The 56,145-nt window shown below is 64.1% G+C and carries 54 protein-coding genes (1 of these 54 only partly in view); 17 read left to right on the top strand and 37 right to left on the bottom strand.

Annotated elements, in window-relative coordinates; translation table 11 throughout:
• Window positions 1–1,264: the 3' portion of an OprD family porin gene (locus BLR94_RS14850; protein ID WP_084306825.1), read on the top strand. The gene continues 68 nt to the left of window position 1, outside the view; the window shows 1,264 of its 1,332 coding nt (coding positions 69–1,332); the start codon falls outside the window, past its left edge; its stop codon occupies window positions 1,262–1,264.
• 296 nt (window positions 1,265–1,560) lie between these two features.
• Here BLR94_RS14850 and BLR94_RS14845 read toward each other — a convergent pair whose 3' ends face one another.
• The 3 genes from BLR94_RS14845 to BLR94_RS14835 form a co-directional block, all read right to left on the bottom strand.
• Window positions 1,561–3,033: an inorganic phosphate transporter gene (locus tag BLR94_RS14845; protein ID WP_084306823.1), complete on the bottom strand. Its 1,473-nt coding sequence runs from the start codon at window positions 3,031–3,033 to the stop codon at window positions 1,561–1,563.
• Window positions 3,034–3,390: 357 nt separating this feature from the next.
• Window positions 3,391–4,086 carry a tRNA (adenine(22)-N(1))-methyltransferase gene (locus BLR94_RS14840; RefSeq protein ID WP_279615861.1) on the bottom strand — a complete coding sequence of 232 codons (696 nt, stop codon included), beginning with the start codon at window positions 4,084–4,086 and terminating at the stop codon, window positions 3,391–3,393.
• 240 nt (window positions 4,087–4,326) lie between these two features.
• Window positions 4,327–4,914 carry a TetR/AcrR family transcriptional regulator gene (locus tag BLR94_RS14835; protein WP_084306819.1) on the bottom strand — a complete coding sequence of 196 codons (588 nt, stop codon included), beginning with the start codon at window positions 4,912–4,914 and terminating at the stop codon, window positions 4,327–4,329.
• A gap of 129 nt (window positions 4,915–5,043) precedes the next feature.
• Between BLR94_RS14835 and BLR94_RS14830 the strand changes: the two genes are divergently transcribed.
• Window positions 5,044–6,273, top strand: coding sequence for an MFS transporter (locus BLR94_RS14830; RefSeq protein ID WP_084306817.1), 1,230 nt, complete (start codon window positions 5,044–5,046; stop codon window positions 6,271–6,273).
• On the opposite strand, the gene BLR94_RS14825 is transcribed toward BLR94_RS14830, so the two are convergent.
• Both BLR94_RS14825 and BLR94_RS14820 read right to left on the bottom strand, forming a co-directional pair.
• On the bottom strand, window positions 6,219–6,680 hold the full coding sequence (locus BLR94_RS14825; RefSeq protein WP_244158181.1) for a GNAT family N-acetyltransferase: 462 nt from the start codon (window positions 6,678–6,680) through the stop codon (window positions 6,219–6,221). The genes BLR94_RS14830 and BLR94_RS14825 overlap by 55 nt on opposite strands.
• 29 nt (window positions 6,681–6,709) lie before the next feature.
• Window positions 6,710–7,150 carry a rhodanese-like domain-containing protein gene (locus tag BLR94_RS14820; RefSeq protein ID WP_084306813.1) on the bottom strand — a complete coding sequence of 147 codons (441 nt, stop codon included), beginning with the start codon at window positions 7,148–7,150 and terminating at the stop codon, window positions 6,710–6,712.
• A gap of 96 nt (window positions 7,151–7,246) precedes the next feature.
• Between BLR94_RS14820 and ftrA the strand changes: the two genes are divergently transcribed.
• Window positions 7,247–8,221 carry a transcriptional regulator FtrA gene (gene ftrA / locus BLR94_RS14815; protein WP_084306811.1) on the top strand — a complete coding sequence of 325 codons (975 nt, stop codon included), beginning with the start codon at window positions 7,247–7,249 and terminating at the stop codon, window positions 8,219–8,221.
• Between the two features lie 157 nt (window positions 8,222–8,378).
• On the opposite strand, the gene BLR94_RS14810 is transcribed toward ftrA, so the two are convergent.
• The 3 genes from BLR94_RS14810 to BLR94_RS27205 all read right to left on the bottom strand — a co-directional run bounded on the left by BLR94_RS14810 (window position 8,379) and on the right by BLR94_RS27205 (window position 10,087).
• On the bottom strand, window positions 8,379–8,678 hold the full coding sequence (locus BLR94_RS14810; protein ID WP_084306809.1) for a hypothetical protein: 300 nt from the start codon (window positions 8,676–8,678) through the stop codon (window positions 8,379–8,381).
• Window positions 8,679–8,729: 51 nt separating this feature from the next.
• The gene (locus BLR94_RS14805) at window positions 8,730–9,734 is read right to left on the bottom strand and encodes a TerC family protein (protein ID WP_084306807.1); all 1,005 of its coding nucleotides are present in this window, start codon (window positions 9,732–9,734) and stop codon (window positions 8,730–8,732) included.
• 209 nt (window positions 9,735–9,943) lie between these two features.
• Window positions 9,944–10,087: a hypothetical protein gene (locus tag BLR94_RS27205; RefSeq protein ID WP_244158179.1), complete on the bottom strand. Its 144-nt coding sequence runs from the start codon at window positions 10,085–10,087 to the stop codon at window positions 9,944–9,946.
• Window positions 10,088–10,554: 467 nt separating this feature from the next.
• Between BLR94_RS27205 and BLR94_RS14800 the strand changes: the two genes are divergently transcribed.
• Window positions 10,555–13,560, top strand: a complete 3,006-nt coding sequence (locus BLR94_RS14800) for a PAS domain-containing hybrid sensor histidine kinase/response regulator (RefSeq protein ID WP_090423717.1) — start codon at window positions 10,555–10,557, stop codon at window positions 13,558–13,560.
• 35 nt (window positions 13,561–13,595) lie between these two features.
• Here BLR94_RS14800 and BLR94_RS14795 read toward each other — a convergent pair whose 3' ends face one another.
• Complete coding sequence (locus BLR94_RS14795; protein WP_084306805.1) at window positions 13,596–14,078, bottom strand: OsmC family protein; 483 nt, start codon at window positions 14,076–14,078, stop codon at window positions 13,596–13,598.
• A gap of 63 nt (window positions 14,079–14,141) precedes the next feature.
• Window positions 14,142–15,320, bottom strand: a complete 1,179-nt coding sequence (locus BLR94_RS14790) for an MFS transporter (RefSeq protein WP_084306803.1) — start codon at window positions 15,318–15,320, stop codon at window positions 14,142–14,144.
• A gap of 576 nt (window positions 15,321–15,896) precedes the next feature.
• Between BLR94_RS14790 and BLR94_RS14785 the strand changes: the two genes are divergently transcribed.
• From BLR94_RS14785 to BLR94_RS14775, 3 genes are read left to right on the top strand one after another with little or no spacing between them, the layout of a single operon-like run.
• Window positions 15,897–16,616 (top strand): gluconate 2-dehydrogenase subunit 3 family protein, encoded by a 720-nt coding sequence (locus BLR94_RS14785; protein ID WP_084306801.1) that lies wholly within the window; start codon window positions 15,897–15,899, stop codon window positions 16,614–16,616.
• 39 nt (window positions 16,617–16,655) lie between these two features.
• Window positions 16,656–18,425 (top strand): GMC family oxidoreductase, encoded by a 1,770-nt coding sequence (locus BLR94_RS14780; protein WP_084306799.1) that lies wholly within the window; start codon window positions 16,656–16,658, stop codon window positions 18,423–18,425.
• A gap of 11 nt (window positions 18,426–18,436) precedes the next feature.
• Window positions 18,437–19,807: a c-type cytochrome gene (locus BLR94_RS14775; RefSeq protein WP_084306797.1), complete on the top strand. Its 1,371-nt coding sequence runs from the start codon at window positions 18,437–18,439 to the stop codon at window positions 19,805–19,807.
• A 135-nt stretch (window positions 19,808–19,942) separates the two neighbouring features.
• On the opposite strand, the gene BLR94_RS14770 is transcribed toward BLR94_RS14775, so the two are convergent.
• Together BLR94_RS14770 and BLR94_RS14765 are read right to left on the bottom strand one after the other, a co-directional pair.
• Window positions 19,943–20,812, bottom strand: coding sequence for an MBL fold metallo-hydrolase (locus BLR94_RS14770; protein ID WP_175154236.1), 870 nt, complete (start codon window positions 20,810–20,812; stop codon window positions 19,943–19,945).
• Window positions 20,813–20,830: 18 nt separating this feature from the next.
• Window positions 20,831–21,961, bottom strand: a complete 1,131-nt coding sequence (locus BLR94_RS14765; RefSeq protein WP_084306795.1) for a cysteine desulfurase family protein — start codon at window positions 21,959–21,961, stop codon at window positions 20,831–20,833.
• Between the two features lie 233 nt (window positions 21,962–22,194).
• On the opposite strand from BLR94_RS14765, the gene BLR94_RS14760 reads away from it, so the two are divergent.
• Complete coding sequence (locus tag BLR94_RS14760; RefSeq protein ID WP_084306793.1) at window positions 22,195–22,659, top strand: Lrp/AsnC family transcriptional regulator; 465 nt, start codon at window positions 22,195–22,197, stop codon at window positions 22,657–22,659.
• A gap of 75 nt (window positions 22,660–22,734) precedes the next feature.
• The gene (locus BLR94_RS14755) at window positions 22,735–22,959 is read left to right on the top strand and encodes a hypothetical protein (protein ID WP_084306791.1); all 225 of its coding nucleotides are present in this window, start codon (window positions 22,735–22,737) and stop codon (window positions 22,957–22,959) included.
• Between the two features lie 42 nt (window positions 22,960–23,001).
• On the opposite strand, the gene amn is transcribed toward BLR94_RS14755, so the two are convergent.
• Together amn and BLR94_RS14745 are read right to left on the bottom strand one after the other, a co-directional pair.
• On the bottom strand, window positions 23,002–24,477 hold the full coding sequence (gene amn / locus BLR94_RS14750) for an AMP nucleosidase (protein ID WP_084306789.1): 1,476 nt from the start codon (window positions 24,475–24,477) through the stop codon (window positions 23,002–23,004).
• 71 nt (window positions 24,478–24,548) lie between these two features.
• Window positions 24,549–25,889: an aminotransferase-like domain-containing protein gene (locus BLR94_RS14745; RefSeq protein ID WP_084306787.1), complete on the bottom strand. Its 1,341-nt coding sequence runs from the start codon at window positions 25,887–25,889 to the stop codon at window positions 24,549–24,551.
• 80 nt (window positions 25,890–25,969) lie between these two features.
• Here BLR94_RS14745 and BLR94_RS14740 point away from each other — a divergent pair, with 80 nt between their 5' ends.
• Entirely contained in the window at window positions 25,970–26,920 is a 951-nt protein-coding gene (locus BLR94_RS14740) for a threonine dehydratase (RefSeq protein WP_084306785.1), read from the top strand.
• A gap of 5 nt (window positions 26,921–26,925) precedes the next feature.
• Here BLR94_RS14740 and BLR94_RS14735 read toward each other — a convergent pair whose 3' ends face one another.
• On the bottom strand, window positions 26,926–27,834 hold the full coding sequence (locus BLR94_RS14735) for an AraC family transcriptional regulator (protein WP_084306783.1): 909 nt from the start codon (window positions 27,832–27,834) through the stop codon (window positions 26,926–26,928).
• Window positions 27,835–27,980: 146 nt separating this feature from the next.
• On the opposite strand from BLR94_RS14735, the gene BLR94_RS14730 reads away from it, so the two are divergent.
• Genes BLR94_RS14730 through BLR94_RS14720 form a run of 3 tightly spaced genes read left to right on the top strand, consistent with a single transcriptional unit; the run spans window position 27,981 to window position 32,394 of the window.
• The gene (locus BLR94_RS14730; RefSeq protein WP_084306781.1) at window positions 27,981–29,981 is read left to right on the top strand and encodes a TonB-dependent receptor; all 2,001 of its coding nucleotides are present in this window, start codon (window positions 27,981–27,983) and stop codon (window positions 29,979–29,981) included.
• 2 nt (window positions 29,982–29,983) lie between these two features.
• A complete protein-coding gene (locus BLR94_RS14725; protein WP_084306779.1) occupies window positions 29,984–31,201 on the top strand; it encodes an MFS transporter in 1,218 nt (405 codons plus the stop codon).
• Complete coding sequence (locus tag BLR94_RS14720) at window positions 31,198–32,394, top strand: FAD-dependent monooxygenase (RefSeq protein ID WP_084306777.1); 1,197 nt, start codon at window positions 31,198–31,200, stop codon at window positions 32,392–32,394. Before BLR94_RS14725 ends, BLR94_RS14720 begins: the two co-directional genes overlap by 4 nt.
• Here the strand turns inward: BLR94_RS14720 and BLR94_RS27200 are convergent.
• The 11 genes from BLR94_RS27200 to rplM all read right to left on the bottom strand — a co-directional run bounded on the left by BLR94_RS27200 (window position 32,384) and on the right by rplM (window position 39,693).
• Window positions 32,384–32,578 carry a hypothetical protein gene (locus tag BLR94_RS27200; protein ID WP_139207457.1) on the bottom strand — a complete coding sequence of 65 codons (195 nt, stop codon included), beginning with the start codon at window positions 32,576–32,578 and terminating at the stop codon, window positions 32,384–32,386. The two genes, BLR94_RS14720 and BLR94_RS27200, sit on opposite strands and share 11 nt — an antisense overlap.
• Window positions 32,579–32,583: 5 nt before the next feature.
• Window positions 32,584–33,264: a hypothetical protein gene (locus BLR94_RS27195; protein WP_139207456.1), complete on the bottom strand. Its 681-nt coding sequence runs from the start codon at window positions 33,262–33,264 to the stop codon at window positions 32,584–32,586.
• Window positions 33,265–33,417: 153 nt separating this feature from the next.
• Window positions 33,418–33,615: a CsbD family protein gene (locus tag BLR94_RS14710; RefSeq protein ID WP_084306773.1), complete on the bottom strand. Its 198-nt coding sequence runs from the start codon at window positions 33,613–33,615 to the stop codon at window positions 33,418–33,420.
• A gap of 61 nt (window positions 33,616–33,676) precedes the next feature.
• Window positions 33,677–34,042, bottom strand: a complete 366-nt coding sequence (locus BLR94_RS14705; protein ID WP_084306771.1) for a BON domain-containing protein — start codon at window positions 34,040–34,042, stop codon at window positions 33,677–33,679.
• Window positions 34,043–34,333: 291 nt separating this feature from the next.
• Window positions 34,334–34,747, bottom strand: a complete 414-nt coding sequence (locus BLR94_RS14700) for a ClpXP protease specificity-enhancing factor (RefSeq protein ID WP_084306769.1) — start codon at window positions 34,745–34,747, stop codon at window positions 34,334–34,336.
• A 50-nt stretch (window positions 34,748–34,797) separates the two neighbouring features.
• Window positions 34,798–35,415: a glutathione S-transferase N-terminal domain-containing protein gene (locus tag BLR94_RS14695; RefSeq protein WP_084306767.1), complete on the bottom strand. Its 618-nt coding sequence runs from the start codon at window positions 35,413–35,415 to the stop codon at window positions 34,798–34,800.
• Window positions 35,416–35,704: 289 nt separating this feature from the next.
• Window positions 35,705–36,487: a cytochrome c1 gene (locus tag BLR94_RS14690; protein WP_084306766.1), complete on the bottom strand. Its 783-nt coding sequence runs from the start codon at window positions 36,485–36,487 to the stop codon at window positions 35,705–35,707.
• Window positions 36,487–37,713, bottom strand: a complete 1,227-nt coding sequence (locus BLR94_RS14685) for a cytochrome b (protein WP_084306765.1) — start codon at window positions 37,711–37,713, stop codon at window positions 36,487–36,489. Before BLR94_RS14685 ends, BLR94_RS14690 begins: the two co-directional genes overlap by 1 nt.
• Window positions 37,713–38,306: a ubiquinol-cytochrome c reductase iron-sulfur subunit gene (gene petA, locus BLR94_RS14680; protein ID WP_084306764.1), complete on the bottom strand. Its 594-nt coding sequence runs from the start codon at window positions 38,304–38,306 to the stop codon at window positions 37,713–37,715. Before petA ends, BLR94_RS14685 begins: the two co-directional genes overlap by 1 nt.
• A gap of 551 nt (window positions 38,307–38,857) precedes the next feature.
• Window positions 38,858–39,250, bottom strand: a complete 393-nt coding sequence (rpsI, locus tag BLR94_RS14675; protein ID WP_013789890.1) for a 30S ribosomal protein S9 — start codon at window positions 39,248–39,250, stop codon at window positions 38,858–38,860.
• A 14-nt stretch (window positions 39,251–39,264) separates the two neighbouring features.
• On the bottom strand, window positions 39,265–39,693 hold the full coding sequence (gene rplM / locus BLR94_RS14670; RefSeq protein ID WP_042556349.1) for a 50S ribosomal protein L13: 429 nt from the start codon (window positions 39,691–39,693) through the stop codon (window positions 39,265–39,267).
• Window positions 39,694–39,940: 247 nt separating this feature from the next.
• Here rplM and BLR94_RS14665 point away from each other — a divergent pair, with 247 nt between their 5' ends.
• Complete coding sequence (locus BLR94_RS14665; RefSeq protein ID WP_084306763.1) at window positions 39,941–40,978, top strand: NADP(H)-dependent aldo-keto reductase; 1,038 nt, start codon at window positions 39,941–39,943, stop codon at window positions 40,976–40,978.
• A gap of 352 nt (window positions 40,979–41,330) precedes the next feature.
• On the opposite strand, the gene nfi is transcribed toward BLR94_RS14665, so the two are convergent.
• The gene (gene nfi / locus BLR94_RS14660) at window positions 41,331–42,038 is read right to left on the bottom strand and encodes a deoxyribonuclease V (protein WP_084306761.1); all 708 of its coding nucleotides are present in this window, start codon (window positions 42,036–42,038) and stop codon (window positions 41,331–41,333) included.
• A gap of 128 nt (window positions 42,039–42,166) precedes the next feature.
• On the opposite strand from nfi, the gene BLR94_RS14655 reads away from it, so the two are divergent.
• Window positions 42,167–43,186: a GlxA family transcriptional regulator gene (locus BLR94_RS14655; RefSeq protein ID WP_084306759.1), complete on the top strand. Its 1,020-nt coding sequence runs from the start codon at window positions 42,167–42,169 to the stop codon at window positions 43,184–43,186.
• Between the two features lie 22 nt (window positions 43,187–43,208).
• Here BLR94_RS14655 and zapE read toward each other — a convergent pair whose 3' ends face one another.
• From zapE to BLR94_RS14635, 3 genes are all read right to left on the bottom strand, one after another.
• Window positions 43,209–44,303 carry a cell division protein ZapE gene (gene zapE, locus BLR94_RS14650; protein WP_084306757.1) on the bottom strand — a complete coding sequence of 365 codons (1,095 nt, stop codon included), beginning with the start codon at window positions 44,301–44,303 and terminating at the stop codon, window positions 43,209–43,211.
• 505 nt (window positions 44,304–44,808) lie between these two features.
• Window positions 44,809–46,158 (bottom strand): tryptophan--tRNA ligase, encoded by a 1,350-nt coding sequence (locus tag BLR94_RS14640; protein ID WP_084306753.1) that lies wholly within the window; start codon window positions 46,156–46,158, stop codon window positions 44,809–44,811.
• Between the two features lie 146 nt (window positions 46,159–46,304).
• Window positions 46,305–46,934: an alpha/beta hydrolase gene (locus BLR94_RS14635; RefSeq protein ID WP_084306751.1), complete on the bottom strand. Its 630-nt coding sequence runs from the start codon at window positions 46,932–46,934 to the stop codon at window positions 46,305–46,307.
• 134 nt (window positions 46,935–47,068) lie between these two features.
• Between BLR94_RS14635 and BLR94_RS14630 the strand changes: the two genes are divergently transcribed.
• The gene (locus tag BLR94_RS14630) at window positions 47,069–47,512 is read left to right on the top strand and encodes a Z-ring associated ZapG family protein (RefSeq protein ID WP_084306749.1); all 444 of its coding nucleotides are present in this window, start codon (window positions 47,069–47,071) and stop codon (window positions 47,510–47,512) included.
• A gap of 85 nt (window positions 47,513–47,597) precedes the next feature.
• Complete coding sequence (locus BLR94_RS14625; protein ID WP_084306747.1) at window positions 47,598–48,239, top strand: TetR family transcriptional regulator; 642 nt, start codon at window positions 47,598–47,600, stop codon at window positions 48,237–48,239.
• Window positions 48,240–48,693: 454 nt separating this feature from the next.
• On the opposite strand, the gene azu is transcribed toward BLR94_RS14625, so the two are convergent.
• From azu to BLR94_RS14590, 7 genes are all read right to left on the bottom strand, one after another.
• Entirely contained in the window at window positions 48,694–49,143 is a 450-nt protein-coding gene (gene azu / locus BLR94_RS14620) for an azurin (protein WP_084306744.1), read from the bottom strand.
• 146 nt (window positions 49,144–49,289) lie between these two features.
• Complete coding sequence (locus BLR94_RS14615; protein ID WP_084306742.1) at window positions 49,290–50,018, bottom strand: ABC transporter ATP-binding protein; 729 nt, start codon at window positions 50,016–50,018, stop codon at window positions 49,290–49,292.
• Window positions 50,015–50,887, bottom strand: coding sequence for an ABC transporter ATP-binding protein (locus BLR94_RS14610; RefSeq protein WP_084306740.1), 873 nt, complete (start codon window positions 50,885–50,887; stop codon window positions 50,015–50,017). Before BLR94_RS14610 ends, BLR94_RS14615 begins: the two co-directional genes overlap by 4 nt.
• Window positions 50,884–52,161 carry a high-affinity branched-chain amino acid ABC transporter permease LivM gene (gene livM / locus BLR94_RS14605; protein ID WP_090423716.1) on the bottom strand — a complete coding sequence of 426 codons (1,278 nt, stop codon included), beginning with the start codon at window positions 52,159–52,161 and terminating at the stop codon, window positions 50,884–50,886. The genes BLR94_RS14610 and livM overlap by 4 nt, the downstream gene beginning before the upstream one ends.
• Window positions 52,162–52,164: 3 nt before the next feature.
• Window positions 52,165–53,079 (bottom strand): ABC transporter permease subunit, encoded by a 915-nt coding sequence (locus BLR94_RS14600; protein ID WP_084306738.1) that lies wholly within the window; start codon window positions 53,077–53,079, stop codon window positions 52,165–52,167.
• A 297-nt stretch (window positions 53,080–53,376) separates the two neighbouring features.
• On the bottom strand, window positions 53,377–54,498 hold the full coding sequence (locus tag BLR94_RS14595; RefSeq protein WP_084306736.1) for a branched-chain amino acid ABC transporter substrate-binding protein: 1,122 nt from the start codon (window positions 54,496–54,498) through the stop codon (window positions 53,377–53,379).
• 443 nt (window positions 54,499–54,941) lie between these two features.
• A complete protein-coding gene (locus BLR94_RS14590; protein WP_084306734.1) occupies window positions 54,942–55,832 on the bottom strand; it encodes an MBL fold metallo-hydrolase in 891 nt (296 codons plus the stop codon).
• Between the last annotated feature and the right edge of the window lie 313 nt (window positions 55,833–56,145).

The raw sequence follows: 56,145 nt of genomic DNA, 5'->3' as shown, positions 1-56,145 counted from the left end.
CCAGGCGGCAGGTTTCGTGGAAGACACCAAGGCCAGCATCCTGGCGCGCAATTTCTTCAGCAATGCCGACAACCGCAGCGGCAGCGCAGACCCGAGCTACACCCAGGAATGGGGTCAGGGCTTCATGCTCAACGTGCAGTCAGGGTTCACCGAAGGCACGGTCGGTTTCGGCGTGGATCTCATCGGCCAGTGGGGCATCCGTCTGGATTCGGGCAAAGGCCGCCACTACAACCCCGAGAGCAGCAACTTCAACGGCAACGTATTCCCCACCGACAGCGATGGCCGTGCGGTCGATCAGTTCGGCAGCCTGGGCGGCACCCTGAAAGCGCGCTTCGCCGAAACCGAACTGCGCTACGGCACACTGATTCCCAAGCTACCGGTGGTAGTGTCCACCGATCGTATGCTGCAGCAGACCTTCCGTGGCGGCCAGATCCAGTCCAGGGATCTGCATGATTTCACCTTCACAGCCGGCCAGCTCGAACATGTCATGGGCCGCGGTTCGAGCAACCAGATGGGCATGTCGATTCCCGGCGCGAACAACCCGCTGACGGGCGAGTTCGTCAACACGTTCTACTACGCCGGGGTCGACTACAAGCCGCTCGACAACCTCACCCTGCAGTACTACTACGGCAACCTCGAAGATTTCTACAAACAGCACTTCGTCGGTGTGCTGTACGACCTGAAACTCGGCGAAGGCACGCTGCGCAGCGACCTGCGCCATTTCAACAACCGCTCCGATGGCGCCAACGGCCATGACTCGGCTTTCTACACCAATGGCTACTATGGCAACGGCGTGACCAGGGGCGAGGTCGACAGCCGCATGACCAGCGCCCTGTTCTCCTACCTGATTCAGGGTCACACCTTCGCCGCCGGCTACCAGGTGGTCAGCGGCGACAGCGATGCCGTATGGCTCAACCAGGGGGATGGTTCCTCTGCCTATTTCATGACGGAATCGATGATCGGCAAATTCCAGCGCGCCGGTGAACGCACCTGGCAAGTGCGCTACGGTTACGATTTCGCCAGTGCCGGTGTGCCCGGCCTGACCTTCGTCGGCATGTACGAAAGCGGCTCGCACATCAAAGCGGTCGACGGTGACAAGAAAGAGTGGGAACGCAACGTGACCCTCGCCTATACCGTGCAGTCCGGCCCAGCGAAGAACCTCAACATCCAGCTTCGCCACGCGCAGTTGCGCTCCACCGTGGGCAATCAGCGCGACGCGGACGAGCACCGAATTCTGATCAACTACCCGATCAATATCCTCTGACCCTGCAGAGCGCAGCGGCGCCAAGCCGCTGCGCCGCGCTCGGCGACGCTGCTTGGGCATAGCGATGCGGCCCTGCCGTGAAGGGTCAACAGGTTGTTTCGCCCTGACGGTCTGGACATTGGAGGCTGGCAGCCGATGCCATGGCGAGGTCGGTACCTTGGCGGTGTCGGGCAGTGGCGTTTGGTCAGGCATTCGCTGAAACCGGCAGGGCGTGCAGAGCGAATACGAGTGGATTTGTTGAGAGGCCAAAAAACCAGGCACCTGCTCGGCAGGTACCTGGTTTGCGGGGGCCGGCGCTAGCCGAAGATCAGCGTCGCGCCATAGAACAGCCCGGCCGCCAGCGCCATCGAGGCGGGCAGCGTGAGCACCCAGGCCAGCAGAATATTGCTGATGGTGCTGCCCTGCAGGCCGCTGCGGTTGGCGACCATGGTGCCCGCCACGCCGGATGACAGCACATGGGTGGTGGAGACCGGCAGGCTGTAGACATTGGCCAGGCCGATGGCGCAGGCGGCGGTGATCTGGGCGCTCATGCCCTGGGCGTAGGTCATGCCCTGCTTGCCGATCTTCTCGCCGACGGTCTTCACCACGCGCTTCCAACCGACCATGGTACCGATGCCCAGGGCCAGGGCCACGGCGAGGATCACCCAGAAGGGCGCGTATTCGGTGGTGGCGGTGAGGTCCTTGCGCAACTTGTCCAAGTCGGACTTCTCCCGCGCCGGCAGGCTTTGCAACTTGCCGACCTTCTTGGCCGAATCGTCGAGGCACAGCAGGTAGCGACGAATATCGATACGGTTCTCTTCGCTCAGGCTGTGGTAGTCCTTGACGCCGTCCAGCGTCTTGAGCAATGCAGCGATGGTCGGTTCGGTGAGCTGTGGGTCGCAGCGGAACTGCCTCGGCAGTTCACCGTTGCCCGGTTTGCCAAGGGCCAGAAACTCGCTGAGGGTCGGCGCGTTGCGCTGGTAGAAATCCCCCAGGTGGATGGCCGCGTCACGGGTGCGTTCGATCTGGTAGGTGGTGCTGTTCAGGTCGAGGACGAACTTGGCCGGCACGATGCCGATCAGCACCAGCATGATCAGGCCGATGCCCTTCTGCCCATCGTTGGAGCCGTGCACGAAGCTCACCGCCATGGCGGAAACGATCAGCACCAGGCGGTTCCAGAACGGCGGCTTGTTCTTGCCCTTGGTTTCCTTGCGCGTGACCGGCGTGCTGTGCACCTTTGGCGTAGGCATCCAGTATTTGAACGCGAGGAACAGCAGCGCGGCGACGACGAACCCGGCGACCGGCGAAAAGATCAGCGACAAGCCGATATCGATGGCTTTCTGCCAATTCACGCCATCGCCAAGGGGGATGTCGGTGAGCAATGCATTGGCCAGGCCGACGCCGAGAATCGAGCCGATCAGGGTGTGCGAGCTGGAGGCCGGAATGCCGAAGTACCAGGTTCCAAGGTTCCAGGCGATGGCCGCGGCGAGCAGCGCGAACACCATGATCAGACCATGGCCGGTGTTGACGTTGATCAGCAGTTCGACCGGCAGCAGGTGGACGATGGCATAGGCCACCCCGACACCGCCCAGCAGAACCCCCAGGAAGTTGAAGATGCCCGACATGACCACCGCCAGGTTCGGCGGCATGGCCTTGGTGTAGATGACCGTGGCGACCGCGTTGGCCGTATCGTGGAAACCGTTGATGAATTCGAAGGTAAGGACGAAGAGCAGGGCGAGTGCCAGGCTCAGCGCCAACCAGGCATCGAGCCCGCTGAATAATTCGAACATGGGGGGTTACGTCTGGCTCATTGAGAGGGCTGGGTTATTCCAGATGAAGCCTGGAACTGCTGCCGCTTACGCATCTGCGGATGCGGATTTCCTCCGCTGCCGGAAAATTATCGACGGGATTTGTCCAGAAATCGACTTATAAACATCACGAGAGCGTAAAGAATCCGTATTTTTTATCCACCGTCATCGATCGGGCAGGGCCTCGCCGGGTGGCTCGGGATGCCGATCCCAGGCTACTCGCAACGGTGCATTTCGGCCCGGTAGCCCGTGGTTGAGCGCCGCGCGACCTGTCGATCGTCGTCCCGGGTATTGCTGCGCTCAAGACAGGCTGGCTGGCGAATCTCTTTCCGGCGCGGCTCACGCGAGCAGCTCGGTGATCCATCGGACCTGCTGGGCGAGCGGCCGTACCGTCTCATCGGCCACGCGCTGCCGTGCCTGGCCCAAGTTGGCCAGTGTCTGCCGCTTCAACTGCAACAGGCGTTGCCACTTGGCCAGGAAGACGGGACTGCGCTCGCGCAGTTGCAGGGGACCGAAGTACAGCTCCTTGGCGCTGTACGAAACCGGCCCGGTACGCTCGGCGACGATGATTTCGTAGTAGAAGCGGTGTTCCCGCAGCAGGTCTTCGTGGAGGATGCGGTAGCCATTGTCCATCAGCCATTGGCGCAGCGGCTGCTCGCCGCCGTTGGGCTGCAGGATCAGGCGCTCCTCGCCGCTCAGACGGTTCTTGTCGCGTTCGAGAATGTCGCGGATGGTCTCACCGCCCATGCCGCAGAGGCTGACCACCGTGATGCCGTCTGCCGGCTCGATCGCCGCCAACCCACTGGCCAAGCGCACGCTGATGCGCGCGCCCAGATGGTTTTCGTCCACGGTGCGCTCGGCAGCCAGAAACGGTGTCATGGCCACCTCGCCAGCCACCGCGGCGTCGATGACGCCACGGTTCATCAGCGCCACGGGCAGATAGCCGTGGTCCGAGCCGATATCGGCCAGCCGCGCGCCGACCGGCACATGGACCGCCACGCGTTCGAGACGCTCGGACAAGCTTCGCTCGTTCAACTCCAACCTCTTTTCACCACGGCAGCCAGGCAGGTTGCGCCGCTTCGGCGCGCGATTCTGTCGGGCAACGGCGCACATGGCAAATCCCGACGACGCGCATCGTGGTGGATTGCCTGCGCCCGTAGCGCGGGTGAGCGAAGCGATACATCCATTCACCAGGAACGGAATAAGGCAGTGAGGCCTCAAGAGCCGTGAAGACGTTGTGCTGCCTGCTCACGTCGCCGTTTGCGCCGGTGGCCACTAGCGCTCGACGAGCAGGCCCCTGAGCAGAAGCTCCAGAGCGGCCAGGCTCCATGCCAGGCGGGCACTGCCGTCTTCGTCGCTGGCTATCCAGAAGGCAGCCTCCGCCAGGCTGCCATTGATCAGCAGTGCCAATGCCTGCGGATCGGCGTCGGCGACGATGCCCTGCTGGATAAGCCCCACGATCAGTTGCTGCAGGGAATGGATGCAGTGCTGCTGCGAATCGGGCGTGGCGCCGCCGAGCACCGCACGCGCATCACGCAGAACGATGCGTTGGATTTCAGGCTCCAGGGCCATTTGCAGATAGGCCCGGCAGCGATCGCGAAACCCCGCCCATGCATCTGCGCTGCTACCGGAAATGGCCTGCAGGCGGGCATCCATCTCGGCGTCGATCTGCGCCACTACGGCGGCCAGCAACCCCTGCTTGTCGCCGAAATGATGGTAGAGCGCTCCGCGGGTAAGACCTGCTTGCGCGGTCAGCTCATCCATCGAGGTCTCGGCATAACCGCGTTCGCAGAACACCCTGCGGGCAGTGACCAGCAAGGCTGAACGGGTTTTCTCCATTTCGGCACGGGTGCGGCGAGCCATCGGTTTTCTCCTCATGGGGCAAGCAGGCCATTATTTACATACGAAGCGTATGAATCTATGATTTTATACATACCTTACGTATGTAAATATCTGCTGGCCCGGCTGGTGCCCCTGCAAGAGGAGAATGAAATGGCCAATCCCTACCTGGAACTATTCGCTGCGCCGGGCTCGAAAGGCTTCGTGCTGGCCGGGCTGGTGGCCCGGATACCCTTGCCGATGACGGGCATCGGCATCATCACCATGCTGGCTCAGTTGCGCGGTAGCTACGCGCTGGCCGGCGCGGTAGCGGCCTCTTTCGTGTTGGCCTATGCGCTGCTGTCGCCGCAGATTTCGCGTCTGGTCGATCGCCACGGCCAGTCCCGGGTATTGTCCGGTGCCGCTGCAACATGCATTGCCGGTCTGGCGCTGTTACTGGTCGCCACCTGGCTGCAGATGCACGATGCCGTGCTGTTCATCGGGGCACTGATGGCGGGCGCCATGCCCAGCATCTCGGCGATGATCCGTGCCCGTTGGACGGCCATTTACCGTGGCCAGGCGCAATTGCAGACAGCCTTTTCTCTGGAGACCGTGCTCGACGAGGTAACCTTCGTGGTCGGCCCGCCCTTGTCCATAGGGCTGAGCGTGGCGGTGTTTCCTCAGGCAGGCTTGATGGCCGGGATCCTGCTGCTGGGCATTGGCGTGTTCGCGCTGGTCGTGCAGCGCGCGAGCGAGCCGCCCAGCAAGACGGGAGACACTGCCGATGCTCGCTCGAGCGCGGTGATTCATCTGCCTGACGTACGTCTTTTGACGTTGCTGATGGTAGGCCTGGGGGTCATCGTCGGTACCGTGGATATCGTCAGCGTGGCCTTCGCCGATCAGGCGGGTAACCCGGCAGCGGCGAGTCTGGTGCTGTCGGCCTACGCAGTGGGTTCCTGCCTGGCAGGTCTGTTGTTCGGAGCCCTCAGGTCAAGCACGCCGATGCACCGCCTGCTTTTTATCGGTGGCTCCGCCACCGCGCTCACCACCCTGCCTCTGCTGCTGGTCGACAGCATCCCGACATTGGCTGCCAGCGTTTTCGTCGCGGGTCTGTTCTTCGCGCCCACGATGATCGTAGCCATGTCCCTGATCGAACGCGCCGTGCCGGAAAGCCAGCTCACTGAAGGGATGACCTGGCTGCTGGCCGGATTGAACGTCGGCGTGGCCGCAGGCGCCTTCGCCTCGGGTCAGGTGGTAGACCTGACGCAGGCTTCTGCGGGTTTCGGCGTGGCACTGTGCGGCGCCGCAGTCGTGTTTCTGAGCGCACTCCTGGCTTACCGGCGCGTCGCTCAGGCGTCACTCGCCAGAGCCAGTTGTTCGAGTTCAGGCACGCCCATCCGGTAGCCCGTCCATTTGCTGTCAGGCCTGCCGCCCAGTCGCTGGTAGAAGGCTTCGGCACGGCCGTTACCCGTCAGGACATCCCACTTCAAACGTCCGGCGCCGATGCTCAGTGCGAAGCGAGAGACCTGTTGCAGCAGGGCCTTGCCCAGGCCGCTGCCGCGCTGCCCCTCGGCGACGTACAGCTCCTTCAACAGCAGCGTGGGACGCAGATCGAAGGTAAAGGCAATTTCCAGCACCACGGCGTACCCCAGCAGTTGCCCCTGCTGTTCGGCGACGAACACCTGGCACTGCGGGTCGGCCCCGAAGGCACGGACCAACAAGGCGGGCTCATCGACACGAAACTCATCGATGTAGCCCTCGAAAACCGCCAGGGCACGCATCAGTTCGAGCAGCGGCGGAACGTCGGCCACCCTGGCCGGACGTACTCTGCAGCCTTCGTTCAACATGCGCAGGAGATGGCGCCGGCATTGCCGCTGCGCTCGGGGTGAGTCCCCGCCAGCGGCAACCCTTCGTCGAGCCAGCCGGTGACGCCGCCGATCATTTCCTTGACGGCATACCCCAGGCTCGCCAGACGCACCGCGGCACGGTGCACGCCGTTGCAGTGGGGGCCGGCGCAGTACACGACGAACAACGTCTCGGCGGGAAAATCAGCCATCCGCTCGGCCGTGATCTGGCGGCTGGGAATATTGATAGCGCCAGGGACATGGCTGCTGGCGAATGCCTGTGGGCTGCGTACGTCGACCAGCAGGTAATCCACCTCACCGGCCTGCTGGCTGTGGTGGACGTCGGAACAGTCGGTTTCGACACTCAGACGGCGGCTGAAATGCGCGAGCGCCAAGGCTGGTTCGGCGGCAGGCGTTTCACTGACGAGGCTGGACATGCTGATTACTCGATGGTGGAAAGAGCCACCACTGTAGAGATGCCGCGAACAGCGCTACAGTGGCGAACTCGACATCGACTGGTAGTTTTCCGCCAAATGCATGAAGCCCCCCCTGGTCTGGTCGCCGTTCTCGCCTATGACGGCCTGTGCACGTTCGAATTCGGCATAGCCGTGGAGGTCTTCGGCCTGCCTCGCCCCGAGTTCGATTTCACCTGGTACCGCCACTGCATCGTCGCCGTGGACAATGGCCCGATGCGAGCACTGGGCGGTATTCAGGTCACCGCCGATGCCGGCCTCGAGGCGCTGAACGATGCGCGCACGATCATCGTTCCCGGCTGGCGTAGCCGTGACGAGCCACCACCGCCCGCACTGCTGCAAGCGCTGCGAGCCGCACACGCACGAGGAGCCCGACTGCTGTCGATCTGTTCCGGGGTCTTCGTGCTGGCCGCAGCCGGGCTACTGGACGGCAAGCGTGCCACCACCCACTGGCGCTACACCGATGAACTCGCACGGCGCTTCCCCGCCATCGACGTCGATGCCTCGGTGCTCTATGTGGACAGCGGACAGGTGATCACATCCGCGGGCAGCGCCGCGGGTATCGATGCATGCCTGCATCTGGTCGAGCGCGATTACGGCGCTCACATCGCCAACTCGGTGGCACGCCGCCTGGTGATGGCGCCGCAGCGCTCGGGTGGACAGGCGCAATTCATTCCCGCGCCGGTCGCGCAGGCGCCCAGGGACGATCTCTCTGCAGTGCTGGAATGGGCACGGCAGCATTTGCACGAGCCCCTCTCGATCAAGCAATTGGCGAACAGAGCCCTGATGAGTGAACGTACCTTCCTGCGCCGTTTCAGCGAAGCCACCGGCCTGTCACCCAAGAGCTGGCTGCAGCACATGCGCATGGCACAGGCCCGAGCACTTCTGGAGAGCACCAGCCTGAACAGCGAGCAGATCGCTGAGCGCTGTGGCTTCAGTTCGGTGGAGAGCTTTCGGGTAGCGTTTCGAAAGGTGGTCGGCCTGGCGCCTTCGTTCTATCGGGAACGCTTTGGACAGCGCCAAGGCCACGCGTGAAGCGGCTGCAGAACCGCGCAACGGGTGCAGTGATAAAGCGCTGCGCCTGTGCCCTGGCACAGCGAGAAAGCAACAGGGCAAGCGACCATTCTTACCCTTGGGTGGATGGCAGCCCTTGCCCTGTTGCGGTTTTACCAGCATGACAATGGAGCCCAACTCAGGTCTCGACGCCCTCCTTGAAGGAAGGCGACGGCCTCTCGGCTTCGCGTTCGGGTTGGTTCTTGCCCGCTTCGTCTTCAGGTTGGCCGAGCAGTTCGCTGGTGGATTTCTGCACCTGGTCGATCTGCTCGTTGAAGGCGTTGAGGGTGTCGCTGAGCGCTTCGCGGGCGATGTCCTGCACGGCCTGCTCGGCCTTGTCGGTGAGTTTCTGCGCCGACTCTTCGGCGACATCGCAACCCGCCGTGGTCAGGCCGATCACGGCTACCAGCGCCAGCGCAGCGATGGGTGATGGATTCATGGGGCATCTCCAGAGCGGATGAAGGCCCCGGCACGCCGGGGCACAAGAGCGTTACTGAGGGGGCGTTTCGGCTTCGACGGCTGGCGGGTCGTTGCGGGTTTTCCACAGCGACAGCAGCACGCCACCGATCAGCAGGCCGAGCGTGACGCTCAGCGAGACCACCGGCGGGGTCTTGCCGATGATGCCGACCAGGAAGATCTTGCCGCCGATGAATACCAGCACCAGAGCCAGGGCGTACTTGAGGTAGGCGAAGCGATGGATCATCGCTGCCAGGGCGAAGTACAGCGCGCGCAGCCCCAGGATCGCGAAGATGTTCGAGGTATAGACGATGAACGGGTCCTGGGTGATGGCGAAGATCGCCGGCACGCTGTCGATCGCGAACACCAGGTCGGCACACTCGATCAGCACCAGCGCCAGGAACAGCGGCGTGGCCCAACGCACCATACGGCCCTTCTCATCCGGCTGACGCACGAAGAAGCGGCCCTCGTGCAGGCGGTCGGTGACCCGCATGCGCTTGCGCACGAACTTGATCAGCTTGTTCTCGGACAGGTCCGGGTGATCGTCGACCTTGCTGAACAGCATCTTCACGCCGGTCAGCAGCAGGAAGGCGCCGAACAGGTAGAGAATCCAGCTGAACTCGGCGATCAATGCGGCGCCCAGGCCGATCATGATCGCGCGCAGCACGATCACCCCGAGGATGCCCCAGAACAGCACCTCGTGCTGGTACTTACGCGGGATGGCCAGGAAGCTGAAGATCATCGCCATGAGAAACACGTTGTCCATGGACAGCGATTTCTCGATCAGGAAACCGGTATAGAAATCCACACCGGAGGTGGCGCCCTTCATGTGCCAGACCCACAGGCCGAACAGCAGGCCGGCAGTGATGTAGCCGGCGGACAGCAGCAGGCTTTCCTTGACGCCGATTTCGCGGTGCTCACGGTGAAGCACCCCGAGGTCGAAGACCAGCAGGCTGATGACGATGGTGATGAAGATGAGCCACAACCAGGTGGCGGTGCCGAGGAATTCGGCCAGCAGGAACGGTTCCAGGGTGCTCATAAGCCCCTCCTAAGTCAGAGTTGTACAAACTGCAACTCCGACATGGCAGCTGTTCAGCTGTCAGAGGGGCCCGGTGCCGCCGCGCCAATTTATCAGGCGCGACGACGCACTCAAGTGCCGACTCATTGCAAATTATCTCAGGCGCGCGGGCAGCGAAGCACGCCTGGTATGGCGAATCAGGACTGCTTGCGATACGGCACCAGGCGGGATCAGTCCGCGATGGCGTTCAACTCTGCCGATGTCTCGTCCGACAGCTGCAGCTCGGCCACTGCGGGGTTTTCACGCCGATGGGTGACCGATGAGGTCCCGGGAATCAGCAGGATGTTCGCGCAACGACGCAGCAGCCTGTGCATGCGCGAACGCTCTTCGCCAGGGCGGCCGGCCAACGCAGCCGGGCAGCCTGCGTGGCGCGCTCCGAGCGGCCCTGATACCTGCTCAGCCTGAAGAACCAATCGGGTCGAGCCCATAAAAGCCCAACAGATTTCCTATCCAACGAATGATGCCGCAGCTCGGTCCTCTCGGATCTGTGGTGGCGACAGCAAGTTTCCGGCACGTAAATCAGCAATAAGGATCAGTATGAGGCGTGATTTTTAGGCTGTAATAGCACTTCTAGGAACATAGGCGAGGCAGTCAGCGCGAGACCTAGGCGGCCCCACCAGAACGGGCGAAAAAACGGAGCTTGCGAGCTGTAAATGAGCCTGTTGACTGGGCTCGCACACGCGCCTGTTTTCAACGCTGCGATGACAAGGCAAGTAGTTCTTTAGGTGCCCTGATGGGCTTTGCGTCGGCGCGACAAGACCACCGTTCAATGCATGGGTAAGTGGGGGCCATTCTGAAAAACCTGAGCCGTGAAGAACTGCAAGCAGAAGTGCTGAGGCTGCGTACCATCCTCGAAACAGCGGGCATCGATCCGACAGGGGCGGATGCACAGCCCGCCCTGCAGCAACGCTTCGCCCCCGAAACGGCGCCTGGCCACTCCTGCCCAGGGGTTGACACCTCCCGGCAGACCAACCCGCTGGACCAGGCCAGAAAGGCAGCGAGACAGCGCGCGGTGTTCGAGAGCGCCATCGACTTCGCCATCGTGCTGACCGACCCGGCCGGGTTCATCACCGACTGGAACCAGGGCGCGACGCACATCATGGGCTGGACTCTGGAGGAAATGCGCGGCCAGGACGCCGGGATTTTCTTCACGCCCGAAGACCGCGCCAAGGGCAGGGTCGAGCACGAGATGCACTGTGCCCGGCAATACGGGCGGGCAGCTGACGAGCGCTGGCACCTGCGCAAGGGCGGGCAGCGTTTCTGGGCCTCGGGCGAGCTGCTGCCCCTCTACGACGAGGGTGACGTGCATCTCGGCTTCATGAAGATCCTCCGCGACCGCACCACCGAGCACCTGGCAGGCCAGACGGTAGAAGAGACCAAGGAGCGTTATCGGCTCGCCGCCAGGGCGACCAATGACGCCGTCTGGGACTGGGATCTGGCCGCCAACCACGTGCTCTGGAACGAAGCGCTGGAAGACGCCTATGGCTACACGCTGACCGGCGTCGAAAGCAGCGGCGACTGGTGGATGGCCCGCATCCACCCGGATGACAGGCCGCGTATCGAGGCAGCGCTGCATGCCGTCATCGATGGCGACGGCACGGACTGGAGCGACGGCTATCGCTTCCAGCGCCAGGACGGCAGCTACGCCGACGTGCTCGATCGTGGCCACGTGATCCGCAATGCCGACGGCGCCGCCGTGCGCATGATCGGCGCCATGCTCGACCTCACCAGGATGCACAGGGCCGAGATCGCCCTGCGCAAAAGCGAAGAGCGCTTCCGAACCATCCTCGACACCATCGAAGCGGCCTTCGCCATCGTCCAAGTCAAGTTCGATGCCGATGACCGCCCCGTGGACTACCGCTTCATCGAGGTCAACCCGGCGTTCGAGCGGCAGGCCGGAGTCGATCTGCGCGGCAAGTGGGTCACCGAATACGCGCCGGATCTGGAACAGTTCTGGTTCGACATGTACGGCCACGTCGCCACAACCGGCGAGCCGACCAATTTCGAAAACTATGCCAAGGCGTTCGAGCGCTGGTTCGACGTGCGAGCGGTACGGGTCGGCGAGCCCGACGAGAGAACCATCGGCATCTTCTTCAACGACGTCACCGAGCGGCGTAATGCTCAGGAAAACCTGCGCATCAGCGAAGCCATCGCCCGCGAGAACGTCGAACGCGTGCAACTGGCACTCGCCGCCGGTGCGATCATCGGCACCTGGCACTGGGATCTGCAGGCCGACCGCTTCACGGTCGACGAAGCCTTCACCGTCGCGTTCGGCCTCGACCCGAGCATAGGCCGTGAAGGCCTGGACCTCGAGCAGGTGATCGCCACCGTGCATCCCGATGACCGCGACGCAATGATCGCCGCGGTCGACGAGGCGACCCGCCGCGGGGGAGCCTATGTGCATCAATATCGGGTCAGACGCGCAGACGGCCAGTACTACTGGATCGAGGCCAATGGACGCGTGGACCATGGTGAGGATGGCACGCCATTGCGCTTCCCGGGCGTGCTCATCGACGTCGAGGAGCGGCGTACCGTGGAGGCCGAGCGGGACCGCGCCATCACCGCGCTGCGAGTGCTCAACGAGACCCTGGAACAGCGGGTGGCCGAGCGCACCAACGAGCTGATGCAGGCCGAGGAGAAATTGCGCCAGTCACAGAAGATGGAAGCCGTCGGCCAACTGACCGGCGGCCTCGCGCACGACTTCAACAACCTGCTGGCCGGCATCTCCGGCTCCCTGGAACTGCTTGGCATCCGCGTCGCCCAGGGCCGCCTGAACGATATCGACAAGTTCATGGAGGCCGCTCAGGGCGCCGCCAAGCGCGCCGCGTCCCTGACCCACCGCCTGCTGGCCTTCTCGCGCCGGCAGACGCTGGATCCGCAGGCGACCAACGTGAACAGGCTGGTGACCGGCATGAGCGAGCTGATACAGCGCACGGTCGGCCCCAGCATCGCGCTCGAGACAGTCGGTGCGATCGGCCTGTGGACCGCGCTGGCCGATGCCAGCCAGCTCGAGAACGCGCTTCTCAACCTGTGCATCAACGCCCGTGACGCCATGCCCGACGGCGGTCGCATCACCATCGAGACAGCCAACCGCTGCATCGACCGCGATACCGCGCGCGCCCACGACGTTCCCGAGGGGCAGTACCTCTGCCTCTCCGTGACGGACACCGGCACCGGTATGCCTGCGGACGTCATCGCCAAGGCTTTCGACCCGTTCTTCACCACCAAACCCATCGGCCAGGGCACCGGGCTCGGCCTGTCGATGATCTACGGGTTCGCCAAGCAATCCGGTGGGCAGGTACGCATCCACTCCATGATCGGCCAGGGAACCACCATCAGCATCTACCTGCCGCGCTATCACGGCGACGTCAGCGAAGACAGCAGCGAAACCGTCACCACGTCGGCCTCGCAGCCGGAAACCGGCGAGACGATCCTGGTGGTCGACGATGAGCCGACGGTACGCATGCTGCTGACCGATGTGCTCAGCGATCTCGGCTACACCGTGGTCGAGGCTGCCGACAGTGTCGCGGGGCTGAAGGTGCTGCGCTCCAACGTGCAGATCGACCTGCTGATCACCGACGTCGGCCTGCCGGGCGGCATGAATGGCCGGCAGATGGCCGACGCCGGACGGGACATCCGCCCGCCCCTGAAGACCCTGTTCATCACCGGCTACGCGGAAAACGCCGCCATCGGCAATGGCCACCTGGGGCCCGGCATGCAGGTGCTGACCAAGCCATTCGCGATCGAGGCGCTGGTGTCTCGCGTGCGCGAACTGATGAGCACCTGACCGGCCTGGTCGGCCCGCGCGCGCGGGGTGCCGCCTCAGTTGTCCGGGCTGATCGACAGCTCCGGCTCATGGCTGATCGGGAAGTTCATCGAGCGGGCGATGAAGCACATCTCGTGTGCCTGGTGATGCAGGGCCCTGGCGCGCTCGAGATCGGAACCGGAAGCCAGCACCACCTTCGGCCTCAATACCACCGAGGTGAACTGGCCGGCGCCATCGTCCTGTTCGAGCATGGCGCCCTGGGCATTGTCCTCGTAGGCGGTGACCACGATGCCGGCTCCAGCGCACAAGCCGAGGTACCAGAGCTTGTGGCAGGCGGCCAGGGACGCGACCAGCAACTCTTCCGGGTTCCAGCGCGCCGGATCACCCCGAAAGCTCGGATCGGAAGAGCCGTCGATGGGGCTCTTGCCTTGCGCCTGAATGCTATGCGCTCGGCTGTAACCACGGTAGGAAGAGGTGCCCGTGCCCTGATTACCCGTCCAGGCAACCAGAACGTCATAGGTGTGCAGCTTGTCTGCCATTCGATCTCTCCCGGAACGCGTGCGTGGTTGTCACGATGGCGGGCAGTCTCGGTCCCGAAGCCCTCAAGCGCAAGCGCGCGCCAGCCTGTTCGCCGCCACCGGGCGCACCAGGCTGAGCAATCCCAGCAGTGCCAATCCCGCGCCGACCCACAGTGGAGCACGCAAGCCATGCCCGGCCTCGATCGCCGCACCGCCGGCCCAGCTTCCCAGCGCCAGCCCGGCAGTGATCACCGAGGTGTGCAGGGTGTTGACCAGCGCCCCGGACTCGGCGGCCTTCATCACCCGCGCGACCATCGCCGGGTTGAGCGCCACCCCCGTCAAACCAAGGGCGATGAAACAGCCCAGGTTCAGCCAGAGCAGATCGCCGGCCAGGGCGAAGCCCGTCAAGGCAAGCACCAGCAGGGCCAGGCCCCAGCCCAGCGCGGCGAACGTATGGTGATCGGCAAAACGCCCGACGACCATGTTGCCCAGCAGGTTGGCCACGCCGTAGAGTGCCAGCAGCGGTGCCACCTGTGCCGGGGCGATACCGACCTCGTGGATCAGGATGGGCGCGCAGTAGCTGAATGCCGCGAAGGTGGCACCGATGATCAGCCCGCTGGTGAGGTAGGCGCCCCACAGGCTGCGGTTGTTCAGCGAGGCCAACTGCCGGTTCAGACCCGCCTCGCCACCCGGCGAGCTGGACGGCAGGCGCATGGCGGCCAGAACGGTACAACCGAGTGCAAGCGCCACCACCACCCAGGAGCTGGCACGCCAGCCGTAGTGCTGTTCGACCCAGGCGGTCAGCGGCACGCCAGCGACCGGGGAAAGCATCAGGCCTGCCAGCACTACCGAAATGGCTCTGCCGCGCGCCGCCTGCTCGACCATCGCGGCACACACGGTCATGCACAGGCCGATACAGGCAGCGCTGGCCACCCCCATGATGATCCGCGCCAGCGCCAGTACCGGGTAGTTCGGCGCTGCTGCGGCCAGTGCGCCGGCCGCGACGTAGACGGTCAGCAGCCCGATCAGCGCGTGCTTGTTGCTGATGCCGCGCGAGAGCAGCAGAAGCGTCACCGGCGGGCCACCGAGGGCCATGCCCAGGGCATACAGAGCGATCAGGTTGCCGACCTGCGCCAGGCTGACCGAGAACGCATCGGCCAGGGCAGGCATCATGCCGGCAACCATGAATTCGGCGGTGACCAACGAGAAGATGGTGGCCCCCAGCAGGTAGACGGTGGCGGGCAATCTCGAGCGGCTGGACATAACTACTCGGCGGGGTAAACGGGCTGACACCCTATTCATACTTGAACGAGTGGTCAAATAAATGACCAAACTAGGTGGTGCGAAAATGACCGGTGCAGAGCGGGCGGGAAGCTGCGACAGTGTGCCCGCTTGACACGCCATCGAGAAACTATTTGTTACATTCAGCCTCGACTGTTAGCATCGACCCACCGTGATGAGCAGACGATACCCGAGTATCGCACCCCTCGATGTTGGGCTGGATGATGCCTCTTGCACGCCAGCTGTCCCGATGTGAATGAAGCACAATTAGAGCGGCCGCCAAGGGCTGCCAGCCCTGTTCTGGATACAGCCTGACGTGGAGCAAGCAGATGCGCGCGAGCCGCACTGCCCACAGATTGCCCGCACTGGTCATGGTCTCCGGCCCTAGCCGCAGACCGCCCACGGCAGCCTCCAGAACCTGAAAGCCTTAGCCTACTGCAGTGGAGGCTACGGCTGTCGCCATCCTGTTCGCGCTGGGAGTTGGACCGCACGTGAGGTGCCAGGCCCCTGGCCCTGCAACATCCGGCTTTCTTGTGAGCAGTCATAGGTGGCCTCTACATGTTGTTGTCCAAACCCACTTCGCGAAGGAAGTTTCTGCTTTCCTCGCTGATCGCCCTCCCCGCGCTGGGCGTGACCATCAAAGGCCTCAGCGCAGCCTCCGCTGCCGAGATGATCGCGCCAGCCCTCGACAGCTATACACCGACCTTCTTCAGCGCCACCGAGTGGACCTTCATGATGGCCGCCTGCGACCGTCTGATTCCCCCTGGCGGCAGCGCCCCCGGTGCCCTGGAAACCAACGTCCCGGTATTCATGGACCAGCAGCTGGCGAGCGACCTGGGGAGCGAAATCTACCTCGAAGGCCCCTTCGACCTCGCCGCGCCGGCGACCCTCGGCTACCAGATTCCGTACCTGCCGCAGCAGATCTATCGCAACGGCATCAAGGCCGTGGATGCCTGGTGTGAGCACGCCCACCACGAGCGCTTCGCCCTGCTCGATGCCACCACCCAGGACAGCGTGCTGAAGAAGCTCGAAGCCGGTGAGGTGGACTTCGCGGCCTTCGGCGAAGAGGTGCTCGGCTCCAAGCTGTTCTTCAGCGAAATGCTCTCGCTCTCCCAGCAGGGCTACCTGTCCGACCCGATCTACGGCGGCAACAAGGGCATGAAGGCGTGGATCGCCATCGGCTTTCCGGGCGCCCGTGCCAGCTACCTGGAATGGGTCGCCCAGCACAACGTCAAGTATCCCCTCGGGCCGGTCAGCCTCAACGGCGACCGCGGCTGATTTTCTTTTCGCGCAGCGTTTCAGCAAGCAAGGTTTTTTATGTCAGACATTACCAATGACGACGTCGATGTCGTCGTAGTCGGCCTGGGTTGGACCGGCTCGTTGATGAGCATCGAACTGGCCCAGGCAGGTTTGAAAGTACGCGCCCTGGAGCGTGGGGAAGATCGCAACAATGCCGACTTCGCCTACCCCAAGCCTGCCGACCAGTACGCCTACGCGGTACGCAACAAGGTCATGGTCAGCCCCAAGGATGGCGCCCTGACGGTCCGCCACAACAGCCACGGCACCGCCCTGCCGACGCGCAAGTGGGGCGCCTTCGTGCCCGGCACCGGCGTGGGTGGCTCAGGCCTGCACTGGACCGGCGTACTGATCCGCCCGACGCCGATCGACATCAAGCTCAAGACCTACGCCGACCAGGCCTACGGCAAGGGCATCCTGCAGGACGACATGCGCATCGGCGACTACCCGTTCACCTGGGACGAGATCGAGCCCTACCTCGACAAGTTCGACAAGATCTGCGGGCTGTCGGGCAACACCGGCAACCTGCAGGGCCGCATCATCGAAGGCGGCGACCCGTTCGAAGGCCCGCGCTCCAACCCGTTCCCGCTGCCAGCGCTGGAAGACACCCTCAACAACAAGCTGTTCGCCGACGCCGCGCGCAAGCTCGGCTATCACCCGTTTCCCAACCCGTCGGCCAACGTCTCGCGGGCCTGGACCAACCCCTACGGCAACCAGATCGCGCCGTGCAACTACTGCGGCTACTGCAGCAAGTACCCCTGCCTGAACTACTCCAAGGCTTCGCCGCAGACAGCGGTGATGGATGCCCTCAAGCGCCTCGACAACTTCTCCTACCGCACCCGGGCCAACGTGCTGCGCGTCGAGCTGCACGCCGATGGCAAGACCGCCCGCGGCGTCACCTATGCCGACGAACACGGCAACAGGGTGTTCCAGCCGGCGAAGATCGTCGTGCTGGCCGGCTTCCAGTTCGTCAACGTGCGCCTGATGCTGCTCTCCGGAATCGGCAAGCCCTACGACCCGGTCACCGAGACGGGCACCATCGGCCGCGATTACGCCTACCTCAGCGTCGGCGGCTCGACCCTGTTCTTCAAGGACAAGCAGTTCAATCCGTTCGCCACGGCCGGTGCCACCGGGCAGATGTTCAACGACATCTCGCCGGGCAACTACGACGGCCCTTCGCTGGGTTTCATCGGCGGCGCCAAGATCCACAGCTCGCAGGCCACCGGCACGCCGATCGGCACCGCGCTGCCGGGCGGCACGCCGGCCTGGGGCCAGGGCTGGAAAGACGGCATGAGCGACTGGTACGGCCACTCCATGAAGGTGAGTATTTCCACCGGCTGCATGTCCTACCGCGGCCACTACCTGGACCTCGACCCCACCTACAAGGATCCATGGGGCCAGCCACTGCTGCGCATCACCTTCGACTGGAAGGAGAACGAGCTGAAGCTGCAGCAATACCTGCGCGGCATCGTCCAGAACATCACCCGCGAGCTGGGGCCGGACAGCGTCTCCGAGAGTTTCCTGGCGATGGACTCGCACTGGGACATCACCAAGTACGTGTCCACCCACAACGTGGGCGGCGCGGTCATGGGCGACAACCCGAAAACCAGTGCGCTCAACCGCTACCTGCAGAGCTGGGACGTGCACAACGTCTTCGTACCGGGCGGTAACGCCTTTCCGCAGAACTTCCAGGCCAACCCCACGGCCCTGATCGGTGCACTGACCCTGTTCGCCGCCCAGGCCATCAAGGATCACTACCTGAAGAACCCCGGCCCACTGGTGCAGGCATGAGGAGCGCAGAGATGAAATCCACACCCCGCTTCCTGCTCCTCAAGCTGCTGATCATCGGCCTGCTGCTCGCTGCACTGGCCTGGCTGGCCAGCATCGCCCTGAACCGCTCGGGCGACGCCTCGGCGCAGCTCGGTCAGGCCGTCACCCCGGCATTGATCAGCCAGGGCGAGTACCTGGCACGCGCCGGTGACTGCGTGGCCTGCCATACCAGCCGAGGCGGCAAGGCCTTCGCCGGCGGCCTCGGTATCGAGTCGCCGATCGGCACCATCTACTCCACCAACATCACCCCGGACAAGCAGACCGGGATCGGTGACTGGACCTATGGCGAGTTCGAACGTGCCATTCGCCGCGGCGTTGGCCACGACGGCAGCGCGCTGTACCCGGCGATGCCCTACCCGTCCTACGCGAAAGTCTCGGATGCCGACATGCAGGCGCTGTACGCCTATTTCATGCAGGGCGTGCAGCCAGTGGAACAGGCCAACCAGGCCAACGACATCCCCTGGCCACTGTCGATCCGCTGGCCTCTGGCCTACTGGCGCACGCTGTTCTCGCCAGCGCCGGAAGACGCCGCCGAGGCACTGAAGGCCAGCACCAGCGATGCCGATGCGCAGATCGCCCGCGGTGCCTACCTGGTACAGGGCCTGGGCCACTGCGGCTCCTGCCACACGCCACGGGCGCTGACCATGCAGGAGAAGGGTCTCGATGAAAGCGCCGCCGACTACCTGAGCGGCGCCGAGCTCAACGACTGGGCCGTACCCTCGCTGCACGGCATGCCGCACTGGTCCCAGGACGAAATCGTCGACTACCTGGGTACGGGGCGTAACGCCAAGGCCTCGGTAGCCGGTGAGATGAGCGACGTGGTGGCCAACAGCACCTCGCACATGTCGGACGACGACCTGCACGCCATGGCGGCCTACCTGAAGTCGCTGGCCACCGATAGCCAGGCGAGCAGCGCACCTCAGCCCCAGCCCGACGAGGCGACCACCCGCAAGCTGACGGCGGCCACCGACCTGACCCTTGGCGAGCGTCTGTACCTGGACAACTGTGGCGCCTGCCACTTCGTGACGGGTAACGGTGCGCCCCGGGTTTTCCCACGCCTGGACGGTGCTTCGGTGATCAACGCGAACAACCCCAGCGCCCTGCTGCACGTGATACTCGCCGGTGCGCAAACGCCATCGACGGCACGCGCACCCTCGATCCTGCCGATGCCGGGCTTCGCCGATCGCATGGACGACGCCGAGGTCGCCGAGCTGGCCACCTTCCTGCGCAAGGGCTGGTCGAACGACGCGCCCGCGGTATCCGCCGAGCAGGTCGCCAAGGTGCGTACCTCGCTGGCTGGCGAGCATGTAGGCGGGAAGGAGCTGGCGCCGAGCGACGAGTAGCCACCGAGGTAGCAGCTGCGCGACCCTGGGCTGGCGATGATGGACCGCCAGCCGAGAAGCCCCTGATGCTCGATGAGTGTCAGGGGCTTTTTCTTGCAAGGCTCTGGTCGCCGGAGAGCGCAGAGATGAACGCGATCAGCCAGCCGTCCAGCGAAAACGCACGCCGGCCACGTCGCCGTCGGGCAGGACGCCTGCGCGAAGATTCCACAGCAGCGCCGGGATCAGCAACCTGGGGGGCTCCAGGCCTGCATCCCGTTCTTCACGCCATTCGATGAACTGTGCGGCACTGACGCCTTGGTGCATGTGCTGGTTATGCAGGCGCTGTTCCTCCACGCAGCACCAGGCCCGTGGCGCGCGATCCTGTGGATAGTCGTGGCACATGAACAGACGGGTGTCGCCCGGCAGTTCTAGCAGATGCCGAATGGAGCGATACAGCCGGGCAGCGCTGCCGCCAGGAAAATCGCAGCGGGCCGTGCCGATGTCCGGCTGGAACAGGGTGTCGCCGACGAACACCTGCCGCTCCTCGATCAGAAAGGCCGTGTCGGCAGGCGTATGCCCGGGCACATGCAGCGCCCGAGCGGACAAAGCGCCGATGGTGAAGTCTTCGTCGGGGGCGAACAGATGGTCGAACTGGCCGCTCGCCTGGCAGTAATCCTCGGGCAACTGGAAACGTGCCTGAAAGGTCCGCTGTACCTCGCCAATGCCTGGCCCGGCAGCGACACGACCACCGCTGCGCTCGCGCAGGTAAGCAGCGGCGGTGAGGTGATCGGCATGGATGTGGGTTTCCAGAATCCACTGCACCTGCAGGTGCCTGGCCTCCAGCGCTCGCAACAGAGCGTCCGCCGGTGCGCTGTCGAGCCTGCCGGACTCCAGGTCATAGCCGAGCACCGGATCGATCACCGCGCAAGCGCTGCCCGCGCCAGCATGGACGAGATGGCTGAACGTCGACGTCTGCGCATCGAAAAAGCTTTCGACCTGCAGCACCCTCTCTCCCAGCGTGCTCATCGGGCGATCACCGAGCCGTCATTCAGGCAGACAGCGGCGAATGGCATCGATGGCCTGCTCGACGTCGGCGAGCGTGGTGTAGCGGCCGAGGCTCAGGCGGATGCTGCGATACGCCTGGGTATCGTCCAGGCCGAGCGCCAGCAGCACATGGGACGGCGCGCTGCTGGCCGAATTGCAGGCCGAAGTGGAGGAGAACGCCAGGGTCCCCAGCAGATTCTCGGCATCGAACCAGGGGTGGTCGATGCACAGGTTGAGGGTATGTGGCACACGCTTCTCGGCGCAGCCGTTGAGGCGCACGCCGGGCAGCGCCAGCAACCCTTCGCGCAGGTGCGCGCAAAGGCGAGCGATGCGCATGTTCTCTTCGCTCATCAGCTCACCGGCAAGGGCGAAGGCGCTGCCCATGCCGACGATCTGGTGGGTGGCCAGGGTGCCGGAGCGCAGCCCCTGCTCATGCCCGCCACCATGGATCTGCGCCTGGATCAGCGGGCGCGCACGCTCACCGACGTACAGTGCACCAATGCCTTTGGGGCCATAGGTCTTGTGGGCGGAAAAGGACATCAGGTCCACCGGCAGGGCGGCCAGATCGATAGCCACCTTGCCGGTGGCCTGGGCGGCGTCCACATGAAACAGCGCGCCGCGCTGACGAACCAGCTCGCCCACCGCGGCGATATCGGTCAGCGTACCGAGTTCGTTGTTGATCAGCATCAGCGAGACCAGCAGGGTGTCGTCACGCAAGGCTGCTGCGACCGCCTCCGGCTGGATGATGCCATTGGCATCGGGCTGCAGCCAGGTCACCTCGAAGCCCTCACGCTCCAGTTGCCCGGCGGTATCCAGAACCGCCTTGTGCTCGAGGCGGCTGGTGATGATATGCCGACGGCCGTCGGCGAGCGCGGCGACGCCCTTGAGCGCCAGGTTGTTCGACTCGGTGGCCCCGGACGTCCAGACCAGCCGGTCCGCCGTGGTGCCTACCAGCGCCGCCACCTGCTTGCGTGCCTTTTCGACCGCCAGGCGGGCCCGCTGCCCGAAGGAGTGAGACGCGGAAGCGGGATTGCCGAACACCACGTCACGGCCCATGCACGCCAGCATGTCCTGAATGACCGCATCGTCGATGGGGGTGGTAGCGGCGTAATCGAAATACAGTTCTGGCATAGGGGGTAACGGCCGTGCATATGGATGATTGAAGGCGCCGTGCTAGACGGCTTTGTCTGGAACACCATGCTAAGAGAGCGGGACGTGAAAAATTTTGTTATTTCACTGTCCTTGAGCCCATGAAACGGAATAGATTTCCTACCCAGACAAAGTAAACGAAATAATTTTCCATACTTAGCCCATTTCATACTGACGATATTTCCCAATCGTCTTATCAGGAGTTTTTTTAAACCGTGGACAAGTTCGACCGTGCCCTTCTCGCCCTGCTGCAGCAGGATTGCACCCAGCCGCTGGGTGAGATCGCCGAACGCGTGGGCTTGAGCAATACGGCTTGTTGGCGGCGTATCCAGAAGCTCGAGGAAAGCGGCGTGATCGGTGCCCGAGTGGCCCTGCTCGACTCGCGCAAGATCGGTGTGCCGGTCACGGTGTTCGCCTTCGTGCGCACCAACCAGCACAACGCCGAATGGCTCAAGCACTTCCACAGCCAGGTGGCGGCGATCGACGAGGTGGTCGACTTCTATCGCATGGCGGGTGTCACCGATTACCTGCTGCGCCTGGTGGTGCCCGACATCGAAGGCTACGACGCGGTGTACAAGCGCCTGATCGAAATCCCCGGCATCGCCGATATCAGCTCCAGCTTCGCCATGGAGCGGATCAAATCGACCACGGCATTGCCGCTGCACCAGGTTGGCAGATAAGCGCCTGACGGGCGACTGGCGAAACCCGGGATTCCGGGTTAGTTTGGCCGCCCGTTATCCCTGACGATTCCTGCCATGCCTCTACGCAATCTTCACCGTCTGACCCTTCTCGGCCTGGTGTTCTTCATCCTCGGCCTGATCGGCGTCGTGTATGCGCTGTACGCCATCTACAGCGGGCCGCGCCCGGCTGACCCTGACCTGACCCGCAGCCTGGTGATAGCCGCGGGCATGCAACTGACCGGTTACGTGCTGCTCAACCGCAACCGCTGGCGGATGATGGTCGGCAAGTCGAAGAAGTAGCGCCAAGCTCACCCGCCATGAGCCTGGAGCCTTCGGCAGCCGTCAGCGGAACGGCGGCTCGTCGAAGCTGCGCAGCTTGCGCGAGTGCAGCGAGTTGAGCTGGCCACGCAGCAGATCCAGGGCAGCGATACCGATGTGCAGATGCTGGGTCACCGCCCGCTCGTAGAAGGCACCCGCCGCGCCCGGCAGCTTGATCTCGCTGTGCAGCGGCTTGTCCGACACGCACAGCAAGGTGCCGTAGGGCACGCGCAGGCGATAGCCCTGGGCGGCGATGGTGCCGCTTTCCATGTCCACCGCAACGGCTCGTGACAGGTTGATCAGGGGCCGTTCCTGGGCCCAGCGCAGCTCCCAGTTACGGTCGTCGTAGGTCAGCACGGTACCGGTGCGCAGCCGCCGCTTGAGGTCGTCACCGCGCTCGCCGGTGACCTGCGCAGCGGCATCCTGCAGCGCCTGCTGCACCTCGGCCAGGGCCGGCAGCGGAATGTGCGGTGGCAGCACCCGGTCGAGAATGCCGTCGCGGCGCATGTACGCGTGGGCCAGCACGTAGTCGCCGATGGTCTGCGACTGACGCAGGCCGCCGCAGTGGCCGATCATCAGCCAGCAGTGCGGACGCAGCACGGCCAGGTGGTCGGTGATGTTCTTGGCATTGGACGGGCCGACGCCGATGTTGACCAGGGTGATGCCATCGCCATCGGCGGCCTGCAGGTGGTAGGCCGGCATCTGGTAGCGGTGCCAGACCACGGTCTCGATGATCGCCTGCATCTCGCCTTCGGGCATGCCGCGCTCGATCACCACGTTGCCCGGCAGCACCATGCGCTCGAAGCGCGACTCGCCATTGAGCATGTCCAGACCATTGCGGATGAACTGGTCGACGTAGCGGTGGTAGTTGGTCAGCAGGATCCACGGTTGCACGTGCCGCCAGTCGCTGCCGGTGTAATGCACCAGGCGGCGCAGGGAGAAATCCACCCGGGCGGCGTCGAACAGCGCCAGCGGCAGCGGGTCGGTGTTTTCCCAGTCATACAGGCCGTCGGCGGTGCCATCGGTGGCCGCCGACAGGTCGGTGCTGGGGAACACCCGCGCCAGCTCGGCCGCGTTGACGCCGGAACCGGCCAGCTCGTCGCCCTGCTCCACCACGTAGGGATAAGGGATGTACTGCTGGCTGACGCCGACTTCGACGGTCAGGGTGAAGTCGGCCATCAGCGGCCGCAGCTGCTCGAGCAGGTACTTACGGAACGCAGCAGGATGGGTGATGGTGATGCTGTAGGTACCGGGCACCTGCACCTTGGCGTAGGCGCGCACGGTGGTCGGCACCTCGCCCTGGCAGTCGTAGGTCAGACGCAGTTCGGGGTAGCGAAACAGCGCTTGCTGCTCGGCATCGGGGCGGATGCGGTCTTTCAGGTAGCGCTTGAGCGCCTGGCTCAGGCCTTCGGTGGCGCGCTGGTGCAGCACCGCCAGACGATCGACGGCTTCTTCGGCAGAGTGGACGACGATAAAAGCGCCGTCTGTAGAAAGGGACATGCACGGTTCCTTATCGTGGGGATCATGGATCATAGCTGACACGCATTACAGGCCGGGTGCAAGTGCAGCGATCATTGCGGCCATACAGCGACGATGCGCTCCAGCGCCTGCTTGAGTTCGACGCGACTGCGGGCGGCCGCCAGGCTGATGCGAATGGCGCTGGCCGCCGCCGGGCCAACGGCGAACACCTCGGCGGGCACCACCGCGACACCGGCGTTTCGGCACTCGGCTGCCAGGTCGCGGCCATCCGCCGCTGCCAGCCACAGGTGCGGCGCCACCTCACGGCCCTGGGGCATGCGTGCGCCGAGCACCCGCGCGGCGAGGCGCCAGCGCTGCAGCAGCTCGTCACGTTGCCAGGCCAGCTTGCGCGCTGCGGTGCCGTCCTCGATCCACGCGCAGGCCAGCGCCAGGCACAACGGCGAGACCGCCCAACCGGTGGCGTGCCCTTGCGGATCGATACGCTTGAGCAGCGCCTGCGGCCCAAGCACGAAGCCCAGGCGCAGGCCCGGGGCCACGGTTTTCGACAGGCTGGTGACCAACAGGCTGCGTTCCGGCAGCGATGCGGCCAGCGGTGCCTGGCTGCCCAGCGCGCCGTAGACGTCATCCTCGATCAGCCACAGGCCGTGGCGTTCCACCAGTTCGGCGATGCGTTGGCGTCGCTCGGCATCCATGCTGCTGCCCGTGGGGTTCTGCAGGCAGGGGGTGAGCACCAGCACCCGCGCACCGGTAGCACGCACCTGCCGGTCGAGATCCTGAGGGAGGATGCCACGCTCATCCATCGCCACGCCGTGCAGGGGCAGCCGCAACTGCCGCGCCGCGGCCTTGATACCGGGCGCGGTGAAGGCCTCGACCAGCACCGCATCGCCCGCCTCGCAGAGCGCCAGCAGCGCTGCGCTGACGCCCTGCTGAGCACCCGCGCAGAGCAGCACCCGCGACGGCGGATAGTGCAGGCCGCGCTGCTGCAGCCACAGGCTGCCCGCCAGCCGCCCACGCATCTCCAGCTCGGCCGACGCGTAGGCCTGCAGCGCGTCGATGCGGCGCTCGGCGATCAGGCGCTGCACGGAGCGGGACAGGTCATCGCTGTCGCCGTCGTGCACCGGCACGTTGGTCGACAGATCGATGCCCTGCGCGGGCTGGCCGGGCTGCTTGAGGTGAAACAGGCTGGCTTCGTGGCTATCGGCCAGGACATAGGTACCACGGCCGACTTCGCCGGACACCAGGTGACGCCGCGCCGCTTCGCGATAGGCCTGCATCACCGTGCTCGGATTGATGCCCAGCGTCCAGGCGAGTCGGCGCTGCGGCGGCAGGCGCTCACCGGGCTTGAGCTCACCCTTGCCGATGGCGCTGGAAATCGCCTCGACCAGGGCCAGATAAGTGGGCAGCGTGCTGCCTTGCAGATCAGGTAACCACATTGTCTGCCATGCAATATAAAGATTTACCCATACAATGACAGGGCCGTAGCATCGGGTCAAAGCCAACCGGGAGCCCCCAGATGTTCGACCTTGCCGCGCTACGCCAAGCCGCCACCCTGATTCGCCCGAACGTTCCGGCGACGCCGCAGTTCGCCTGGCCGCTGCTGGCCGAACGCCTGGGTTGCGAGGTATGGGTCAAGCACGAGAACCACACCCCCACAGGCGCCTTCAAGGTGCGCGGCGGCCTGGTCTATGTGGATGCGCTGCTGCGCCGCGAACCGACCGCCGCCGGCCTGGTCTCGGCCACCCGGGGCAACCACGGACAAAGCATGGCGCTGGCAGCCGGCAAGGCTGGCCTGCCGATCAGCATCGTGGTGCCGCAAGGCAACGCGCGCGAGAAGAATGCGGCCATGGCTGCCCTGGGCGCCGAAGTGATCGAATACGGTCGCGACTTCGACGAGGCCCGCGGCCGGGCTGCGGAACTGGCTGCGCAGCGCGGCCTGCACTTCGTTCCGTCGCTGCACCCGGACCTGATCCGCGGTGTCGCCACCTATGCCCTGGAACTGTTCGAGGCCGCACCACCGCTCAAGCGCATCTATGTGCCCATTGGCCTCGGCTCGGGCATCTGCGGGGTGATCCGCACCCGCGACCTGCTCGGCCTGGACACCGAAGTGATCGGGGTGGTGAGCAGTGCCGCCGATGCCTACGCGCAGAGTTTCGCGGCCGGGCGGGTCATCTGTACCGACAGCGCCGACACCATCGCCGATGGCATGGCCTGCCGCATGCCGCAGCCCGAGGCGCTGGAGATCATCCGCGCCGGTGCCGCGCGTATCGTCAGGGTCGATGACGGCGAGATCCGCCAGGCCATTCGCATCCTTCACGAAGACACCCACAACCTCGCCGAAGGCGCTGGAGCGGCAGCGCTGGCGGCGCTGATCCAGGAATGTGCAATCAATCGGGGCCAACGTGCGGCGGTGGTGCTCAGCGGCGCCAATATCGACCGCGCAGCCCTTGCCTCGATCCTGGCCTGACCGCCTCAGGACGCTGAGGCAACGCCCGCGTGCCGTGAATAAGCGCGCGGCGCCAGACCGTGGTGGCGGCGAAACACCTTGGCGAAATGACTGGGGTTGGAGTAGCCCACCGCCATCGCCACATCGCCGACCCGCTGGCCCTGAAGCAGGCACAGGGCCGCGTGCTGCATGCGCAGGTCCTGCAGTTCGGCATACACCCCCTTGCCGTACAACTGGCGGAAACCATCCTTGAGCTTGCGCACGTTCAACTGCACTTCGGCAGCCAGGCTCTCGAGCGTCCACGGCCGCTCGAGGGCTTCGCGCAGGTGTTGGTGAGCACGTTCCAGACGCAGCCGATCACGCCCGCCGAGCACGCGGGGGCGCAGGTTCTCCTGCAGATAACCGAGCATTTCAGCGAGCATCTCGAACGCCTTGGCGCGCATCAGGATGTCCCGCGCCAGGCCTTCCAGGCGGCAATCGAGCATCTCCAGACCGATACGACGCAGCACGTGCGGCGCGGGAAACTGCACCAGCCGCGCCAGGCCGTCACTGGAGCAGGCCCGCTCCCACGGGCCGGCACTGTCGAACAACCATTCCCCAACCCTCAGGCGCTGCAGCATCTGCGGGGCGAAGCTGATGTTCACACCGCGGAGCCGCGAGCCTGCCGGCAGCAGACCTTCGCCCTGTACGGGGACGCTGGCGTGGTAGAGGCAGCAGGTGTCGTTGCGCAGATCCATGGCCGAGGTGTCGGCGAACTGCCGCCAGCCACCGCCCTGCTCGTAGTAGGCGAGGGTCAGGGAAGGCTGACTGTCGGCCTGCACGTACAGGTCGTGCTCGCCATCCATTTCGATCAGGCGCACGTCCAGCTCCTCGTCAGCGAAGCTGGCGAAAACGTCGTCCAGGGGGCGGTCGGCGTAATAGTGATTGATGGCCATGGCTGACACTCCACAAGGCGATCACAATAAATGAGAACACTTATCAGTTAAAGTGCCGATCACGCGCATTTACGCCCGATCGCACGCGCAACCTCCCGCCGGGCGGCGGAACATGCCGGCCATTCATCCATGGAGATGCCTGCATCATGCGTCTGACGCCCTTGAGCTTTGCCATTCTATGCTCCAGCGGTCTGCCGGCCCTGGCCCACGCCGCCGTCGACCTGCCTGGCCTGCAAGTCACGGCGAGCAAACGCGAGACCAGCCTGGCGGAGACCGACATGGCCTTGTCCGTCGCCGAACACGAGGACCTGCAACGCGCCAACATCGACAACAGCAAGGAACTCAATCGGGTCTTCCCCGAACTGTTCCTGAGCCAGAGTGGCCTGAGCCTGTTCCCCAATCTGAGCCTTCGCGGGATCTCGTCCGCCGATGCCTACAGCGCACCGGTGGCGTTCTACGTCGATGGCGTGCCCTATGTGCTCGGCGCCTTCAACCAGCAGTTGCTCGACATCGAACGCATCGAATTGCTCAAAGGCCCTCAAGGCACCCTGTACGGGCGCAACGCCCACGCCGGCGCCTTGAGCATCGTCACCCGCCGCCCGGAAAACGCTGCGCAGTTGAAGGTGGGTAGCCGCGTCAGCAACCTCGATCGCGAGGTCAGCGCCAGTGTCAGTGGCGCTCTGCTCGAAGACCGCCTGCTCGCCGAGGCCGCCGTCTTTCACAATGACCTGCAAGGCGAGCTCAAGGGCAGCCCGCAGCACGGTGACGGCGACAACGGCGGTGGTCGCGTTGGCCTCACCCTGCTGCCCAATGATGACCTGAGTGTCCGCCTGGTCTACGCCCGTGATCGCCTGACATCCCACGAAGAGCGCTACCTGCCCTTCCACGGCTACGCCAGCCGAGCGGTCAACCCCGGGTGGCGCGAATCGTCTTTCACCCGCCGCGTGGAAACCGGCAGCGCGGTCATCGACTGGTCACTCGGCGATGCCTGGAAACTCACCTCCACCAGCGCCCTGCAGAACTACCGTCACGAGCGCCTGCTCGGTGATTTCGGCCTCTACCACCCGGAACGCCAGCGCACCCTCAGCCAGGAGTTGCGCCTCACCACCCAGGGCGAACAGCGTACCTGGGACGCCAACCTCGGCCTGTACTGGCAGGACAGCAAGACCCACTCGCAACGCCGCGCGGCACCTGGCGGCCCCTACGACGCCTTGCTGGGCTTGGCCGACAGCCGTATCGACAGCACCGAGAAGGCCGTTTTCGGTGAGTTCACCTGGCACATCGACGAACACTGGGATCTGACCCTGGGCGCCCGCCACAGCCGCGAGGAGGCCAGCACCCGCTTCGTCCAGCAAGATGGCCTGATGGTACCGGGCTTCGCCTACCGCGGGCAGGATCGCTTCAACGCCACCACGCCGAAGATCGTCCTGGGCTTCCAGGCAAGCGATGACGTGCGCCTTTACGCACTGGCCAGCGAGGGCTACAAGCCCGGTGGTTTCAACCGCATCGGCAGCAGCATTGCCGACGCCGTGGCCTACGACCCCGAGCGCTCGCTGAACCTGGAAACCGGGGTCAAGGCCAGCCTGCTCGAGCGTCGCCTGTTCGCCAATGCCTCGCTGTACTGGATGCGCATCAAGGACGTGCAGCAATACGTCGGCATGGTCGGCATTCAGAACCTGCAGAACATGGGCGACGCCCGCAGTGAAGGCGCCGAACTGTCGCTGGACTGGCTACCGGACGAGGATACCCGCCTGCACCTGGCTGGCACCCTCAACCGCAGCCGTCTGGTGGATGCCGACGTCCGCCAGGGCAATCGCCTGGCTCTGGCGCCACGCGGCACCCTGCGCCTGTCGGCGGAACGCAGCCTGCGCTGGGACGGCCTGCTCGGCGAGCTACGCCCCAGTGTCGGTCTATCGTATGTTGGCCAGCATTACTTCGACGCCGACAACCAGTTGGCCCAGGGCGGCTACACCCTGTTCGATGCGCGCCTGACCTGGCAGCCGGCAGCGAGTTACCAAGTGGCCCTGTACGGCAACAACCTGACGGCCAAGGACTACCGCAGCTATGCCTACCTCTCGGGCGCAGACGCATTCGCCCAGGCCGGGTCCGGGCGTGAGCTGGGTGTCGACCTGAGCCTGCGTTTCTGACCATGGCCCTGTCAGCCTCTCGCCGCATCCACATGCTGCTGCTCGGCCAGTACACCAGCCTCGGGCTGCTCGGTGGCTTCAGCCTGCAGCTGTTGCCTGCCTACCTGCGCCGCGAGGGCGTCGGCCTGGACAGCATCGGCCTGGTGGCCCTGGTGTTTCTGCCCCACGCACTGAAGCTGCTGTGGGCGCCGCAGGTAGACCTCTGGTGCCGCGAGCAGCGGCGTACCTGCCTGCTGCTGTGCTACGGCAGCCTGCTGGCCTGCATCGTCGCGCTGGCCAGCATCGACCCGGTGCAGCAGTTGCCTCTGGCGCTCGGCCTGCTGGGGCTGGCGGCGCTGTGCGCCGCCAGTGGCGATATCGCCAGCGACGGCCTCGCCGTACTGGCCTTGCCAGAGCAAGCCTACCCGACCCTCAACCGGCTGCAGATCGGCGGCAGCTACCTCGGCTACCTGCTTGCCGGGTTATTGGCCGCTCCCCTGCTCGATCGCCATGGCTGGCACGCCGCTACCCTGGTGCTCGGCGGCCTGCTCGCCCTGTGCCTGTTGCCACTGCTGAACCTGCCCCTGCCCCGCGTCAATGCTGGCGCGACTCTGGCAAGACCCAGCCTGCGCCATGCCTGGCGTTCGGTGATGCGTCGGCGTGCCGGGCTGGTGCTGCTGGCGCAATGCGGACCGCGGCTGATGCTGGGCATGGCGTCCGCCTACTGGATAGACCGTGGCCTGAGCCTGACCCAGACCGGTGCTCTGGAAGCCTGGTGCATCGGCATGGGCCTGCTCGGTAGCCTGGCGGCACCGGCGCTGCTGCAGCGCTTCGGCAATCGCTACGGCTGGTGCGCCGGCCTGCTGGTCCTGCTCGGCGTGAGCCTCTGGCTACTGGCCGGGGAACGCTGGGCGCAGATCGGCGCCGCCCAGTTGATGGTCGCCTTCAGCCTGGCCAATCTGGCCACCGGGCTGATCTTCGTCGCGCTCTACAGCCGCATGATGCAGTGGGCCGATCCCGCGCAACCGGGTACCGACGTCACCCTGCTGCAGTGCACCGATGCCTGGATCGGGCTGCTCGCCGGCCTGGGCGGCGCGTGGCTGGCCCACTGGGTCGGCTTCGACGGGCGCTTCCTGATTACCGCCGCCTTGCTGCTGGCGGGACTGATCGGCATCCATCGCCTGCTCGACGAGCAGCCGCGCCCCACCCCCCACTCAGCACAGGAAACCCTTGGTTCATGAGCGCTCCCATTCTCGTTCTTGGCGCCGGTATCGCCGGCCTGGCCACAGCCTGGTGGCTCAAACAGCGCGGCTTCACCCCGGTCATCGTGGAGAAGGCTGCACAGTTGCGTCATGACGGTTTCGTTCTCAGCCTGGGTGGTACTGGCTACAGCATCGCCGAGCGCATGGGCATCGTCGACAGGCTGCGTGGGCGCAACGTCAATCTGGGTCGCACGCTGTTCCGTGACAGCCAGAACCGTGACGTACTGCTGGTCGACCACAGCCGACACCTGCGCAACCTCAACCTGCTGCCCGTGTGTCGCGACGACCTGGTGCAGGTGCTGCACGATGCCCTCGACGACCAGGTGGAGATACGTTTCGGCCTCTGCCTGCAGGCTTATGAGGAAGACAGCGAAGGCGTCGAGGTGAGCTTCGATGATGGCAGCCAGCAACGCTTCGCCTTCGTGGTGGGTGCCGAGGGCTGCTTTTCCGACCTGCGCCGACGCGCCTTCGCCGACGACGAAAGCTGCCTGCGCTCTCTGGGCTATAACGCCGCATCGTTCGTCGTGGAAGGGGACATGGCGGCCGGAGGTGAACGCCACCTGTCGTTTTCCGAGCCAGGCTATGTGGTCGAGTGCTACAGCATGCGCCCCGGGCTGCTGGCTACCTTGTGGCTATGGCATAGCCAGGACAGCCGCCGCATCCCGGCGCAACGACGCAAGGCCGTGTTGCGCGAGACGTTCTCCCGGGCCGGCCCGGCGGTGCTCGACCTGCTCGCCCCTCTGCCGGACGACCGGGGCTTCTACCTCGACCACCTGATGCAGGTGCATCTGCCGCGATGGCACTGCGGGCGCCTGGTGCTGGTCGGGGATGCCGCCCACTGCCTGACCCTGGCCTCGGGACGCGGCGCCAGCATGGCCCTTACCGGGGCCTGGCTGCTGGCCGATGAACTGAGCAAGAGCTTCGACTGCGCGGCATTGGCCCGTTACGACGCCACCTTGCGTCCGGATATCGATGACTTGCAGGCGCTGGCGCCACGCATGGCGGGTTGGTACGCGCCACTGACCCGGCGCGCCTGGCACCTGCGCAACTGGGCCATGCGCCTGATGCCGGCCTCGCTCACGGCCTGGCTGCTGCGCCGCACCTTCGAGCGGCTCGAACGCACGCCACTGGCGCAGCGGGTCGATGCCGCACCGAACCCGCTCAGACGCTGATCGATAGCGTAGAACCGACCGCGACCGCAATGGCACCACCAACAGCGTCCATAGCGCTGGCGGCCTTTTCCACATCGGCCAGCTGCCCGTCGATATCGCCGAGCAACTTCCTGCTCTCTGCGTCCGGTTCGGCGCGCAGCCGCGCCTTGACCATGGCCAGCAGTTGCTTGAGCTGGCGGGCCACCTTTTTCAGCTCCTCGGCATCGGCGCGGCGCTGCTGGTCGTCCCGCTCGCTGCGAGTACGCTGCAGGTCGCTTCGCGGTTGCTCGTCGCCATCGGCCTCGTCCTGCGCGGCGCCATCCTCGGCAGGCTCTTGTTCACCAGCGGTGGCGGAAGCCGGTACGGCCTGGGGATCGGCGTCGACGTCCGGCGACACCTCGCTGGCCGCATCCACCGCATTAGCCGTTTCGGTTGCCTGAGCGCCGTCGGCAGTGCCGCTCGAGATCCCGGCCCCCCTGCATTCACGCTGGCAGCACCGCCGCCGGAACCTTCCTTGAGTACCGATGCGGCCTGGCCCAGCTCCTGGGCCAGCTGCTTGATCTGCCGCAACATGCCTTTCGCCGCCTCCGGGCCAAGGGCGGCCACCAGTTGCTTGAGCATTTCGATACGTTGCTTGATGTCTTCGAGGCGCTGGCGGGCGGCATCCTTGCGCGCCTCCTGACGATTGCGCTGCATGGCACGCAGCTTCGCCGTGGCTTCACGCATGCTTTTCATGCGCTTGCGGGCATAGTCGCTGAGGGTAAGGGTGACCGACGGCGAGGTCTTCTCGGCCTCGTCGCCAGCGGGCTGGCTTGCCGCCGATCCACTGCCGGCAATTCGAGCGGCCGCCACGCTGGCGCTTGCCGGGGCGGTAGAGGTGATGATCGACATGACACATCCTGTGTTCGACAAATGTGCCACTGTATCGGCTCCATGCAGGCCAACTTGAACCTGTGGCCAGTCATGGCGCCTGAAAACGGAAAACCCCGGCATGATGGCCGGGGTTTTCTGGGAAACGGTGGCGTGTGCGACGCCAGCGACCGGTCAGTACTTGCTACGGAAGTCGCGTAGCTCGTCCTCGGCCTTTTCCTTGGTCCAGCCATAGCGTTCCTGCAGCTTGCCAGCCAGGTATTCGCTGTGGCCCTCGGCGACATCCAGGTCGTCGTTGGTCAGCTTGCCCCAGCGGGTCTTGATGTCACCGCTGAGCTGCTTCCACTTACCTTTGATAATGTCCGAATTCATGATTCAACTCTCCTGTACACAGGGAAGAAAGCAGGCTCTGGGAGCCTGCCCGAACGCATGATCAGTCGGCGGATTTCAGGCCGTCAGCGGAAACCGCCTTGACGCCTTTGATTTCCTTGGCCTTGGTCACGGCCAGATCGCGCTCGGCTTCGGTTTTCACGACGCCGGACAGGGAAACCACACCTTTGTTGGTTTCGACCTTGATATCCAGTGCGCTCAGGCCATCGTCAGCCAGGAAGGTAGATTTCACTTTGCTGGTGATCCAGGTATCGGAAACCGCTTCTTCGGCCTTGTCCATGGAGTTGGCAGCCAGCATGGTCGGCTGGGTGCTGCTGTAGGTATCGGCGAAAGCGGTACCCGCCATGGACAAGCTCAGGGCGGTCGCAGTGATAGCGGCAAAGGCGAACTTATTGATTGGCTGTTTCATGGGTAACACTCCTGACTATTCGAGTTGGCCACATCCAACTACCGGCTGTGGCTTCCCGATAGATATCGCAAGCGCTGTGCCACTTTTTTTAAAAAAAATAATCCTTTAAAAACATGAACTTAAAAACAAACACAGTTGCATTTCCCGTGCAAACTGCATGTTCGCGGCAAACCGCTCAGGCAGATTGCACGAAATTCCAAAGCGCCATTACGCCGATTGACGAACCGTCTGGGACGACCACAAAAAAGCCGGTCGATCGACCGGCTTTGCGCATGCAGCCGATGCTGCCGCTTATTTGACGACCTTGAGGCTCGGCCGCCCGCTCGGCCGCGGCGGCTCGTCGTCAGGTGGCCCCTGCTCGTCCTGCACATCCTCGACCTCGGCCTGGGCGACCGGCGGTTCCAGGTCGAAGACCATGCCCTGTCCATTTTCCCGGGCATAGATCGCCAGCACCGCAGGGGCCGGTACGAACAGGCTGTGCGCGACGCCGCCGAAGCGGCCCTCGAAATTCACCGCATCGTTGTTCATGGTCAGGTTGCGCACGGCAGTGGGCGAGACATTGAGCACGATCTGCCCGTCACTGACGAAGCCCTGGGGGACCTCCACGCCAGGGTATTGCGCGTTGACCAGCAGATGGGGCGTGCAATCGTTGTCGACGATCCACTCGTAGAGCGCGCGAATCAGGTAAGGACGACTGGAGTTCATCAAACCTCCTGGGCTTGGACACGCCACCTACGGCGCGCAAGGAAAATGGGTCAGCGCATGTCTCGTTCGACGGAAGACAGGCTCTGGCGAAAACGCTCGCGGGCGAACTGTCTGTCCATATAGTCGAGCAGCGGTTTGGCCGGCCTTGGCAATTCGATTCCCAGCACCGGCAGGCGCCAGAGAATCGGCAACAGGCAGCAGTCTACCAAGCTCAGCTCGTCGCTGAGAAAAAATGCCTTCTCGGCGAACAGCGGAGACACCCCGGTCAGGCTCTCGCGCAACTCCTTGCGTGCCTGGACACGGGCGGTTTCCTTGCTGCGCGGATCGAGGATCAGGTCGACCTGCGAGCACCAGTCGCGCTGGATACGGTGCATCAACAGGCGCGTATTGCCACGAGCCACCGGGTACACCGGCATCAGTGGAGGATGGGGATAGCGCTCCTCCAGGTACTCCATGATCACCGTCGGCTCGTACAGCGCCAGGTCACGATCGACCAGCGTCGGCAAACTCGCGTAGGGATTGGCCTCCAGCAACCTGGTGGGCGAGTGGCCGCGCTCGACGCTGATGATTTCCGCGACGATGCCCTTTTCGGCGAGCACGATACGTACGCGGTGGGAATAGTGGTCGGCCGGGTCGGAATAACAGGCCAACCTATTGGTCGCAGCCAAGGCGATCCTCCAGATTTCAGAGCACAAACAAATCGCCGGGAGCGATTTTTGACATCGCTCGCGACGGCCCGCGAGGGCGACCGCCAGGGAAGACAGGTCACAAAAAATCGCCAGGAGCGATTTTTGACGTCGCTCGCGACGGTCCGAAGGGTGACCGCCAGGGATGGCAAGCCACAAAAAAACCTGCGTGCCTCCAGTGGAAACGCGCAGGTCGGCCATGATACCGGATGCGTTTAGCAGCCGTTGAAAAACGTAAGCGCAGACAAGGCTGTACGTCGTTCAGCTGCGGTCAATGCACATCCTTCCAGTACTCGCGCTTGAGCAGATAGGCGAACACGAAGAAGAACGCCAGATACAACAATACGTAGGTGCCGATGCGCTGCAGGTGCAGCTTGTTGGGGTCGGCCGAGTAGGCGAGGAAGGTCACCAGGTTGCGCACCTTGTCATCGAACGCCTGCGGGCTGAGCGTGCCACTGTTCGCCTCGAGCACCAGTTGCTCACAGGCTTCGTGGGTGAGTGGCGTGCCGGTCAGCGGGTCGTACTGTTTCTTGCCGTCTTCCACCACCTGCACCTGCTTGCAGCCCATGTACTGACGCCCTTGCAGGCGGCCCAGCACGTTGGGCATGCCGACGTTGGGGAATACCAGGTTGTTGGCGCCCAGCGGCCTCGCCGGATCGTCGTAGAAGGTCCGCAGGTAGGTGTACAGCCAGTCGTTGCCACGCACCCGGGCGACCAGGGTCAGGTCGGGCGGCGCGGCACCGAACCAGCGCTTGGCGTCTTCGGGCTTCATGCCGATGTTCATGTGATCGCCGATCTTGGCATCGGTGAACACCAGATTTTCCATCATCTGCTCTGCAGAAACGCCAATGTCCGCGGCGACCCGCTCGTAGCGCTGGAACTTGGCACTGTGGCAGCCCATGCAGTAGTTGGCGAAGGTCCGCGCGCCATCCTGCAGCGCCGCCTTGTCGGTCAGGTCGATGTCGGCCTTGTCGAGCGTCACGCCATGACCACCGGCTGCCAGGGCCAGAGCAGGCAGCAATGCGACTACACATGCAGCAAATAGCTTTCTCATCAGCCTGTCACCCTTTCAGGAACCGGTTTGGTCTTTTCCATCCTGGTGTAGAAGGGCATCAGGATGAAGTACGCGAAGTACAGGAAGGTGCATACCTGCGACAGCAACGTACGGCCCGGAGTCGGCGGCAGAACGCCCAGCACGCCGAGGATGACGAAGGACACGCAGAACACCAGCAAGCCGATCTTGCTCAGCCAGCCCTTGTAACGCATCGAGCGAACCGGGCTGCGATCCAGCCACGGCAGCACGAACAGCACGGCGATGGCAGCGCCCATGGCGATCACCCCCATGAGCTTGTCGGGGATCGCCCGCAAGATCGCGTAGAAGGGCGTGAAGTACCACACCGGCGCGATGTGCTCGGGCGTCTTGAACGGGTTGGCCTGTTCGAAGTTGGGTTTCTCGAGGAAGTAGCCGCCCATTTCCGGGAAGAAGAACACCACGAAGCAGAACACGAAGAGGAACACCACCACGCCGACGATATCCTTCACCGTGTAGTACGGATGGAAGGGAATGCCGTCGAGTGGAATGCCGTTCTCGTCCTTGTATTTCTTGATGTCGATGCCATCCGGGTTGTTGGAGCCGACTTCGTGCAGCGCCAGGATGTGCAGCACCACCAGGCCGAGAATGACGATCGGCAGGGCCACCACATGCAGGGCGAAGAAACGGTTCAGGGTGATGCCGGAGATCAGGTAGTCGCCACGGATCCATTCGGTCAGCGCGTCGCCGATGAACGGAATGGCGCCGAACAGCGAGATGATCACCTGGGCGCCCCAGTAGGACATCTGCCCCCAGGGCAGCAGGTAGCCCATGAAGGCTTCGGCCATCAGCATCAGGTAGATCAGCATGCCGAAGATCCACACCAGTTCCCGGGGCTTCTGGTACGAGCCGTAGAGCAGGCCGCGGAACATGTGCAGATAGACGACGATGAAGAACGCCGACGCGCCGGTCGAGTGCATGTAGCGCAGGATCGCGCCGTGCGGCGTATCCCCGGTGCGCACGTCACGCATCAGGCCCTCGACCGAGGCAAAGGCACCTTCGGCGGTGGGCGTGTAGCTCATGGTCAGCCATACGCCGGTGAGCAACTGATTGACCAGCACCAGCAGGGCCAGGGAGCCGAAGAAGTACAGGAAGTTGAAGTTCTTCGGTGCGTAGTACTTGGCGAGGTGGTCATTCCACATCTTGGTGGCGGGAAAGCGTGCGTCCACCCACTCCATCAATTTGCTCATCATGCTTGCTCCTGATCCACGCCGATGATGATCACGTCAGCCGACTCGTAGGTATGCGGCGGCACTGGCAGGTTCAGCGGCGCCGGCTGCGCCTTGTAGACCCGCCCGGCGAGGTCGTAACGGGAACCGTGGCACGGGCAGAAATAGCCGCCGACCCAGTTCTCGCCGAGATCGGCAGGCGCCACTTCGGGCCGGAACGACGGCGCGCAACCCAGGTGCGTGCACAGCCCGACCAGCAGCAGGATTTCCGGCTTGATCGAGCGGGTCTTGGGGTCGACGTAGGCGGGTTGCACGGAGCGCGTGGAGTCCGCATCGGCCAGTTGCCCTTCGATTTTGCCGAGGTTGCTCAAGATCGCCTCGGTGCGTCGCATGATGAACACCGGCTGGCCTCGCCACTCGGCGACCATCTGCTGGCCGGGCTCGATCTTGCCGACATTGACCCTGACCGGAGCGCCCGCGGCCTTGGCCTTGGCGCTCGGGTACCACGACCCCACAAACGGAACTGCAGCCCCCACCGCTCCGGCAGCCCCAACCACTGATGTGGCTGCCACCAGAAAGCGACGCCGGCCCGCATTCACGCCGTCATTGCTCATTCAGTCGTCTCCCATCGGCTTTCCGGCCTGTTGTTCAGGCCTCTAATAAGTAAGTGTCGGTCGCGGAAAAGCGCCCAGGCGGTCATGGAGACCATCCGAAAGGCTGTTCCCGAAGGGCCGGAACCTTGGCAGGGCATGTTCAGCAACGCTGCGGTACAGGGCCGCAATCGATTAGACGTTCGCCCAGGGCTCCAATCCACTCCTACAGCCAGGCGGTCGAAACAGACCGTTACCTGTCGGCTCGAGCAGGGAAGTTGGTGGTCGACGTCCCATTGCCCATGCGTCCAGGTCAGTTGGCTGCAATCCGGCGCGAGATTCGCACAGGCCGACAAGACGACTCATGACGCGCATCAACGAAGCGATGACTAGGGGGCGAAGCGAGGCTGGCGGAGGGCCTGTTGACGTTTCTAGGCAAGCTTCGTTGTGGTGGTGAGATTTCCCGTGCAACCCACAGGGCCGGGCTGAAACGCCAACAGCCCCTAGCTGGGAGCGGAAATGAAAAACGCCCAGTTCCGTGAGGAAACTGGGCGTTTTCCGCGTACCGCAGCGAATTAACGCTTGGAGTACTGAGGACGCTTACGCGCTTTACGCAGACCCACTTTCTTACGCTCGACTTCACGAGCGTCGCGAGTCACGTAGCCTGCTTTACGCAGAGCCGGACGCAGGGTCTCGTCGTAGTCCATCAGGGCACGGGTGATGCCGTGACGGATCGCGCCGGCCTGACCGCTCACACCGCCACCGATGACGGTAACGTAGATGTCGAACTTCTCGACGGTCTCGGTCAGCTCCAGCGGCTGGCGAACGACCATGCGGGCAGTTTCGCGGCCGAAGAAGGTGTCCAGGGTGCGGTTGTTGATGGAGATCTTGCCAGTGCCCGGACGCAGGAAAACGCGTGCGGTTGCGGTCTTGCGACGGCCAGTGCCGTAATTTTGAGTCGCCGACATAATGAACTATTCCGTTAAATCTTCAGTTCTTGAGGCTGCTGAGCAGTATGAGGGTGAGCAGCGCCCGCATAGACTTTCAGCTTACGGTACATGTCGCGACCCAGCGGGTTCTTCGGCAGCATGCCTTTGACCGCGGTCTCGATCACGCGCTCAGGCGCCTTGGCGATCAGCTTGTCGAAGCTGATCGACTTGATGCCACCCGGGAAACCGGAGTGCGAGTAGTACATTTTGTCGGTGGTCTTGGCACCGGTCACACGAACCTGCTCGGCGTTGATGACGACGATGTAGTCGCCGGTGTCGACGTGCGGGGTGTACTCGGGCTTGTGCTTGCCACGCAGGCGGCTAGCGATTTCGGTAGCCAGACGACCCAGGGTCTGGCCAGCAGCGTCGATCACAAACCAGTCGCGCTTTACTGTTTCTGGTTTAGCGGTAAAAGTTTTCATTCTTTATAGCCTCAGGGGCCGCCCAGCAAAAATAGACGGCGGATCTTACTGAATAGTGCGTACTTTGACAAGTCAAAGGCAGCCGGATGCGGGCGCTATTCGGGGGCTCGGGTCAGCGCGTCCGCGTACGGCAAGATTCTTCGGCAGGCGGCGCATCACTTCCACCGCAGAAAGAGGAGGCGGATTATCCTGATTGCGAAAAAAATTTCAACCTGCTTGTATGAGTCTTTTGTCAGAGGACGCTCCAATGGAATACCGCCAGCTCGGCCGAACCGATCTCAACGTCAGCGCCCTGTGCCTGGGCACCATGACCTGGGGCGAGCAGAACGACGCCACCGAGGCGTTCGCCCAGATCGATCGCGCCAAGGCCTACGGCATCAATTTCATCGACACCGCGGAGATGTACCCGGTCCCGCCACGGGCCGAGACCTACAGCAAGACCGAACAGATCATCGGCGAGTACTTCAAGCAGCGCGGCGACCGCGCCGACTGGATCCTGGCCAGCAAGATCGCCGGCCCCGGCAACGGCATCACCCATATCCGCGACGCCCAGCTCAAGCACAACCGCCAGCATATCGTGGCGGCCCTGGACGCCAGCCTGCAGCGCCTGCAGACCGATTGGCTCGACCTCTACCAGCTGCACTGGCCGGAACGCCCGACCAATTTCTTCGGCCAGCTCGGCTACCAGCATCAGGACAGTGACTGCACGCCCCTCGAGGAGACCCTCGATGCCCTGGAGGAGCAGATCAAGGCCGGCAAGATCCGCCATATCGGCCTGTCCAACGAAACGCCCTGGGGCACCATGAAGTTCCTGCAACTGGCCGAAGCACGCGGCCTGTCGCGCATGGTATCCATCCAGAACCCCTACAACCTGCTCAACCGCAGTTTCGAGGTGGGCCTGGCGGAAGTGGCGATTCGTGAACAGTGCGGCCTGCTGGCGTACTCGCCGCTGGCTTTCGGCATGCTCTCGGGCAAGTACGAGAACGGTGCACGGCCGGAGAACGCCCGCCTCAGCCTGTTCAGCCGCTTCGCTCGCTACAACGGTGCGGAAACCGTGGCGGCCTGCTCGCGCTACGTGGCCCTGGCCCGCGAGCACGGCCTGGACCCGGCGCAGATGGCCCTGGCGTTCGTCACCGGACGGCCGTTCGTGACCAGCAACATCATCGGCGCCACCTCACTGCAGCAGTTGGAGTCCAACCTGGCCAGCAGCGAATTGAAACTCAGCGATGCAGTGCTGGAAGGTATCGAGGCGATCCACAAGGCCCAGCCGAACCCGGCGCCCTGACGGCGATGGTTTTTTCTGACCAGCGGTGGGCGATTGCTAGTGCTGGGCTGAAGCGGATCGCCGCCCGGCCCACCCGGCCTGAAATCGGGAATGCCTTTCGATACCGAATTGGCGCTTGCGAGGTAACGGGCAAGACGGTATCTACATGGCTGTGCTCATCCATGTAGGGTGGATGGCGCTGTTTTCATCCACCACCAAGGTTACCGAGTGGTGGACGGATAAAGCGTCGTCCACCCTACTCAATGAATACCGAATTAGCACTTGCGAGGTAATGGGCAAGACGGTATCTACAGTTAGAGCGCCTTACCGGGTGGGCTTCAGCCCACCAAATCCGCAACACAGGCAACCCTGGCTAAAGAAGTTTCGGCCCCCTGGTATCGCGCCGCGATGCCAGGCGGTCGGCCAGCCGCGTCGGCTCCGGCAGGCGATAGCCCCTGCCCCACTCGAGCACCAGTTCCACCGCGCTATCCATGCTGACCCGGTGGCCCGGCGAAACGATCAGCGGTCGCACCTTGCGCTTGCTGCGCAGCATCCAGGCGAGCTGCCGGCCCTGCCGGTCGAGCAATTCGACCTTGTCGCCCCGCTCTTCCCCCAACTCGCCGTGATGACCGGTGAGGATCTTTTTCGCCACGCCGATGGTCGGCCGGCCACTGACCACCCCAAGATGCGCCGCGATGCCCAGGCCCCGTGGGTGGGCGATGCCATGACCGTCGACGACGATCAGATCCGGCTCCTGCGGCAACCCCGCCAGCGCCGTGATCAACGCCGGCAACTCGCGAAACGACAGCAGGCCCGGCACGTACGGCATGCTGGTGGGAATGCGCGCCACGCACTCGGCAATCGGCTGCAGGGTCTCGGCATCCAGCAATATCGCCGCGGCACGAGTGATCTCGCCGCCCTCCTCGAAGCCGACATCGACGCCCGCCAGCAGCCGCAGCGGCGGATAGTCATCCTCCACGCGCACCTGCCCGGCCAGTTGTTTCTGCAGGACTCTCGCCGCCGCGGGGGTGCCATCCCAATCGGCGAATGGCGAGGCGGCGAGTTCGGAAAAGGCAATCATGGCGACGGCTCCCAGGAGCAAGGTTACGGGACCGGACTGGACGCAGCCGGTATTAAAGAAGACGATTCAGCCACAGCCTGACAGCTTCACCATCAGTCGGCCCACTCACTCGAATAAGAACGACAGCCATGTCCAGCCTGCCCTCCTCGCTCACTCGCGTGAGCATTCTCGCCACGCCCGGCGTATTCGCTTCGACCCTCATGCAAGCCAGAGATTTCTTCCATATGGCCGGCCTGCGCCACGGCAAGCAGCAGGGTCTCGGGCTGGTACCGACCTTCGAGGTTCGTCTGGTCAGTCCGGACGGTTTGCCGGTGCGCAGTTTCAGCGACGTTCAGCTACCGGTGGACGGCGCGCTCGACGACCAGTCGGAGCTGATCATCCTGCCGGCATTCTGGGACGATTTCGACACCCTGTGCAGCCGTTACCCGCAGGTGCCGGACTGGTTGCGCCGGTGTCATGCCGCCGGCGCCAGCCTCTGCGGCGAGGCCAACGGGGTGTTCTGGCTGGCCGCTGCCGGGCTGCTCGACGGCAAGGAGGCGACCACCTGCTGGCGTTTCTTCGCCGAGTTCGCCAGGCGCTTTCCGGCGGTGGCCCTCAACCAGGACAAGCACCTCACCGACGCCGACAACCTGTATTGCGTGGCAGGCCCAACCTCGGCGTGCGACCTGTACATCTACCTGATCGAACGCTTTTGCGGCACCGCCGTGGCACAGAGCGTGGCCCGCGACATCCTCTACGAAGTGCGCCGCAACTACACGCCGGGGCGTATCGGCTTCGCTGGCCAGAAGCAGCATCAGGACCCGAAGATCCTGCAGATCCAGCAATGGCTCGAGGAGCACTTCGCCGAGCGTTTCCGCTTCGAAGACGTAGCCCGTGAGCATGGCATGAGCATCCGCAACTTCATGCGCCGCTTCCACGCCGCCACCGGCGACAAGCCGCTGTATTACCTGCAGCGGCTGCGCATCGAAACGGCCAAGGGGTTGCTGTCGTCGTCACCGAAGAGCATCAAGACGGTCAGCTACGAGATCGGCTACGACGATGCCAGCTTCTTCGCCCGGCTGTTCCGCCAGCACACCGGCCTGTCGCCGAACCAGTACAGACAGCGACAAGACTCAAGCCACACGCTGCAAAAGGTACAGCCAGACTGACGCCCGACCTCTTGAGGCTGCGTCAGGGCTTGTGCGGGCGCGACAGGAACTCGTGGGACTGCATCTCCAGCAGACGGCTGAGGGTGCGCTGGAACTCGAAGTTCAGGCGACCGCCGCTGTACAGGTCCTTGAGCTCCACTTCGGCGGAGATGATCAGCTTGACGTTGCGGTCGTAGAACTCATCCACCAGGTTGATGAAGCGCCGGGCCATGTCGTCCTTGGCCACGCTCATCTGCTCGACGTTGGCAAGGATCACCGAGTGGAAGACCTTGCCCAGTTCGATGTAGTCGTTCTGGCTGCGCGGGCCGTCGCACAGCTCGCGGAACTCGAACCAGCCCACATCGCCGCCGACACGGCGTGCGGTGATGGCACGGTTCTCGATCATCAGCGCCTCGTTTTCCTGCACGGTGACCTTCTCGTGCAGCAGGCTCTTGAAGCTCTTCTCCAGACTCAGCTCGGCAGCCTCGCCCAGCGGAAAGTGGAACAGTTCGGCCTGCTCCAGCGCACGCAGGCGGTAGTCGATACCGCTGTCGACGTTGACGATCTCGGTGTGCACCTTGAGCAGCTCGATGGCCGGCAGGAAGCGCGCGCGCTGCAGGCCGTCCTTGTAGAGCCCGTCAGGCACGATGTTGGAGGTCGCCACCAGGGTCACACCGTTCTTGAACAGCTCTTCGAGCAGGGTCGCCAGGATCATCGCATCGGTGATGTCGGAGACGAAGAACTCGTCGAAGCAGATCACCCGCGCCTGCTCGGCGAAACGCTTGCCGATCACGGTCAGCGGATTCTTGACGTCCTTGAGGGTGCGCATCTCTTCATGCACCCGCTTCATGAAGCGGTGGAAGTGCGTGCGCTCCTTTTCCTTGAACGGCAACGCTTCGAAGAAGGTGTCGACCAGGTAGGTCTTGCCGCGCCCGACACCGCCCCAGAAATACAGGCCCTTGACCGGGGTCACCGCCTTCTTGCCGAACAGCTTGCCGAGCACGCCGGGCTTGCTCCGATCGTCAGCGACCAGGTCGTCGTACAGGCGCTGCAGGTGGCGCACGGCCTGTTCCTGGGCGGCGTCGTGAAAGAAGTCCGGACGGTTGAGGTCGGCCTGGTAGCGTTCGAGCGGAGTCATAGTGCGGGAACCGGGCAAATGAAGCGGGGGGCGACACTTTAGCGACGCCCCCACGGAATGGCAAATGGGCCCATGGGCGCAGAAGGATGTAGCGAGGGATCAAGCGTCACCGATCCACCTGCATCCGTCCAGCCTTGCTGATGCGAGCTCGAGGCTCTGGATACCGTTCGGACTTATCAGGATGAGTGTGGAGGAGCGCAGCGCAATCTACGTCGCAAGCTCGAGGCTTAAGGGTGGACACAGCTTGCAGCTCCTCCCCCGATGATCAGTCGGGAACTATCGCCTCTCGTGAGGCAGTAGTCGAGATACAAGGGTGGACGACGTCTCATCCGTCCACCGCTCTGTAACCGCAATGGTGGACAAAAAGAGCGTTGTCCACCCTGCTCGATAATCGGGGGATGCCTTTAGATGGCGAATTGACGCTTGCGAGGTACCGAGCAAGACGGTATCTACCCGGCTCACGGGGTTTCCTGCCGGCGCGCCGAAGCCGCGCGCCGCACGGGTGTCAGGCTTCTTCCGGCGCCAGCGCTTCGCGCAAGCGGGCGGCGGCCTTCTCGGTGGCCGCCGTATCGGCGAAAGTCGGGCTTTCGCCGACCAATCGCTGATCCAGCCATACTTCGAAGGCATTGCCCTGGACGCGGATATCCAGCGGTTCACCGGCCTGCAGGCGCTTGCTTACCTGCCCTGCCGCCTTGCCGTCGGCGAAGGATGGCGACAGCAGCAACTGCTCGCCCTCGGCATCCAGCAGGCGGAAACGGAAGCCGCCGTCTTCGTCGCGGAAGCTGACGAAGCGGGCGCGCTTGGCAGCTCTCTTCTTCACGGCTTGAGTGCCGGCCGCCTGGCTGCGGAACGAGCGCAGGCCTACCGCTTCGCGCAGCTCGCCAAGGAACGGGGTGGCGATCTTGCGCGCCTTGGCAGCGCCGGCCAGCAGGATGTCTTCGAGATCGGCCGGGCGGGCGATCAATGCCTGGTAGCGCTCGCGCGCCTCGCCCAGCTCGGCTTCCAGCAGCTCATAGAGCGCCTGCTTGGCTTCGCCCCAGGCCAGGCCGCCGAGCAGCGCGGCACGGAAGTCGGCCTGCTGGGTCGGTGCGGCGAAGGCCTGGTAGAGGGTGAACAGGTGCGAATTGTCCGGGTCCTTGGCCTCGCCGGGCAGCTTGGAGTCGGTAACGATACGTGCCACCGCGTCCTTCAACTGCTTGCTGCTGCCGAACAGCGGGATGGTGTTGTCGTAGCTCTTCGACATCTTGCGTCCATCGAGCCCCGGCAGCGTGGCGACGTCTTCCTCGATCACCACCTCGGGCAGCTTGAACAGGTCCCTGCCCTGGCCGAACAGGTGGTTGAAACGCTGGCCGATGTCGCGGGCCATTTCCACGTGCTGGATCTGGTCGCGACCGACCGGCACCTTCTGCGCGTTGAACATCAGGATGTCCGCGGCCATCAGCACCGGGTAGCTGAACAGCCCCATGCTCACGCCGGCATCCGGGTCTTCTCCGGCTTCGACATTCTTGTCCACGGAAGCCTTGTAAGCGTGCGCGCGATTGAGCAGGCCCTTGCCGGCCACGCAGGTCAGCAGCCAGCACAGCTCGGGAATTTCCGGGATATCGGACTGCCGATAGAAGGTCGCGCGTTCGGTATCCAGGCCCAGCGCCAGCCAGGTGGCGGCGATTTCCAGGCGCGAACGCTGGATGCGCTGCGGATCATCGCACTTGATCAGCGCGTGATAGTCGGCGAGGAAAAAGAACGAATCCGCGTCGGGGCGACGGCTGGCGACGATGGCCGGGCGAATGGCGCCCGCGTAGTTGCCCAGGTGCGGCGTGCCGGTGGTGGTGATGCCGGTAAGAATACGAGTGGTCATGGTCAGATTCGCTTGTACTTGAAGCAACTTGATGATCTCGCGAGCTAGAAGCTGGCTAGGCGAAAACAGGCGAGGAAGCGGAGTTTACTGAAGTAAATGAGCATTCCGAGCCTGTTTTCAACGACGCCAGATCGACGCGCAGCAGATCAGAGACGAGGCAGCAGCAGATCTTTCAGGTCGGTCAGTTTGCCGTGAAAAAAGTGACCGCATTCTGCCACTTTCAGCAGTTCGTGGGCACGTTCGAGGTTGGCCGACCAGTCGTAGACGATCCGTGGCTCGACCACTTCGTCGTCATCCGGCTGAATCACCACCAGCGGGCAGCGCTCGGCAAGCGGATGGTCGCCCCCCAGGCGCATGACCGCCGGGGCGATCATCAACAGTTGCGCAGGCTCGATGCCCTGCTTCTCCAGACGCGCACCGAGGCTGGCGGCGACGAAGCCGCCGAAGGAGAAACCCAGCAGGGTCAGCGGCAGCTCGGGGTAACGCCCGCGCAGCCAGTGGGCCACCGCTTCGGCGTCATCGACCTCGCCACTGCCCATGTCGTGGCTGCCGGCGCTGGCCCCCACGCCGCGGTAGTTGAAACGCAGCGTGTGATAGCCGGCATCGCGGGCCGTACGCTGCAGGGTCGACACCACCTTGTTGAGCATGGTGCCGCCCTGCACCGGGTTGGGGTGGCAGATCAGCGCGACGCCGCGCGGGTCTTCCACCTGCAGGGAAAGGGCCTCGAGCTGGCCGCTCGGGCCATTGATCATTACGGGGGTTTCGCGGATGAGCAACAGTGAACTCCGTGACCTCGAACAGGGTCGACTCGTCTAGCTGACAGCCTGCGTGGGCACACCTCAACATAGCGGTGTACAGCGCAGGTTCCAGCCGTTAACGTAAAGCAAAGCCGTTTAGAGAGGAAGGACTCGTGGAACAGACGCTCACCGCCTGGTTGCTACCGGCACTTACCCTGGTCGCCGGTATCGCCATCGGTTTCCTGATCGCCCGCCTTGCGCCCAATGCCGCGCCCAGCCGCACCCAGCGCCAGCTGGACGACATGCAGGAACGTTTCGAGGCCTACCAGAGCGAAGTGGTCACCCACTTCAATACCACCGCCAACCTGGTCAAGAAACTGACCCAGAGCTATCACGACGTCCAGGAGCACCTGTCCCATGGTGCAGATCGCCTGGCCCTCGATGAGGTGACCCGCCAACGCCTGCTGGCTACCCTGCATGCCGAGCCGAGCAGCAGCGACAAGCGGGAACGCCTGACGCCGCCGCGCGACTTGGAAATCCCCAAGGACTACGCCCCCAAGAGTGCCGACGTACCCGGCATGCTCGACGAGGGCTACGGCCTGAAGAACCGCTACTGATCGACTGACGCCAGTATTCCCGACCCCGCCGCATGGCGGGGTTTTGCTTTACGATCCCGGATCGGACAGACCAGGGAGCGATTCGATGCCAGCACCGCACTCACATCACCCTACCCGCCAGGCGCTGATGGACGCCGCCCGCCAATTGCTGGACGGCGGCCGCGCCTTCAGCAGCCTCAGCCTGCGCGAAGTGACGCGCGTCGCCGGCATCGTGCCGACCGGCTTCTACCGGCACTTCAAGGACATGGATGCCCTGGGCCTGGCCCTGGTGGCGGAAGTGGGCGAAACCTTCCGTATCACCTTGCGACAGGTGCGGCGCAACGAGTTCGAACTGGGTGGCATCATCGACGCCTCGGTACAGATATTCCTCGACGCCGTCGAGCAGAACCGTGGCCAGTTCCTGTTTCTCGCCCGCGAGCAGTTCGGCGGCTCGCTGCCGGTGCGCCAGGCACTGGCCACCTTCCGCGAGGACATCGCCGCCGACCTGGTCAGCGATCTGAGCCTGATGCCGAAACTCCAGCATCTCGACGATCCGGCGCGTGGCATGCTGGCGGATCTGGTGGTGAAAACCGTGTTCGCCACCCTCCCCGAACTGATCGATGCGCAATCGGCCGCCCAGCCTTCGCACCGGCGTCCGCAGACCAAGATGACCGAGCAGTTGCGCTTTATCCTGATTGGCGCCAAACGCTGGCGCGGGCTGGGCCTGAACGAAGCGGCGGAAGACTGAAAGCGCGCGCAGCGACTGGACGAAAAAGCAGCAGGCGGCGCCGGGGCTGACGATCATTGGCCTGCACCCGACTACGCCCACCTTATCCACAACCTGCTCCACAGGTACCGTGGATAAGCCGACCGCCAATGCTCGCCGAAAACCATCAAACCCCTGAAATCATTGAGATATTCCTTGACTTCGGTGCCTGCCGGGGTGGCTCTCACCCGCCCACCAACGTTGGTCAGAAATTGATCACCCGGCGTCGAGCGGCAACCGGCAGGGCTTGCAGGCAGGCATGCTCACCTTATCCACAAGCCTGCCCACAGAAGCCGTGGACAGGTTCACTGGGCATCAGGGGCCGGTGCTTTCCATTTCTCGTGCAAGCGACGACGAATGCGTCAGCCCGGTAGGTTATGGCCCGCACACGAAAAGGCCGCTGGCGATGCAGCGGCCCGGGGTTCGCGCGGATCGGTCAGTCGACCAGGGTCAGCGCGCCCTTCATCAGCGCCGCATGGCCTGGGAACGAACAGAAGAACTGGTAGCTTTGCGCCGCGTCCAGCTTGCTCACCTCGAAGCTCACCGAATCGGTTTCGCCGCCACCGATCAGCTTGGTGTGGGCGATGATGCGCTCATCGCCGTCCTTCAGGTAGTTCTTGTCGACGCCGGCGGCGATGCCATCGGTGCTGATGCCCTGCACGTCGGCGCTCTTGGCCAGCACCAGGTTATGCCCCATCACGTTCTTGGGCAGGTTGCCAACGTGCTTGAGTTCGATGGTGAAGGTCTTGCAGCTCTTGCTGACCTTGATGTCCTTGGTATCGAAGGTCATCTGGTCGGTGGAATGCACCTCCACCGAGCACTCGGCGGCCAACAACGGAGCGCTGGCCAGAACCAGCACGGAGGCGACGACAAGCTTGCGAATCATGGGAGTCTCCTTGGCAGTGAATGGGTGCAGCGTGCCCTATCCGATCGCGCTTGCCCATGACCTGAGGCAACACACCGCAGCACCATCCATCAAACCCCATCGGCATGCTGCCGACCGGCAAGCGGCCAGACCGCCGGCACAGGCGCTCAGTGCCCGCCCAGATACGCATTGCGTACGTCCTGATTGCCGAGCAGTTCCTGCCCCGTGCCGGTCATGCGGATTTCCCCGGTGACCATCACGTAGGCGCGGTCGCTGAGGCGCAGGGCATGGTTGGCGTTCTGCTCGACCAGGAAGATGGTCATGCCGGTCTGCGCCAGCTCGCGCAGGGTGGCGAAGATCTGCTTGACCACGATGGGCGCCAGCCCCAGCGACGGTTCGTCGAGCAGCAGCAGCCTGGGGCGGCTCATCAGCGCCCGGGCGATGGCCAGCATCTGCTGCTCGCCGCCGGACATGGTCATCGCTCGCTGGTTGCGCCGCTCTTTGAGCCGTGGGAACAGCTCGAACATGCGCTGCATGTCCTCGGCGGCATGCTTGCCGCCAATGGGGATGGTGCCCATCAGCAGGTTTTCCTCCACGCTCATGTCGGGAAACACCCGGCGCCCTTCCGGCGACTGGGCGATGCCGTTGGACGCCACGAAGTGGGCGCTCTTGCGGGTGATGTCCTGCCCCTGGTAGAGAATCTGCCCCCCACTGGCCCGCGGCTGGCCGAAGATCGACATCAGCAGGGTCGACTTGCCCGCTCCGTTGGCGCCGATCAGGCTGACCGTCTCGCCGGGGTCGATGTGCAGGTTGACCTGCTTCAGCGCCTGGATCTGCCCGTAATGCACGTCGACGTCCTTGAACGCCAGAATCGGAGCCACGTTGATATCGGTCATGCCACCTCCTCCTCGTCCGCGCCGAGGTAGGCGGCGATCACTTTCGGGTCGTTCTTGATGGCGTCCGGGCCGCCCTGGGCGATGACCAGGCCATGGTCGAGGACGATGATGTGGTCGCTGATGCTCATCACCATGCCCATGTCGTGCTCGATCAGCAGCACGGTCAGGCCGTGCTCGTCGCGCAGCAGGCGGATGATCTGGCTCAGCGCATGGGTTTCCGACGGGTTGAGGCCGGCGGCGGGTTCATCCAGGCAGATCAGCTCGGGGCCCGTGCACATGGCCCGGGCGATTTCCAGGCGGCGCTGCTGGCCGTAGGAGAGCTCGCCGGCCAGGTGGTTGGCGTGCTCGACCAGGTTGACCACCTCCAGCCAGTAGAAGGCGGTGTCCAGCAGCTTGTTCTCGGCACGCCGGTAGCCGGGGGTATTGAGGATGCCCTTGATCAGGCTGCGCTGGGCGAGCATGTGCTGGGCCACCAGCAGGTTTTCCAGCACGGTCATTTCCTTGAACAGGCGGATGTTCTGGAAGGTGCGCGCCAGGCCGGCGCGGTTGACCAGGTGGGTGCCGCCGAACATCTTGTACCAGAGCCGCGAAGCGAACTGCCGGGGCTTGATGAAATCATCCACGGCGAAGGGCTCGCCGAGGATCTGGATCACATCGGTCTGCGTGCCCTGGGCATTGAGCAGGATCTTGCCGCCGGTGGCCGAGTAGAAGCCGGTCAGGCAGTTGAACACCGTGGTCTTGCCGGCGCCATTGGGGCCGATCAGCGCCGAGATCGAGTTGCGCTTGATGGAAAAGTTGACGTCGTTGAGCGCCTTGATGCCGCCGAAATGCATCATCAGGCTGTCCACCGAGAGGATGTTGTCGCTCATGGCGCGACTCCTTTGCGCGGGGCGATGCCGATGCGGTTGATGCGGATCAGCCCACGGGGCCGCCAGATCATCATCACCACCATGAGCATGCCGAACAGCAGCACCCGGTAGTCGGCGAAGCTGCGCAGCAGCTCCGGGGTGATGGTCAGCACGAAGGCGGCGATCACCACCCCCACCGTCGACCCCATGCCGCCGAGCACCACGATGGCGAGAATCAGCGCCGACTCGAAGAAGGTGAACGAGGTCGGGTTGACGAAGCCCTGGTAGGTGGCGAAGAACACCCCGGCGATACCGGCGGTGGACGCCCCCAGGGTGAAGGCCGAGAGCTTGACCAGCACGTGGTTGAGGCCCATGGAGCGGCAGGCGATCTCGTCTTCGCGCAGCGCCTCCCAGGCACGGCCGACCGGCATGCGCGTGAGGCGATGCTTGACGTACAGCACCAGCAGCACGACCAGCACCAGCACCGCGTAGATGAACAGGAACTTCATGTTGGGGTTGTAGGCCACGCCGAAGAACTCGTGGTACGGCACGCCGCCATCCTTGGCACGGCGGGCGAATTCCAGGCCGAAGAAGGTCGGCGACGGCGCGCTCATGCCATTGGGGCCGCCGGTGACCGGCAGCCAGTTGGTCAGCACCAGGCGGATGATCTCGCCAAAGCCCAGGGTGACGATGGCCAGGTAGTCGCCGTGCATGCGCAGCACCGGGAAGCCCAGTAGCGTCCCGGCGAAGGCCGCCATCAGCGCGGCCAGCGGCAGCATGCTCCAGAAGCCCAGGCCGAGGTACTGGTAGCCCATGGTCAGGCCGTAGGCACCGATGGCGTAGAAGCCGACGAAGCCCAGATCGAGCAGCCCCGCCAGGCCGACCACGATGTTCAGGCCCAGGCCGAGCAGCACGTAGATCAGGCCGAGGATGATCACCGTCAGCAGGTACTTGTTGGCGAAGAACGGAAAGATGATCGCCAGCACGATCAGCCCCCCGATGATCCAGCGCATCCGCGACACATGCCCCGGTGGCTGCACGCCGACGCCAGCGCCGGAACGCTCGAAGCCCTCCAGCACCACGCGCCCCTTGCCCGTCTGCAGGAACAGGCTGAGCAGCAGGCGGCCGACCATCACCGCACCGACCATCCACGCCACGCGGTCGACCCGCAGGTTGAAGTCATAACCCTGCAGCACCACGCCCACCACGGGGCCGAACACGATGAGCGCGATCAGGCCGGCCATCAGGCTGTCGATCAGGCTCTTTTTCACATCGATAGAAGAAGTCGTACTCACGGCTTACACCTTGGTTACCTGAGGACGGCCCAGCAGGCCCTGGGGACGGAAGATCAGGATCAGCACCAGCAGCGAGAAACTGAACACGTCCTTGTAGTCGGAATTCACCATCCCGGAGAACTGCGCCTCGGCCACGCCGAGAATCAGCCCGCCGAGCATCGCCCCGGGCAGCGAGCCGATGCCGCCGAGCACCGCCGCGGTGAAGGCCTTGATGCCGATGATGAAGCCGGCGTAGAAATCGAAGGTGCCGTAGTTGAGGGTGATCAGCACCCCGGCCAGCGCGCCCATGGAGGCGCCGATGACGAACACGTAGGAGATCACCCGGTCGGTGTTGATGCCGAGGATCTGCGCCATCTTGCGGTCCTGCTGGGTGGCGCGGCACATGCGCCCCAGGCGGGTGTTCTGGATGATGAAGGTCAGCGCCAGCATGCCGATGATGGCCGCAGCGATGATGAACAGCTTGGTGTAGGTGATCATCACGTAACCGTCGCCCACGTGCAGGCGCAATGCGCCTTCGAGCATGGTCGGGATGCCCTGCTGCCGCGCGCCCTGGCTGAGCTGCACGTAGTTCTGCAGGATCAGCGACATGCCGATGGCGCTGATCAGCGGCGCCAGCCGTGTGGAGTTGCGCAGGGGCTTGTAGGCGATGCGCTCGATGGCGAAGCCGTACACCCCGGTGACCACGATGGTGAAGATCAGCGTGCCGAGGATCACCAGCGGGAAGGAATGCACACCGAAGAAACCGAGTACCGCGATGGCGATGGCCGCCAGGTAGGCGGAGACCATGTACACCTCGCCGTGGGCGAAGTTGATCATGCCGATGATGCCGTAGACCATGGTGTAGCCGATGGCGATCAGGCCGTAGACCGACCCGAGGGTCAGGCCATTGACCAGTTGCTGCAGGAAGATGCCGTCCATTGGAAAATCTCTGAGTCAGTGACGGAAAAGCGCGCAGTCGCCCGGCGACCGCAGCAGCCCCGGCAGGCCATGACCCACCGGGCTTGGAGGTGTTCACGGGTGACAGGGGCGATGTCCGGAGACCGTTTCGTGGGCGCGCGCTCACGTTCGTCCTCCACTGCGGTCGCATCTGTAGGGTGGACAACGCTCTTTTTGTCCACCATTGCGTTCGCAAAACGGTGGACGGATCGGGTCGCGCAGATGGAGCGCCGTCCACCCTACGCGCTAGCGCCCTGAAGACCGTGAACGGACTCTCTCTCAAAGCTGCTTGTACTTGCCGTCACTGCCCCACTGGTACATCACGTAGTCGGAGACCTTCAGGTCGCCTTTCTCGTCGAACGCTTTCTGGCCCATCACCGTCTGCACCGGGTTGGCTTTCAACCAGGCAGCGGCTTCGGCGCCATCGGTGCCCTTGATGCCAGCGAAGGCCGCGGCGACCACCTGCAGGGAAGCATAGGAATACAGCGTGTAGCCCTCGGGCTCGTAGCCGTTGGCGCGGAACTTGTCGATCACCGTCTTGCCCTCGGCGATCAGGCGCGGGTCGGCGCCGAAGGTCATCAGTACGCCGTCGACGTATTGCGGGCCGCCTGCGGTGCCGACCAGCTCATCGGTGACGATGCCGTCGCCGGAGACGAACTTGGCGGTCACCCCCTGCTCGCGCATCTGCCGTACCAGCGGGCCGGCCTCGGCGTGCAGGCCACCGAAGTAGACGACCTCGGCGCCGCTGGCGCGGATCTTGGTGACCAGCGCGTTGAAGTCCTTCTCGCCGCGGGTCAGGCCTTCGTACATCACCTCCTTCACGCCACGCTTGTTGAGCTGCGCACGGGTGGCGTCGGCCAGCCCCTGGCCGTAGGTGTCCTTGTCGTGCACCACGGCGACCTTCTTGGCCTTGAGCGTATCGACGATGTAATCGCCAGCGACGATGCCCTGCTGGTCGTCACGGCCGCACATGCGGAACATCGCCGACAGCCCGCGCTCGGTGACCTGTGGGTTGGTGGAAGCCGGAGTGATGGCGAGGATGCCCGCCTCGTCGTACACCTCGGAAGCCGGCATGGTCGACGACGAGCAGAAGTGGCCGATCACTGCCACCACCTTGTCCGAGTCGACCATGCGGTTGGCCACCGCCACGGCCTGCTTGGGCTCGCACGCGTCATCGCCTTTCACCAGTTTGATCTGCTCGCCGTTGATGCCGCCCGCGGCGTTGATGTCCGCGGCCGCCTGCTCGGCGCCGCGCCACAGCTGATCGCCGAATGCCGCGTTGCCGCCGGTCATGGGCGCGCCGATGCCAATGACGATGTCAGCGTGAGCGAGGGAGGAAAAAACCAGTGCGCCAGTGACCGCGAGCGCCAAGAAACCTTTCTGAAAAGACGGATGAGGCATGGACGTGCTCCTGAGGAGTTTTAGGATTGGCCCCACTGCTGGAGCAAGCCCTGTGCCATCCCCTGTCCGATAGCCGACGGCGTGGTGAAAATGCGCATTGGCAATGCCCGGTGGTCGATGCATGGGCAGCGGCGCCGGGGAATGCGTCATTTTCGATTGAAAAGGCGCCACGATCGCTGCATACCGCTGCCAACTCTGCACCTGGAGCGGGCAGGCGGCCGTCCATGCTGGTGCAACAATCCGAAACACCGGGCTCAGAAGCGCAGGGTTGGCGGTCACCGGGCAGGAACATATTTTTGGGATATGAAGTTGATTCCAGAGCGGTCGCAATACCGGTAAGGAGTTGCAATGGGCAGACTTCATCCGTTGTAACCGGTAACAACGCGAAAACACCCTGCACCGTTGCCGGGCGCAGGGCGATTCCATTTCGGATCAGGCGCGGCTCATTGCGGCCATTTTGCCTCGCCCTTTATCACCTGGGCGCTCAGTTCGAGGGACGAGTCGTCCGCCAGGCCCGGGTAACGCGTGCGCATGGCGGCGATCAACTGCGCGGAGTCCGCTGCCTGCTTGGCCTCCTGCTCGAACGCCAGCAGGTAGTCGCGGGTCGCGCTGACCGTCTGCGGCGAATCCGGCAGGCTGCCGTCGGCATTGTCCAGGTAATGGCCGGGTACCACCTTGTGCGGCTTCAGCGCAGCGATGGCGTCCAGGGTACCCAGCCAGTCGCGGCGCGATTGCTCGGTCTGGGTGTCGGCCAGCCACACATGGATATTGGCCGATACTGGAATGCCGCCGACCACGGTCTTCAGCGCCGGGATCCACACGAAAGTACGCTTCGGCTCGGGCCCGCGGATCTCCAGCACCTGACCGTCCACCGTCAGTTTCGGCTCGCTCAGCGCCTGCGGCACCAGCAGGGCCTCTGGCGCGTTGTCCTTGAGGATCGGCCCCCAGTGCGCCAGCTTGCCGTCCTTGCTCGCCTCGATGGCCGCCACGGTTTCGGCGCTGGCGACGATCTTCGCATCCGGGAAGGCACGGTGGATCACATCCAGGCCGAAGTAGTAATCCGGGTCGCTGTGGCTGATGTAGACGGTGGTCAGCTTCTTGCCGGTGGCCCGCACCTTGTCCACCAGCGCCTGGGCATCGTCGCGCTGGAACTGCGCATCGATCAGCAGCGCTTCGCTCGGCCCGGACACGATCTGCGCCGACACCGGGAAAATCGACTTGGCGCCGGGGTTGTACACCTCCAGCGTCAACGGTTCGGCCGCCAGGGCATGGCTGGCCATGGACAGCACGGCAGCAACGGACAACAAGGGGCGCAACAGACGCAAAGCAGGCATGGCATAGCCTCGAAGGGAGAAAGAGTGCCGGCCATCATAGGGAGGCGGATTGATTCGACATACAGCCTGACGTGCAATGCTTTGTTGCGCGCTTCGAGCCAGTCTCCCGACGCTCGCCCTCGGCCTGGCAGCTTGCCTTGCCCGCAGCGCAACCCTATCCTGCCTCGGCCACGGTCAATCCCGTGGCCGGGTTTGACAGCTCGACTCTCGGCGCGATGTGCCAACCGGTGCATGCGAGAACGGCGTTCGTTCTTGCAGGCCGGCGTTTGCATGCAGTTCGTACTGCAACGCTCTATGGCAGATCGCGTGGGGA

Source organism: Phytopseudomonas flavescens, from assembly GCF_900100535.1.
Lineage (GTDB): Bacteria > Pseudomonadota > Gammaproteobacteria > Pseudomonadales > Pseudomonadaceae > Aquipseudomonas > Aquipseudomonas flavescens.
This window is presented reverse-complemented; position numbering and strand designations above follow the sequence as displayed.

Coding starts and splice junctions, on each gene's coding strand:
- ftrA (WP_084306811.1), top strand. CDS start 7,247: ATGCATGAAGCCCCCCCTGGTCTGGTCGCCGTTCTCGCCTATGACGGC.
- BLR94_RS14595 (WP_084306736.1), bottom strand. CDS start 54,498: ATGCCTCATCCGTCTTTTCAGAAAGGTTTCTTGGCGCTCGCGGTCACT.
- BLR94_RS14845 (WP_084306823.1), bottom strand. CDS start 3,033: ATGTTCGAATTATTCAGCGGGCTCGATGCCTGGTTGGCGCTGAGCCTG.
- BLR94_RS14665 (WP_084306763.1), top strand. CDS start 39,941: ATGGAATACCGCCAGCTCGGCCGAACCGATCTCAACGTCAGCGCCCTG.
- BLR94_RS14610 (WP_084306740.1), bottom strand. CDS start 50,887: ATGAGCGACAACATCCTCTCGGTGGACAGCCTGATGATGCATTTCGGC.
- BLR94_RS14615 (WP_084306742.1), bottom strand. CDS start 50,018: ATGACCGATATCAACGTGGCTCCGATTCTGGCGTTCAAGGACGTCGAC.
- BLR94_RS14820 (WP_084306813.1), bottom strand. CDS start 7,150: ATGTCCAGCCTCGTCAGTGAAACGCCTGCCGCCGAACCAGCCTTGGCG.
- BLR94_RS14600 (WP_084306738.1), bottom strand. CDS start 53,079: ATGGACGGCATCTTCCTGCAGCAACTGGTCAATGGCCTGACCCTCGGG.
- BLR94_RS14655 (WP_084306759.1), top strand. CDS start 42,167: ATGTCCAGCCTGCCCTCCTCGCTCACTCGCGTGAGCATTCTCGCCACG.
- rpsI (WP_013789890.1), bottom strand. CDS start 39,250: ATGTCGGCGACTCAAAATTACGGCACTGGCCGTCGCAAGACCGCAACC.
- BLR94_RS14795 (WP_084306805.1), bottom strand. CDS start 14,078: ATGGCAGACAAGCTGCACACCTATGACGTTCTGGTTGCCTGGACGGGT.
- BLR94_RS14625 (WP_084306747.1), top strand. CDS start 47,598: ATGCCAGCACCGCACTCACATCACCCTACCCGCCAGGCGCTGATGGAC.
- BLR94_RS14690 (WP_084306766.1), bottom strand. CDS start 36,487: ATGAGAAAGCTATTTGCTGCATGTGTAGTCGCATTGCTGCCTGCTCTG.
- petA (WP_084306764.1), bottom strand. CDS start 38,306: ATGAGCAATGACGGCGTGAATGCGGGCCGGCGTCGCTTTCTGGTGGCA.
- zapE (WP_084306757.1), bottom strand. CDS start 44,303: ATGACTCCGCTCGAACGCTACCAGGCCGACCTCAACCGTCCGGACTTC.
- BLR94_RS14830 (WP_084306817.1), top strand. CDS start 5,044: ATGGCCAATCCCTACCTGGAACTATTCGCTGCGCCGGGCTCGAAAGGC.
- BLR94_RS14700 (WP_084306769.1), bottom strand. CDS start 34,747: ATGAACTCCAGTCGTCCTTACCTGATTCGCGCGCTCTACGAGTGGATC.
- BLR94_RS14640 (WP_084306753.1), bottom strand. CDS start 46,158: ATGACCACTCGTATTCTTACCGGCATCACCACCACCGGCACGCCGCAC.
- BLR94_RS14725 (WP_084306779.1), top strand. CDS start 29,984: ATGGCCCTGTCAGCCTCTCGCCGCATCCACATGCTGCTGCTCGGCCAG.
- BLR94_RS14745 (WP_084306787.1), bottom strand. CDS start 25,889: ATGTGGTTACCTGATCTGCAAGGCAGCACGCTGCCCACTTATCTGGCC.
- BLR94_RS14765 (WP_084306795.1), bottom strand. CDS start 21,961: ATGCCAGAACTGTATTTCGATTACGCCGCTACCACCCCCATCGACGAT.
- BLR94_RS14590 (WP_084306734.1), bottom strand. CDS start 55,832: ATGCCTGCTTTGCGTCTGTTGCGCCCCTTGTTGTCCGTTGCTGCCGTG.
- BLR94_RS14780 (WP_084306799.1), top strand. CDS start 16,656: ATGTCAGACATTACCAATGACGACGTCGATGTCGTCGTAGTCGGCCTG.
- BLR94_RS14740 (WP_084306785.1), top strand. CDS start 25,970: ATGTTCGACCTTGCCGCGCTACGCCAAGCCGCCACCCTGATTCGCCCG.
- BLR94_RS14775 (WP_084306797.1), top strand. CDS start 18,437: ATGAAATCCACACCCCGCTTCCTGCTCCTCAAGCTGCTGATCATCGGC.
- BLR94_RS27205 (WP_244158179.1), bottom strand. CDS start 10,087: ATGCACAGGCTGCTGCGTCGTTGCGCGAACATCCTGCTGATTCCCGGG.
- amn (WP_084306789.1), bottom strand. CDS start 24,477: ATGTCCCTTTCTACAGACGGCGCTTTTATCGTCGTCCACTCTGCCGAA.
- BLR94_RS14720 (WP_084306777.1), top strand. CDS start 31,198: ATGAGCGCTCCCATTCTCGTTCTTGGCGCCGGTATCGCCGGCCTGGCC.
- rplM (WP_042556349.1), bottom strand. CDS start 39,693: ATGAAAACTTTTACCGCTAAACCAGAAACAGTAAAGCGCGACTGGTTT.
- BLR94_RS14735 (WP_084306783.1), bottom strand. CDS start 27,834: ATGGCCATCAATCACTATTACGCCGACCGCCCCCTGGACGACGTTTTC.
- BLR94_RS27195 (WP_139207456.1), bottom strand. CDS start 33,264: ATGTCGATCATCACCTCTACCGCCCCGGCAAGCGCCAGCGTGGCGGCC.
- BLR94_RS14755 (WP_084306791.1), top strand. CDS start 22,735: ATGCCTCTACGCAATCTTCACCGTCTGACCCTTCTCGGCCTGGTGTTC.
- BLR94_RS14805 (WP_084306807.1), bottom strand. CDS start 9,734: ATGAGCACCCTGGAACCGTTCCTGCTGGCCGAATTCCTCGGCACCGCC.
- nfi (WP_084306761.1), bottom strand. CDS start 42,038: ATGATTGCCTTTTCCGAACTCGCCGCCTCGCCATTCGCCGATTGGGAT.
- BLR94_RS14730 (WP_084306781.1), top strand. CDS start 27,981: ATGCGTCTGACGCCCTTGAGCTTTGCCATTCTATGCTCCAGCGGTCTG.
- BLR94_RS14810 (WP_084306809.1), bottom strand. CDS start 8,678: ATGAATCCATCACCCATCGCTGCGCTGGCGCTGGTAGCCGTGATCGGC.
- BLR94_RS14770 (WP_175154236.1), bottom strand. CDS start 20,812: ATGAGCACGCTGGGAGAGAGGGTGCTGCAGGTCGAAAGCTTTTTCGAT.
- BLR94_RS14710 (WP_084306773.1), bottom strand. CDS start 33,615: ATGAATTCGGACATTATCAAAGGTAAGTGGAAGCAGCTCAGCGGTGAC.
- BLR94_RS14790 (WP_084306803.1), bottom strand. CDS start 15,320: ATGTCCAGCCGCTCGAGATTGCCCGCCACCGTCTACCTGCTGGGGGCC.
- BLR94_RS14785 (WP_084306801.1), top strand. CDS start 15,897: ATGTTGTTGTCCAAACCCACTTCGCGAAGGAAGTTTCTGCTTTCCTCG.
- azu (WP_084306744.1), bottom strand. CDS start 49,143: ATGATTCGCAAGCTTGTCGTCGCCTCCGTGCTGGTTCTGGCCAGCGCT.
- BLR94_RS14835 (WP_084306819.1), bottom strand. CDS start 4,914: ATGGCTCGCCGCACCCGTGCCGAAATGGAGAAAACCCGTTCAGCCTTG.
- BLR94_RS14685 (WP_084306765.1), bottom strand. CDS start 37,713: ATGAGCAAATTGATGGAGTGGGTGGACGCACGCTTTCCCGCCACCAAG.
- BLR94_RS14705 (WP_084306771.1), bottom strand. CDS start 34,042: ATGAAACAGCCAATCAATAAGTTCGCCTTTGCCGCTATCACTGCGACC.